General features: G+C 48.4%; 48 protein-coding genes, 16 tRNA genes and 1 pseudogene (1 of these 65 running past the window's edge). 11 read left to right on the top strand and 54 right to left on the bottom strand.

Annotation, left to right across the window (positions count from 1 at the left end; genetic code table 11):
- The 10 genes from AB4Z29_RS02335 to AB4Z29_RS02380 form a co-directional block, all read right to left on the bottom strand.
- Positions 1 to 958: the 5' portion of a Ger(x)C family spore germination protein gene (locus AB4Z29_RS02335; protein ID WP_441941590.1), read on the bottom strand. 224 nt of this gene lie to the left of the window's left edge; the window shows 958 of its 1,182 coding nt (coding positions 1–958); the start codon lies at positions 956 to 958; the stop codon falls past the left edge of the window.
- 39 nt (positions 959 to 997) lie between these two features.
- Entirely contained in the window at positions 998 to 2,590 is a 1,593-nt protein-coding gene (locus tag AB4Z29_RS02340; RefSeq protein ID WP_441941527.1) for a spore germination protein, read from the bottom strand.
- Between the two features lie 462 nt (positions 2,591 to 3,052).
- A complete protein-coding gene (locus tag AB4Z29_RS02345; RefSeq protein WP_441941528.1) occupies positions 3,053 to 4,216 on the bottom strand; it encodes a trans-sulfuration enzyme family protein in 1,164 nt (387 codons plus the stop codon).
- Positions 4,213 to 5,040, bottom strand: a complete 828-nt coding sequence (locus tag AB4Z29_RS02350; RefSeq protein WP_441941529.1) for a carbohydrate ABC transporter permease — start codon at positions 5,038 to 5,040, stop codon at positions 4,213 to 4,215. The genes AB4Z29_RS02345 and AB4Z29_RS02350 overlap by 4 nt, the downstream gene beginning before the upstream one ends.
- Complete coding sequence (locus AB4Z29_RS02355) at positions 5,040 to 5,921, bottom strand: carbohydrate ABC transporter permease (protein ID WP_441941530.1); 882 nt, start codon at positions 5,919 to 5,921, stop codon at positions 5,040 to 5,042. Before AB4Z29_RS02355 ends, AB4Z29_RS02350 begins: the two co-directional genes overlap by 1 nt.
- Positions 5,922 to 5,995: 74 nt before the next feature.
- On the bottom strand, positions 5,996 to 7,309 hold the full coding sequence (locus tag AB4Z29_RS02360; protein WP_441941531.1) for an ABC transporter substrate-binding protein: 1,314 nt from the start codon (positions 7,307 to 7,309) through the stop codon (positions 5,996 to 5,998).
- A gap of 108 nt (positions 7,310 to 7,417) precedes the next feature.
- Positions 7,418 to 8,095, bottom strand: a complete 678-nt coding sequence (locus tag AB4Z29_RS02365; RefSeq protein WP_441941532.1) for a FadR/GntR family transcriptional regulator — start codon at positions 8,093 to 8,095, stop codon at positions 7,418 to 7,420.
- A 331-nt stretch (positions 8,096 to 8,426) separates the two neighbouring features.
- Positions 8,427 to 9,782, bottom strand: a complete 1,356-nt coding sequence (locus AB4Z29_RS02370; RefSeq protein WP_441941533.1) for a dipeptidase — start codon at positions 9,780 to 9,782, stop codon at positions 8,427 to 8,429.
- Positions 9,783 to 9,932: 150 nt separating this feature from the next.
- A complete protein-coding gene (locus AB4Z29_RS02375; protein ID WP_441941534.1) occupies positions 9,933 to 10,754 on the bottom strand; it encodes a TrmH family RNA methyltransferase in 822 nt (273 codons plus the stop codon).
- Positions 10,755 to 10,761: 7 nt separating this feature from the next.
- A complete protein-coding gene (locus AB4Z29_RS02380; protein WP_183568957.1) occupies positions 10,762 to 11,427 on the bottom strand; it encodes a potassium channel family protein in 666 nt (221 codons plus the stop codon).
- A gap of 135 nt (positions 11,428 to 11,562) precedes the next feature.
- On the opposite strand from AB4Z29_RS02380, the gene sspI reads away from it, so the two are divergent.
- Positions 11,563 to 11,796: a small acid-soluble spore protein SspI gene (gene sspI, locus AB4Z29_RS02385; RefSeq protein WP_183568956.1), complete on the top strand. Its 234-nt coding sequence runs from the start codon at positions 11,563 to 11,565 to the stop codon at positions 11,794 to 11,796.
- Here sspI and AB4Z29_RS02390 read toward each other — a convergent pair.
- Positions 11,790 to 12,995, bottom strand: coding sequence for an alpha-D-ribose 1-methylphosphonate 5-triphosphate diphosphatase (locus AB4Z29_RS02390; RefSeq protein ID WP_441941535.1), 1,206 nt, complete (start codon positions 12,993 to 12,995; stop codon positions 11,790 to 11,792). The two genes, sspI and AB4Z29_RS02390, sit on opposite strands and share 7 nt — an antisense overlap.
- Positions 12,996 to 13,181: 186 nt before the next feature.
- A complete protein-coding gene (locus AB4Z29_RS02395) occupies positions 13,182 to 13,739 on the bottom strand; it encodes a GbsR/MarR family transcriptional regulator (protein WP_441941536.1) in 558 nt (185 codons plus the stop codon).
- A 241-nt stretch (positions 13,740 to 13,980) separates the two neighbouring features.
- On the opposite strand from AB4Z29_RS02395, the gene AB4Z29_RS02400 reads away from it, so the two are divergent.
- From AB4Z29_RS02400 to AB4Z29_RS02410, 3 genes are all read left to right on the top strand, one after another.
- Complete coding sequence (locus AB4Z29_RS02400) at positions 13,981 to 15,189, top strand: quaternary amine ABC transporter ATP-binding protein (RefSeq protein WP_441941537.1); 1,209 nt, start codon at positions 13,981 to 13,983, stop codon at positions 15,187 to 15,189.
- A complete protein-coding gene (locus AB4Z29_RS02405) occupies positions 15,176 to 16,012 on the top strand; it encodes an ABC transporter permease (RefSeq protein ID WP_441941538.1) in 837 nt (278 codons plus the stop codon). The genes AB4Z29_RS02400 and AB4Z29_RS02405 overlap by 14 nt, the downstream gene beginning before the upstream one ends.
- 63 nt (positions 16,013 to 16,075) lie before the next feature.
- On the top strand, positions 16,076 to 16,945 hold the full coding sequence (locus AB4Z29_RS02410) for a glycine betaine ABC transporter substrate-binding protein (RefSeq protein ID WP_441941539.1): 870 nt from the start codon (positions 16,076 to 16,078) through the stop codon (positions 16,943 to 16,945).
- Between the two features lie 179 nt (positions 16,946 to 17,124).
- On the opposite strand, the gene AB4Z29_RS02415 is transcribed toward AB4Z29_RS02410, so the two are convergent.
- The 8 genes from AB4Z29_RS02415 to AB4Z29_RS02450 all read right to left on the bottom strand — a co-directional run bounded on the left by AB4Z29_RS02415 (position 17,125) and on the right by AB4Z29_RS02450 (position 27,272).
- A complete protein-coding gene (locus AB4Z29_RS02415) occupies positions 17,125 to 18,225 on the bottom strand; it encodes a Gfo/Idh/MocA family protein (protein ID WP_441941540.1) in 1,101 nt (366 codons plus the stop codon).
- A gap of 46 nt (positions 18,226 to 18,271) precedes the next feature.
- Positions 18,272 to 18,994: a ThuA domain-containing protein gene (locus AB4Z29_RS02420; protein ID WP_441941541.1), complete on the bottom strand. Its 723-nt coding sequence runs from the start codon at positions 18,992 to 18,994 to the stop codon at positions 18,272 to 18,274.
- Positions 18,995 to 19,044: 50 nt separating this feature from the next.
- Positions 19,045 to 20,208 (bottom strand): Gfo/Idh/MocA family protein, encoded by a 1,164-nt coding sequence (locus tag AB4Z29_RS02425; protein ID WP_183568941.1) that lies wholly within the window; start codon positions 20,206 to 20,208, stop codon positions 19,045 to 19,047.
- Positions 20,209 to 20,319: 111 nt separating this feature from the next.
- The gene (locus tag AB4Z29_RS02430) at positions 20,320 to 21,396 is read right to left on the bottom strand and encodes a LacI family DNA-binding transcriptional regulator (RefSeq protein WP_441941591.1); all 1,077 of its coding nucleotides are present in this window, start codon (positions 21,394 to 21,396) and stop codon (positions 20,320 to 20,322) included.
- Between the two features lie 488 nt (positions 21,397 to 21,884).
- Complete coding sequence (locus AB4Z29_RS02435) at positions 21,885 to 22,952, bottom strand: undecaprenyldiphospho-muramoylpentapeptide beta-N-acetylglucosaminyltransferase (protein ID WP_441941542.1); 1,068 nt, start codon at positions 22,950 to 22,952, stop codon at positions 21,885 to 21,887.
- Positions 22,953 to 23,116: 164 nt separating this feature from the next.
- Positions 23,117 to 24,703, bottom strand: coding sequence for a peptide chain release factor 3 (locus AB4Z29_RS02440; RefSeq protein ID WP_441941543.1), 1,587 nt, complete (start codon positions 24,701 to 24,703; stop codon positions 23,117 to 23,119).
- A gap of 40 nt (positions 24,704 to 24,743) precedes the next feature.
- Positions 24,744 to 26,300, bottom strand: a complete 1,557-nt coding sequence (zwf, locus tag AB4Z29_RS02445) for a glucose-6-phosphate dehydrogenase (RefSeq protein ID WP_441941544.1) — start codon at positions 26,298 to 26,300, stop codon at positions 24,744 to 24,746.
- Between the two features lie 138 nt (positions 26,301 to 26,438).
- Positions 26,439 to 27,272 carry a YwmB family TATA-box binding protein gene (locus AB4Z29_RS02450; RefSeq protein WP_441941545.1) on the bottom strand — a complete coding sequence of 278 codons (834 nt, stop codon included), beginning with the start codon at positions 27,270 to 27,272 and terminating at the stop codon, positions 26,439 to 26,441.
- A gap of 104 nt (positions 27,273 to 27,376) precedes the next feature.
- Here AB4Z29_RS02450 and AB4Z29_RS02455 point away from each other — a divergent pair, with 104 nt between their 5' ends.
- Together AB4Z29_RS02455 and AB4Z29_RS02460 are read left to right on the top strand one after the other, a co-directional pair.
- On the top strand, positions 27,377 to 27,745 hold the full coding sequence (locus tag AB4Z29_RS02455; protein WP_441941546.1) for a hypothetical protein: 369 nt from the start codon (positions 27,377 to 27,379) through the stop codon (positions 27,743 to 27,745).
- Positions 27,746 to 27,884: 139 nt separating this feature from the next.
- Complete coding sequence (locus tag AB4Z29_RS02460; protein ID WP_441941547.1) at positions 27,885 to 28,571, top strand: hypothetical protein; 687 nt, start codon at positions 27,885 to 27,887, stop codon at positions 28,569 to 28,571.
- A gap of 502 nt (positions 28,572 to 29,073) precedes the next feature.
- Here AB4Z29_RS02460 and AB4Z29_RS02465 read toward each other — a convergent pair.
- Positions 29,074 to 30,426, bottom strand: coding sequence for a molybdopterin molybdotransferase MoeA (locus AB4Z29_RS02465; protein ID WP_441941548.1), 1,353 nt, complete (start codon positions 30,424 to 30,426; stop codon positions 29,074 to 29,076).
- 148 nt (positions 30,427 to 30,574) lie between these two features.
- On the opposite strand from AB4Z29_RS02465, the gene mobB reads away from it, so the two are divergent.
- Positions 30,575 to 31,075, top strand: a complete 501-nt coding sequence (mobB, locus tag AB4Z29_RS02470; protein ID WP_441941549.1) for a molybdopterin-guanine dinucleotide biosynthesis protein B — start codon at positions 30,575 to 30,577, stop codon at positions 31,073 to 31,075.
- 6 nt (positions 31,076 to 31,081) lie between these two features.
- Here the strand turns inward: mobB and AB4Z29_RS02475 are convergent, their stop codons facing one another.
- From AB4Z29_RS02475 to AB4Z29_RS02500, 6 genes are all read right to left on the bottom strand, one after another.
- A complete protein-coding gene (locus tag AB4Z29_RS02475; RefSeq protein ID WP_183568922.1) occupies positions 31,082 to 31,741 on the bottom strand; it encodes a response regulator transcription factor in 660 nt (219 codons plus the stop codon).
- 48 nt (positions 31,742 to 31,789) lie between these two features.
- Positions 31,790 to 32,791, bottom strand: coding sequence for a sensor histidine kinase (locus tag AB4Z29_RS02480; protein WP_441941550.1), 1,002 nt, complete (start codon positions 32,789 to 32,791; stop codon positions 31,790 to 31,792).
- 148 nt (positions 32,792 to 32,939) lie between these two features.
- Complete coding sequence (locus tag AB4Z29_RS02485) at positions 32,940 to 33,647, bottom strand: PspA/IM30 family protein (RefSeq protein ID WP_441941551.1); 708 nt, start codon at positions 33,645 to 33,647, stop codon at positions 32,940 to 32,942.
- 1 nt (position 33,648) lies between these two features.
- Positions 33,649 to 34,122 (bottom strand): PspC domain-containing protein, encoded by a 474-nt coding sequence (locus tag AB4Z29_RS02490; RefSeq protein ID WP_441941552.1) that lies wholly within the window; start codon positions 34,120 to 34,122, stop codon positions 33,649 to 33,651.
- The gene (locus AB4Z29_RS02495) at positions 34,110 to 34,796 is read right to left on the bottom strand and encodes a PspA/IM30 family protein (protein ID WP_441941553.1); all 687 of its coding nucleotides are present in this window, start codon (positions 34,794 to 34,796) and stop codon (positions 34,110 to 34,112) included. Before AB4Z29_RS02495 ends, AB4Z29_RS02490 begins: the two co-directional genes overlap by 13 nt.
- A gap of 76 nt (positions 34,797 to 34,872) precedes the next feature.
- A complete protein-coding gene (locus tag AB4Z29_RS02500; protein WP_441941554.1) occupies positions 34,873 to 35,169 on the bottom strand; it encodes a LiaF transmembrane domain-containing protein in 297 nt (98 codons plus the stop codon).
- A gap of 263 nt (positions 35,170 to 35,432) precedes the next feature.
- Between AB4Z29_RS02500 and AB4Z29_RS02505 the strand changes: the two genes are divergently transcribed.
- A complete protein-coding gene (locus tag AB4Z29_RS02505) occupies positions 35,433 to 35,981 on the top strand; it encodes a C40 family peptidase (protein WP_441941555.1) in 549 nt (182 codons plus the stop codon).
- A 69-nt stretch (positions 35,982 to 36,050) separates the two neighbouring features.
- Here the strand turns inward: AB4Z29_RS02505 and AB4Z29_RS02510 are convergent, their stop codons facing one another.
- The 6 genes from AB4Z29_RS02510 to AB4Z29_RS02535 form a co-directional block, all read right to left on the bottom strand.
- A complete protein-coding gene (locus tag AB4Z29_RS02510) occupies positions 36,051 to 37,613 on the bottom strand; it encodes an ABC transporter substrate-binding protein (protein WP_441941556.1) in 1,563 nt (520 codons plus the stop codon).
- Positions 37,614 to 37,767: 154 nt separating this feature from the next.
- On the bottom strand, positions 37,768 to 39,318 hold the full coding sequence (locus AB4Z29_RS02515) for an ABC transporter substrate-binding protein (RefSeq protein ID WP_441941557.1): 1,551 nt from the start codon (positions 39,316 to 39,318) through the stop codon (positions 37,768 to 37,770).
- An 85-nt stretch (positions 39,319 to 39,403) separates the two neighbouring features.
- Positions 39,404 to 40,342 carry a carbohydrate ABC transporter permease gene (locus tag AB4Z29_RS02520; RefSeq protein WP_441941558.1) on the bottom strand — a complete coding sequence of 313 codons (939 nt, stop codon included), beginning with the start codon at positions 40,340 to 40,342 and terminating at the stop codon, positions 39,404 to 39,406.
- Positions 40,343 to 40,379: 37 nt separating this feature from the next.
- Positions 40,380 to 41,357 carry an ABC transporter permease gene (locus AB4Z29_RS02525; protein ID WP_441941559.1) on the bottom strand — a complete coding sequence of 326 codons (978 nt, stop codon included), beginning with the start codon at positions 41,355 to 41,357 and terminating at the stop codon, positions 40,380 to 40,382.
- 119 nt (positions 41,358 to 41,476) lie between these two features.
- The gene (locus tag AB4Z29_RS02530; RefSeq protein WP_441941560.1) at positions 41,477 to 43,090 is read right to left on the bottom strand and encodes a helix-turn-helix domain-containing protein; all 1,614 of its coding nucleotides are present in this window, start codon (positions 43,088 to 43,090) and stop codon (positions 41,477 to 41,479) included.
- Complete coding sequence (locus tag AB4Z29_RS02535; protein ID WP_441941561.1) at positions 43,083 to 44,834, bottom strand: sensor histidine kinase; 1,752 nt, start codon at positions 44,832 to 44,834, stop codon at positions 43,083 to 43,085. Before AB4Z29_RS02535 ends, AB4Z29_RS02530 begins: the two co-directional genes overlap by 8 nt.
- Positions 44,835 to 45,135: 301 nt before the next feature.
- Between AB4Z29_RS02535 and AB4Z29_RS02540 the strand changes: the two are divergent.
- The 3 genes and pseudogenes from AB4Z29_RS02540 to AB4Z29_RS02550 all read left to right on the top strand — a co-directional run.
- Positions 45,136 to 47,820, top strand: a pseudogene (locus tag AB4Z29_RS02540) (rhamnogalacturonan lyase family protein); the annotation flags it as partial.
- A gap of 228 nt (positions 47,821 to 48,048) precedes the next feature.
- Positions 48,049 to 48,279 carry a dockerin type I domain-containing protein gene (locus AB4Z29_RS02545; RefSeq protein WP_441941592.1) on the top strand — a complete coding sequence of 77 codons (231 nt, stop codon included), beginning with the start codon at positions 48,049 to 48,051 and terminating at the stop codon, positions 48,277 to 48,279.
- Positions 48,280 to 48,375: 96 nt separating this feature from the next.
- Positions 48,376 to 49,422, top strand: coding sequence for an S-layer homology domain-containing protein (locus AB4Z29_RS02550; RefSeq protein ID WP_441941562.1), 1,047 nt, complete (start codon positions 48,376 to 48,378; stop codon positions 49,420 to 49,422).
- Between the two features lie 57 nt (positions 49,423 to 49,479).
- On the opposite strand, the gene AB4Z29_RS02555 is transcribed toward AB4Z29_RS02550, so the two are convergent.
- The 21 genes from AB4Z29_RS02555 to AB4Z29_RS02655 all read right to left on the bottom strand — a co-directional run bounded on the left by AB4Z29_RS02555 (position 49,480) and on the right by AB4Z29_RS02655 (position 54,957).
- Complete coding sequence (locus AB4Z29_RS02555) at positions 49,480 to 50,238, bottom strand: hypothetical protein (RefSeq protein WP_441941563.1); 759 nt, start codon at positions 50,236 to 50,238, stop codon at positions 49,480 to 49,482.
- Positions 50,235 to 50,933: an ABC transporter ATP-binding protein gene (locus tag AB4Z29_RS02560; protein WP_441941564.1), complete on the bottom strand. Its 699-nt coding sequence runs from the start codon at positions 50,931 to 50,933 to the stop codon at positions 50,235 to 50,237. Before AB4Z29_RS02560 ends, AB4Z29_RS02555 begins: the two co-directional genes overlap by 4 nt.
- 13 nt (positions 50,934 to 50,946) lie before the next feature.
- Positions 50,947 to 51,321 (bottom strand): GntR family transcriptional regulator, encoded by a 375-nt coding sequence (locus AB4Z29_RS02565; RefSeq protein ID WP_441941565.1) that lies wholly within the window; start codon positions 51,319 to 51,321, stop codon positions 50,947 to 50,949.
- A 149-nt stretch (positions 51,322 to 51,470) separates the two neighbouring features.
- A complete protein-coding gene (locus AB4Z29_RS02570) occupies positions 51,471 to 52,229 on the bottom strand; it encodes an ABC transporter permease (RefSeq protein ID WP_441941566.1) in 759 nt (252 codons plus the stop codon).
- The gene (locus tag AB4Z29_RS02575) at positions 52,222 to 53,175 is read right to left on the bottom strand and encodes an ABC transporter ATP-binding protein (protein WP_441941567.1); all 954 of its coding nucleotides are present in this window, start codon (positions 53,173 to 53,175) and stop codon (positions 52,222 to 52,224) included. Before AB4Z29_RS02575 ends, AB4Z29_RS02570 begins: the two co-directional genes overlap by 8 nt.
- 257 nt (positions 53,176 to 53,432) lie before the next feature.
- A tRNA-Leu gene (locus tag AB4Z29_RS02580) sits at positions 53,433 to 53,514 on the bottom strand.
- A 13-nt stretch (positions 53,515 to 53,527) separates the two neighbouring features.
- Positions 53,528 to 53,604: transfer RNA gene (locus tag AB4Z29_RS02585), tRNA-Arg, on the bottom strand.
- A 25-nt stretch (positions 53,605 to 53,629) separates the two neighbouring features.
- A tRNA-Cys gene (locus tag AB4Z29_RS02590) sits at positions 53,630 to 53,703 on the bottom strand.
- Positions 53,704 to 53,710: 7 nt separating this feature from the next.
- Positions 53,711 to 53,785 (bottom strand) — tRNA-Gly (locus AB4Z29_RS02595).
- Positions 53,786 to 53,792: 7 nt separating this feature from the next.
- Positions 53,793 to 53,867 (bottom strand) — tRNA-Gln (locus AB4Z29_RS02600).
- 26 nt (positions 53,868 to 53,893) lie between these two features.
- Positions 53,894 to 53,969 (bottom strand) — tRNA-His (locus tag AB4Z29_RS02605).
- A gap of 18 nt (positions 53,970 to 53,987) precedes the next feature.
- Positions 53,988 to 54,061 (bottom strand) — tRNA-Trp (locus tag AB4Z29_RS02610).
- A gap of 9 nt (positions 54,062 to 54,070) precedes the next feature.
- Positions 54,071 to 54,155: transfer RNA gene (locus AB4Z29_RS02615), tRNA-Tyr, on the bottom strand.
- 3 nt (positions 54,156 to 54,158) lie between these two features.
- Positions 54,159 to 54,234 (bottom strand) — tRNA-Thr (locus AB4Z29_RS02620).
- A gap of 33 nt (positions 54,235 to 54,267) precedes the next feature.
- Positions 54,268 to 54,343, bottom strand: a tRNA-Phe gene (locus AB4Z29_RS02625).
- A 14-nt stretch (positions 54,344 to 54,357) separates the two neighbouring features.
- Positions 54,358 to 54,434, bottom strand: a tRNA-Asp gene (locus AB4Z29_RS02630).
- Positions 54,435 to 54,473: 39 nt separating this feature from the next.
- Positions 54,474 to 54,550 (bottom strand) — tRNA-Met (locus tag AB4Z29_RS02635).
- A 15-nt stretch (positions 54,551 to 54,565) separates the two neighbouring features.
- Positions 54,566 to 54,641 (bottom strand) — tRNA-Val (locus AB4Z29_RS02640).
- A gap of 69 nt (positions 54,642 to 54,710) precedes the next feature.
- Positions 54,711 to 54,782: transfer RNA gene (locus tag AB4Z29_RS02645), tRNA-Glu, on the bottom strand.
- A 4-nt stretch (positions 54,783 to 54,786) separates the two neighbouring features.
- A tRNA-Ser gene (locus AB4Z29_RS02650) sits at positions 54,787 to 54,877 on the bottom strand.
- A gap of 4 nt (positions 54,878 to 54,881) precedes the next feature.
- A tRNA-Asn gene (locus tag AB4Z29_RS02655) sits at positions 54,882 to 54,957 on the bottom strand.
- Between the last annotated feature and the right edge of the window lie 174 nt (positions 54,958 to 55,131).

Consider the following 55,131-nt stretch of genomic DNA (forward strand, 5'->3'; position numbering starts at 1 on the left):
TTTGCAGCTCAACAGATTTCTCCAAAGCATGCTGTACAAGCAGAAGATTTTGAGGCCGGCTAATATCCAAACGGGTATTATTTTCGACAAAGCTTCCTTGCCCGTGCAGTTGAATGTTAACTTTGATGTTATCCCCGCTTACCTTCGACGTGATTTTTCGCTCTGCATGAGATAAAACGATTCCCACCGTCCCGCCACGATCAGGTAAAGCGGCGTTGATTCTGCCAAACTTCATTCGATCCGTAGCCCACATCAATCCGCTCGTTTCTGTATCGTCTAGAAAACCGATTAATTTTAAATCTTTGAAAACAGCCGTTCCGGTCAGATTGAATATTTTATTTTCATTTCCTTTTGTGGCCTCCGAAAAACGCTCAGGTTCTATGACTCCCATGACTGGGCTGATACCATCACTTGATGCTGCTATAAAAAAATCTCGCAAAGTAACGGCCAGGCCGCTTCCCGATACTTCCATCTCCTTCACTGCTTCGGTAGGTACTTGTTCAAAAGGATATTTCGTTAGGAGAACGTCCTGGCCTCTGCCGCCTTTTACAATCATGATATAGGTTTTCAATCGTTGACGCGGATCGTGACTGAAAACATCGAGAACATCATCAATCCCATGCCTGCCTAACAATTCGCCTATAAAAATAACGCTGCGATGCGCGGTGAATAACCTGCGGGAGCTTTTATTTTGTATGTTGTGAAAAGCCTCGTTGGCATTCTTTCCAGTGGCTGATAAGACAAAAAACTTATCCTGCTGGCCGCCCCCTCCGCCCCCAGTGCCGCCTTGACCGGATGAAGGGATGGCAATCTGTAACGATAATAAATATTCCCCCTCATCGGATAAATCGAATGCCGCGCCCAAAATAAACGCAAGGTCATTGATTTCCGTACGATCCCAACAGCCGCTTGTGATCAATAAGGTGAATAATAGCCCGATGCATAGAAATGGTCTCATATTCAAGTCCCTGTCCCTTTCTTCATCACTACGAGATGCCTAATTGTTCTCAGACGGCTGTTTCCCTTGGGATGGGCCTGGTTTCTGGCCTGCCGGCTCACGAACCGGATTGCTCATGCCCGTCGCATGCGGACGGCGTGTCTTAGCCCATATCGGCGCTCGGATGATGACGTCCTTCAAACCTGTAAGGGTAAGTGGGGCGACGGGCGTGAAATAGGGAACGCCAAATGAACGAAGCATTGCAACATGCAGCAGAATGCCCAGAAACCCAAGTACGATGCCATACAGTCCAAGCGTACCTGCCAAAAAAAGCATCGGAAACCGGAGCAGCCTTACTCCGTTCGCAAAGCTGTAACGCGGAATCGTAAATGCCGCAATCCCCGTAATCGACACGATGATGACGACCGGAGCAGATATGATTCCCGCTTCCACGGCAGCCTGTCCAATGACTAACGCACCTACAATGCTGACTGCCTGCCCGATTTGTTTCGGCAATCGAATCCCTGCTTCCCGCAATGCCTCAAATATGATTTCCATTAACAGGGCTTCAATTAGTGCCGGAAACGGAACAGCTTCTCTGGAGGACGCAAGGCTTAGGACGAGATTAGTCGGAATCATTTCCTGATGGAAGGTCGTGACCGCAACGTATAAGGGAGGAGCAAATATCGCGATGAACGTAAATAGAAATCTAACCCACCGTACAAATGTTGCGATGGGCCAGCGCACATAATAATCTTCGCTTGCCTGGAGCCCGGTCCAAAATGTCATCGGAGCAATTAATGCAAACGGGCTGGTATCCACTAGAATGGCTACTTTCCCTTCCAATAGCTCTGCAGCTACAACATCAGGCCGCTCCGTGCTGTGCAAGAGAGGAAAAGGAGAATAAGGACTATCCTCGATAAATTCTTCAATGTAGGCTGAATCAAGAATTCCGTCAATTTGAATGCGCGATACCCTTCTTCGAACTTCCTCAACGAGTGATTCGGAAGCTATGCCAACGATATACGTGAGGATGATTTCCGTTTGGGAAAGCTCCCCAATCGTAACGGATTCCATTTTCAGCCTCGATGATTTAAGCCTGCTCCGTATTAACCCTATATTTGTTGAAATATTCTCGATGAATCCATCTCTCGGGCCGCGAATAACGGGTTCAGAGGAAGGCTCCTCCAAGCTTCGCTGTTTATTGCCGTTAACCTTAACCATCATCGCATTGCTGTCCGCTCTCGTAAGAACGATCGCATGGCCTTTTAGCACATGACGAACAATGTCGGCTACGTTGGATGACAAATTCGTTGATGMTGCAGAGATGATCTGATCATCCAATTCCTCTGCTTGTGCGTCGAACTCTTTATGTTTTGTCGTATTGGAAATCAAAGGTTTCAATATATGATCGTCAATCATCTCTTCGTCAACTAAACTTTCGAGGAATATGACAAGCCACTGCGCTTGTTCAGCCATTCCAACTTTACGAAATACGATATCGGAGCTGTTGTGGAAAATACGTTTTAATATCAATTCATTTTGCTCCAGATCCAAAGTCAGCCTGAGGCTCTCTTCACCTTCAGAATGATAATCCTCCGGTATAGTTGGGTACTCAGGATTTTTATGCATCCATTTCCTAAACCTTTTCACTGATTAGACCTCCCCGCGAAAGAACGATATCTATATCTTCCCATTATTCGGAAATAATATGCTAACGCTTGTGATGGCCATAGTTTCAGTCAGCCGAATTAAGCTATTGATCAACTCGTATAAGCAAAAAAGCAACTGACCCTATGCACATAGGTTCAGCTGCTTCTTACAATAACCATTCACATCAATGGAGCTGCCGAACACTTTCTCCTCGGCTGAGGTTAACTTGCTAATTCATGTAACTTCATTTTCTTTACATTTAACCGATTCGCGCCGCTTCAAAACGAGTGCCAATGTTTGCTTGGATATTGCCGCCTACAACACCGCTAATCGTAAAGTGTACCCTCTATTATTCCAGCATTCGCTATTTGATAGAGTATTCAATTGATGGTGAAACAGACTGGTTAGTAGCCCGTAACCTGAAAAAGCAGCCGATACATGTTACTGAAGCCTATACGGAATCTATTCTTTCAATTGCTCCCAAGCCTGTTCGATATCCGCAACGAGCTCTCGCGGATCTTCGATGCCGACATATAATCTGACGATCGTGACCGGCTTGTTATCGACTTTCTCGTCGCTCATATGGCGATTGACCGTTACCAAGCTTTCGAATCCGCCCCAACTTACACCGATTTTGAAATACTTCAGCCGGTTTGCCCATTCCTTCATTCGTTCAGCGGACTCATTCGACAGAAAGGAGAACAAGCTGCTGGTCCCCGACATTTGGCGCTGTCCCAGTTCATGCTGCGGATGGGAGGAGAAGCCCGGATGGTTGACGCGGGTGACAAAGCTTAGCTTTGCGATATGCTCAGCCACATCAAGTCCGCTCTCTTCATGCCGTTGCATGCGCAGCGGCAGCGTCCGAATGCCTTTCGCTACGAGCGCGGCCGATTGCGGAGTCATAATGCCGCCAAGCAGCATATACTCATGATTCGCAATCCGGTCTACAAGCTCCTTCGAGCCCAGCACGACGCCGCCGATACAATCGCTGTGCCCGCCGATATATTTAGTGATGGAATGCACCACTAGATCAATTCCCAATGTGGTCGGGTTTTGAAAGCATGGTGTTGCCCAAGTATTGTCGATAATGGTTACGGCGCCTATGCTATGGGCAAGCTCCGCGCAATGCTTTAGGTCCTGCAGTTCAAAATACATCGTCGTAGGACTCTCCAAATAGAACAGCTTCGTATTGGGACGCACGGCACTTCGCCACTCTTCATTCGAGCTGCCGTCGATAAACGTGGTTTCCACGCCGAACCGGCTCAAATAAGAGCCGAGAAACTCCTTAGTAGGACCATATGCTTGATTGACGCAAATGACGTGGTCGCCTTGCGAAACTACGGACATAATGGCCGAGGAAATGGCAGCCATTCCCGATGCAAAACATTTGGCGGATTCGGCTTCTTCCAAATCCGCCAGTTTCATCTCCAAATAGTGAACCGTGGGGTTGTTCCCGCGCGAGTAGATGTGATGGTTTTGCTGCGCTTTCATCGCTTCGTCGAACTGTTCGTAGCTCGGAAAGGCAAACAGGCTGTTCTGATAAATCGGTACATGTATAGCGCCATGATGTCTAGCATCCAACGGATCGTAAGCTGCTTTGGTGAACTTATTCTCTAGTTTGCTCATCCTTTTTCTGCTCCTTGCGTCAAACCTTCCACAATGAATCGTTGTGCGAAAGCAAACAATAAAATGGTTGGAATAATCGATAATACCGCTCCAGCCGACATTGCGCCCCAATCCACGTCAAATTTCAGGATAAATGAGTTCATCGCTACCGGCAGTGTCTTAAGCGCGTCATTATCGATGAACATGACCGCCAGAAACAGCTCATTCCAGTTTTGAACGAAAGCGAATATAAATGTCGAAGCGATCCCCGGCAACATGACCGGAATAATGATTCTCACCAATGCCGTCCACCTCGAGCATCCGTCGATCATCGCTGCTTCTTCCAGACTCGACGGTATCCGCTCGAAGAAACCGCGCAGCATGATGGTAGAGAATGGGATGAGGCCAACGGTGTACATAAGAACGAGCGAAATCCGGTTATTGATTAACCCCATATTGCTCATCATCAAATATAGTGGAGCAAGGGCAACAAAGCCGGGAAGCATTTGCGTTGCAAAGAATGCAAGCATGATTTGCCTATGTCCCCGAAACTTAAAACGGGCGAGCACATAAGCGCTTAATATAGCGATAACGAGCACAATTATCGCCGAAGTAATGGCTACCAGCAAGCTGTTGCCGATATAAATGTGGAACTTTGATATTTTGAAAATATGAATGTAATTGTCCAGTGTGAGTCTTTCAGGCCAATATTTCAGCGGAAATGAGAAGATATCCTTTTGCGGCTTGAGCGATGTGATGACGATCCAATATAGTGGGAAAACCATGACCAGCAAATAAATGGCCAGATAAATGACTTTGGACACTCCAAATAGTCGCAGCTTCATTAGAAATCCCCCGCTTTCTCCGCCTTGGTGACTGATAGGAAGAAGATCGTGTAGAGCAGTAAAATAACGATCATAATGATTCCGATGGCAGAGGCCGCGCCGTAATCTCCTGCATAAATAATCTTATCCAGCATCAAGGAAGAGAGAATATGCGTACTGCCTGCAGGTCCCCCGTTCGTCAATCCGTATATTATCGTCGGATCGTTGAATATCCAAATCGCCCTTAATAGCGTGGTCGCAATGATCGTCGGCATAATATAAGGCAGCGTGACATTCCACAGCTTACGGAAGCTGCTTGCGCCATCCATAACCGCCGCTTCATAAAGCTCGGAAGGCACGGATTGCAAAGCTGCCAAAAGCATGATGGCGAAGAACGCTACACCATACCATACGTTGGCGATAATGACGGATGTCATCGCCCAATTCGGGTCCGACAGAAAGCCGATTCGCTCATGGATAATGCCTAATTGGAGCAAAATGTCGTTAATGACGCCGATCTGAGAGTTGAACATCCACTTCCATATCATCCCGATCAGGAAGCCGGACAACGCCCAGGAATAAAACACGAAGCCTTGGTAAACTCCCCGCCCCTTGAACGGCTTCTTGAGCAGAAGCGCAAGCGTAAACCCGAATAAAAATTGAAATATGAGCGAGAAGAATACCCAATAGGCGCTATTTTGCATAGCCATTAAAAATTTAGGGTCGTTAAAGGCATTTTTAAAGTTGCCCAGCCCGATGAAATGGACATTTCTCAAATCGAAAAGCTTATAATCCTGGAAAGCCATAACGATACCTTTAATGAACGGGTAATAGGTGAACGCCAGCACAAGCAGTAAGGCGGGAATCAACCCAGATAGAATAAACACCCTTTGTTTCTTCATTTCCGTACCGCCTTTCGTGGATAAAGTATGATGGGCGGCAACTATTTCGCCCCCCATCATTTCTACACCCCTTATTATTTTAATTTCGCTTTCTGATCAACCCAGTATTCGTCCCATTTCTTAAGCGTATCGTCAAGGCTTGAGCTGCCGAGCAGCAGCGATTGTCCAGATTCCATCGCAACTTGGCCCCATTGTGCGTTGCCTGGATATTGGAATGCAGGCTTGAAGTTCACGAATACATCCGGATTGTTCGACATATCAATAAGCGTTTTGTACGGACCGGTTTTGAAAAACTCGTCTTCCGTAGCATTGGAGTGGATCGGAATCAAACCGTAATCCTTGGAGAACGCCGTGTTTGCGTCAGGGCTTGAGAGGAATTCAATCAGCTTCCAAGCTTCTTCTTTATGCTCGGAATGGGTTGCGATTCCCCATCCGGCTCCGCCAGCTGCGAACAGTGCTTTGCCTGTCGGCCCAGTTACGAGTGGAGCCGTTGCCCAAGTGCCTTCTGTCATCTTCTCCTGCAAAGATTGGATAACGTCCGGATCCTGCAGAAGAATGCCGGTTACGCCTGAAGTGAATGCTTGTACTTGCTCTTGGAAGCCCCAGTTGATTGAATCCGGAGGCGAAGCGTCCTTGTAGAGCTTTAGGTAAAGCTCCATGCCTGCTTTCGCTTCAGGCGTGGAATAAACCGTTGCGCCGTCTTTCGTGAACATGGAATCGTCCAGGTTCACTTTGTCTCCGTTGTAAGCGAGAATGATAGCGTCCGTAGTACCCGTGGAGCCAGCGCCGCCGCGGAAAGAGAAACCGAAACGGTTTTTGGCAGGATCCGTTAATTTCTTCGAAACCTCATACAGTTCCTCCCAAGTTGTCGGTGGATTTAGGCCCGCCTCTTTCAACCAGTCTGAACGGTAGAACATTTGTCTTTCATAGAGACCGTTAGGTACAAAATACAGTTTGTCGCCTATCGAGCCGACCGACTTGGATACGGCGCTCACCGTTGCGAAATCGCTCCATTTGTCAGCGTAAGCGTTAAGCGGTTCGAGATACTCGTTATTCACATACTCGGCAACGTTCAAATCCCGTGCTTCCAGAACGTCAATCTGTTCGTTGGATGCGAGCATTGTTCTGATTTTATTGTCCGCCTGATCAAATGGCGGCGAGATAAATTCTACTTTAATGTTCGGATTGGCCTCCTCGAATTTGGTGACCATTGCTTGAATCAATTCGGTTCTCTTGGGACTTGTCAAACTTTCAATCATGCGAAGCGTGATCTTCTCGCCGTCAGTGTTTCCGCCCTCATCTTCGTTCTTACTGCCGCATCCCGCTAACAGACCGATCGTCAATACGGCGCATAACAGCGAAGCCAACACTTTTTTGCGCGTTCTCATCGATTAAAATCCCCCTTCAAATCACATGTATCACACAGTCATCCTGTCTGATAGGTAGATTATATTGAAAGCGCTTTATCTTGTCAACACATAATAAAGCGCTCCTTATTAAAAGCTTTTGATCTTTTCTTCGATGCAATCCATCATTTTGTTAAACTCCTCCAGCGCCCTTGCCGTATCATGGGCGGCAACAGCAACGAACATCGTGCGATGATAAGGATAAGTCTCGTCGAAAAGCTGTTTTTCCCCTAGCGGCTCATTGAAGAACTTCTCGTACAATCCAGAGAAGGAATCCATCACGGTCTCGAGAATCGGGTTGTGGGCGGCTTTGATTATATATCGGTGGAAAGCAAGATCGATCTGCGACGTATCCTTGCCGCTCTCCTTCAAAGCCTGGTACCGCTCAAGACATAGCTCCAATTCCTTGATTTGGGCCGACGTAATGTTTTTAGATGCCAGCTCCACCGCCTTGCCTTCCAGCGCTCTTCGAATGTCGAGCGTATTCAGCAAGTATTGGCGCTCCCGCTCGATTTTAACTTTCCCCGTAAAGCGGAATGTGTCCACATCCCGAACAAAAATGCCCTTGCCGTTTTCCACGCGAACGATATCAATGGCCTCCAAGTATCGTAGAGCTTCCCGCAGCGAGGAACGGCCGACGCCGAACATTTGCGTCATTTCCTCAACGGACGGAAGCTTGTCTCCTTCTTGAAGGTTTTTCTCCTGAATATAATTTTGAATTTCCTGGGATACCAATTCATGCACAAGTAATTTTTGAATTTTCGCCATAGCCTGCTTCCCACTCCTCACCTTACTACCTATCCGATAGGTTAACCTAAAAGTAAATCTTAATTTACTGTTCTAGGAATGTCAATTGAGGCAGCACGTAAACTGCTAAGTTGGAATGCTTTTTTCTCATTATCTGCAATAGTAAATTCGTTTTGAGAATTAACCGTCAGCCAAATATGGCTTAGATTTCGGTTTTTGCATAACTGCTCTGCTCAAGGAATGTTAACCCCACATTTCTATTTACAACTATATTGGTCGAATATTATATTTTATTGAACAGCCTGTTGGTCAAAAAAAAATCGCGAAGCCGGCTGCTTCGCGATTTTCTTGCCTATAACCGCTTCAGGAACGATACGATCGTCAGAAGCCCTTTATCGAAATTTTCTAGATTAAAATGTTCATTCGGCGCGTGCAAATTCTCGTCCGGAAGACCGAAGCCCATCATTACGACAGGAGCCGCCAGTTCGCGGGAGAAGGTTTCGACGATCGGAATCGAACCGCCGTCTTTCGTGAACAGCGCTCGCGTGCCGTAAACGTCTTCATAAGCATCCGCTGCCAGCTGCAGCATCCGGTCGGAAGGATCGATGTTGAAAGCGCGGGCCTTCTCGCCGTCTTTGACTTGCAGCTCCGCTCCGGGCTGAATATGTTTCTCCAAATGCTGTTTAATCTTGTCCAGCATGTCCTGCGGGTCTTGGTCTCCAACTAGGCGGCATGTGATCTTGGCATGCGCCTCCTTCGGAATGACCGTCTTGGTGCCTTCGCCCTGAAATCCGCCGTAAACGCCGTTCAGTTCAAGCGTAGGCCTCGCTCCAACGCGTTCCACAAAGGAGAAGCCTTCTTCGCCATACAGCGAATCAAGACCCAGACTTGCCTTCAATTGCTCTTCATCCAGCATCTGCTTGGCGAATTCTTCTCTCATAAGCGGCGAAAGCTCCGGCACGCCTTCATAGAATCCGTCGACGCTTACGCTGCCCCGATCATCGTGCAAAGTCGCAAGCAGCGAGACGAGGGCATGAAGCGCGTTGGGAACGCCTCCTCCGTATGATCCGGAATGCAAATCCGTATTCGCAGTGTTTACAGTGACCTCAAGCGAGCACAATCCCCGAAGTCCCGTGCTAATAGCTGGCTTGCCGGGCTCGAGCAGCGATGTGTCTGAAATCAGGATGACGTCAGTGGCTAACTTGTCCCGATTCGCCGTCAAGAAAGGAGGAAGGCTGCGGCTGGAAACTTCTTCTTCACCCTCGATGCATAACTTGATATTAACCGGAAGCTTCCCTTCCTGCTTCAATATGGCTTCTATCGCTTTGATATGTAGAAACACCTGGCCTTTATCATCCGTCGCGCCCCGGGCGTACAGCTTGCCGTCCCGGATGTCCGGCTCGAAGGGTTGCGTCGTCCACAAATGCAGCGGATCGACTGGCTGCACGTCATAATGACCGTATACAAGCACGGTTGGCTTACCAGGCGCATGAAGATGATCGGCATACACGATCGGATGCCCATCCGTTTGATGCACTTCCACGTTCTCGAGACCCGCGCGGGTGAGCGTGTCCGCAAGCCATTCGGCCGCTTTGTTCATATCCGCTTTATGCGCGGACAGGGCAGATATGCTCGGTATGGACAACCATTGCTTCAGCTCGTCCAACTGCTGTTCCCTTACGCTTTGAAAATAGACTTCATAACTCATCAGTGATTTAATCCTCCCATTCGATTTATATCCCTATCATATACCCCCGCCACGCAAATATACCTGAGAATCGGCGTTGATTGTTTGTGTGGAGGGAGATTTTGATGTAGCAAATTGAATGATAACCCACCCAAATCTCCACAAAAATGACTAGCTAAACCGCCGCTGCCTCAAACTCTCATAAAGCAATACGGTTGCCGCCATTGCAACGTTCAGCGATTCGGCTTGCCCCGTCATTGGAATAATGACCGCTTCATCCATAAGCTCGCGAACGGACTGCGATAATCCCTCTGATTCGCTCCCCATAAGCAGCCATGTTCCCTGCGTCCAGTCGTAGCCATAGCAGGTATGCTTCGCTTGCAAGCTAGTGCCGACAAGCTTCATGCCTTTTGCTTTCGCCTGCGGGAGAAGCTCCTTTAAGTCTGCTTCGATAATAGGCAAATGGAAAATCGAGCCCATCGTGGAACGTACGGTCTTCGGGTTATAGAGATCGACGCAGCCCTTCCCGAGTATGACCGCATCCGCGCCAACCGCGTCGGCACTGCGAATAATCGTGCCTGCATTGCCCGGATCGCGAACCCCGTCCAATACCACGACAAGGCCGCCTTTTCGGAATAACGCAGATTGATCCGCTGATAGCTTGGACAATATCGCGAATACGGGAGGCGGTGTATCCGTTCCCGTGCATTTTGACATGACTTGCCGTGAAGCCTGTACCCATTCGAGCCCGAGCGTTGCGGGAGAATCGTTCGTTTCCCGCTCCACTACAAGCTCTGCGGGAATGCCTCGCTCCGTATCATATACGATGGTCAGCACCTGCGCTTGTCCGTGAAGCGCCTCTAGAACGAGGTGAACCCCTTCAATTAGGAATTGCCCGCTCCGATCACGGTTTTTCTTGTCCAGCAGCGATGCCCACTGTTTAACCTTGTCATTCTGAACCGATGAGAGCAATGGATCGAAGTTTTCATTCATATTGTCATTAACCTTCCGAATATGCGATTTCTAAATTCGTTAAATCCGAGTTTTTTCCAACGATAACCAAAATATCGTCCTTATCGATTAGATCGTCCGCATAAGGAGCGATATTCATATGAGAGCCTTTTTTGATTGCCATGACGTTGCATTTATATTTAGCCCGAATATCAAGCTGCTTCAAGCTTTGTCCAATCATCGGAGCCGGAGCCTTAATCTCAATGATGCTGTAATCGTCCGAAATCTCAATATAATCGAGGATGTTCGGCGATACCAAATGATGGGCGACACGCAGCCCCATATCCCGCTCTGGGAATACGACCTTGTCTGCGCCTATTTTGTTGACGACCTTCCCATGAAGCTCATTCTGTGCCTTCACGATCAGTGTTTTTACGCCAAGGTCCTTTAGAATAAGCGTCGTTAAAATGCTGGATTGAATATCCTGCCCAATGGCAACGACAACAACGTCAAAATTCCGGATGCCAAGCGCACGAAGCGCTTCCTCGTCCGTTGAATCTGCGGATACCGCATGCGTTACCGTATTCACAACCTCTTGGATGCGCTGCTCATTCGAGTCGATCGCAAGCACCTCGAAGCCCATATCCGTCAGCGCTTTCGCGACGCTAGATCCGAAGCGCCCCATTCCAATTACCGCGTACTGCTTTTTAGCCATCTTACCAAATCCTCCTTGCCGGTTGATTGCTGCAGTTATCTTGACAGTATACCATAGCATGCTTCTTCGGATGAAAGCGGCAGGCGATGGACATAGTATATAAGTAAATTTGAATGCGCCAGGAGGTTATTAAGTATGGAAGTTATTGATTTGCGCCAAGCGATTGTGAGGCGCGTACAAGACAATTCCGCCAAGGAATTATCCGAGGTTATTGAAGACTCGATTGGAGCCGATGAGCGTGCATTGCCTGGGCTTGGGGTTCTGTTCGAAATGATTTGGCAGCAATCCTCTGAGCCGGATCAGGGTCGAATGGTCGATTCTCTCTACAAGCACCTTCATCACTCCGAGCATGCCAATCCGTCTCAATAACGTACGGATGAACGATATACGGATTGGCCTCCAATGATCGTATTCGTTACAAAGGGCAAGCCTTCATAATGATCAACAATAACAAAATCAGCCGCTTTGCCAACCTCGATGGAGCCAAGCTCACCGTCCACGCCCAGCGCTTGTGCCGGATGGAGAGATGCCATTCTTACTGCGGCTGGCAAAGCGGCAACTTCCTGCTCCGCAAGCTTGAATACAGCGGCAAGCATGGATGAGGGATGATAATCCGAGCATAAAATGTCTGCAGCACCTGCTGCTATCGCATCCACTGCCTTCAGATTTTTGTCATGAGACGCTCCTCTAACTACGTTAGGAGCGCCAACGCACACACGCAATCCACGCGCTGTGGCAAATTTCGCCGTTTCAAGATTGATTGGAAACTCACAGACAGACACACCGTGATGGATGGACTGTTCTACCTTCTCCTCCGTATCGTCATCATGTGAAGCAATTGCAATGCCTTGTACGGCGGCCAGTCGGCTGAGTTCCTGCAATTGCGAGGCGTTAACCTGCTCTCTTCGATGAATTAAATCATCCACGATGACACGTACTTCCTCTTGGCTTACGCCTTGATTCTTCATGACATACCGCTCAAAAGAGCCAGGCTCCCTATATTGTCCCTGACCGGGCGAGTGATCCATAAACGATAAATAATCGATTGCTTTCTCTTTTAGAAATCGTTCGACAATCGGCATGCCAGCCATATGCGAAACCTCAAACCGCAGATGAATACGGTTGCGGATGACTGAGCGCTTAGCGCGGTAGTCATTAATATGCTCCACCATTCCCGTAAGCAAATGATCGCCGCGCAGGCTCAGCCCAACGCCGAGCGAAAGTGAGTGATACATCGTTGTAATGCCATGCACGGGCAGTTTTCTTTCGAACTCCAGCAATGCCATATTAAGCGGGAACAATGTATTAGGCCGCGGCTGCACTTCCTTTTCGATCGCGTCGCAATGAATATCGATTAATCCGGGCAGTACATATTTCCCTTCCGCATCCAATATGACGGCGTTGCTATGCTGTCGAAGCCAGCTGTCAATAGCCTCTTCGCCTTGCAGCAACCTATCAATTCTCCCTCCTACAACCGCTACGGCTGTATCGACGACTTGATCTGGCAATACCACTTTTCCATTTGTAACGAGCAGTGGCTTTATATGGGCAAGCAAGCGATCTTCCATCGGCCAGTCGTCTCCTTATCCTATCGTTATACCCTCAAGCTTACCATATTTCGACTATTCCATTCACTCGTTTTCGAAAAGCGATTCCAATAAATCGCATCAATGGTATGGTTATAGCAAATAGCCTAGACGTATACGCCTAGGCTATTTCGCAGCCAACCGACAGCAAGCTTACGGTGGAAGCAGCTATTCTTCTTTCGGTATGAATGTATAAATATCGCCCGTTTCAAGAGAATCAATCAACCGATCAAGCCATTTGTAATACTTCAGCGCTTCATCGATCTTCTCCTTATCATTCTCCAGCACGTCAAGAAATGCTTGATTGTCCGAATATTGCTGTCCTAATGCTTCGTTTTCCTTCAATGAACGGTTTAAGGCACTCATATTTTGCTCGACCGCTTTTCTCCACTTAATAGAGAAATAATCCGTGAAGTTCTGATGCCAATTCGGTTCAACTTCGTACAAATCCTTGCGTGAGCCCTTGCCCCATACTTTATTTATCATTTTCAAGTCATGCAGCGTTCGCATGCCTGTGCTCATCGATGTCTTGCTCATTCCCATCGTATGGCTCATATCGTCTAGCGTAACCGGCTCACGGTTGAAATACATGTTTCCATATAGATGACCAATAGATAATGTTATGCCGTACAAGTCCATGTTTTTCCCGATTGATTCGATGACGCGGCGGCGCGTGTTGTTCAGCTTCATTAGCTGCTCTTCGTTTAATGCTGCAAGTTCATTCATGTCGTTCCTCCTGAGGAGTGTCGTGCCCCCTATCATGCCTACATTGATTATTGTAATCAAAGGGCTGTCCATCTGTAAAGAAACCGTTTGGGATGAAAAAGGGAGTTATATCGAGCATACTGTATGTAAAGTACGTAAAGTTATAACTGTACGAACTATACGCAGGCTCACGCCTTTTGACCATAGCAAAGATAACCAACTAAACTTATGGGAGTCGAAATATTCCACAAGGGGGCACAACATGGCGATTATAGAAGCCAAGAGGCTAACCAAGATTTTCGGAGCCGATCCGAAAAAGGCGATCCCGCTGCTGGATAAAGGATGGTCTAAAGAAAAGATTTTTGCGGAAACGAAGCTTACGGTTGGGGTTAACCAAGCAAGCTTCTCCATTGAAGAAGGACAAATATTTGTCATCATGGGCTTGTCAGGCAGCGGCAAGTCGACGCTCGTTCGTCTTCTTAACCGATTGATTGAGCCTACGATAGGCCAAGTGTTATTTAACGGAACGGATGTCCTGAAGATGAATCCGGAACAGCTTCGTACGTTTAGAAGGAAAAACGTCGGCATGGTGTTTCAGAAGTTCGCGCTGTTCCCGCATCGTACCGTCATTCAGAACATCGAATACGGACTTGAGGTACAGGGCATCGACAAAAAGAAACGTAAAGAAATGGCGATGAATTCGCTTGAGCTCGTCGGATTAAAAGGCTGGGAGAACAGCTACCCCGATCAGCTCAGCGGCGGCATGCAGCAGCGTGTAGGGCTGGCAAGGGGACTTGCTAATGACCCAGACGTTCTTCTCATGGATGAAGCCTTCAGCGCGCTTGATCCGCTTATTCGGAAGGATATGCAGGACGAGCTGCTCGAGCTCCAGTCCAAAATGAAAAAAACGATTGTGTTTATTACGCATGACCTGAATGAGGCACTGCGGATTGGCGATCAGATTGCTTTGATGAAAGACGGAAGCATCGTACAAATCGGTTCACCCGAAGAAATATTGATGCAGCCAGCCAATAAGTACGTAGAACGCTTCGTTGAAGACGTCGATTTGTCCAAAGTACTGACCGCTTCGCATGTCATGATCAAGCCAGAGACGATCACGATTGAGAAAGGTCCTCGCGTCGCGTTGCAGTTCATGCGTGACCGCGGCGTATCAAGCTTATATGTCGTGGACAAAGGCATGCGGCTGCTCGGCGTTATTACGGCAGAGGATGCGGCAAATGCCATTAAAAGCGGCTCGAAGCTTGAAGAAGCAATGGAACGGGAAGCGCCCTTCGCAACGCCCGATACGATGCTTAATGATTTGTTCGAATTAATGAGCCTTTCCAAGTTTCCCGTTTCCATTATCGATGATAATGGCCGGCTTAAGGGCATTGTCATCAAAGGCGCGGTTCTGGCCGCATTGTCAGGAAATTCAGGGTTAGAGGCAGGTGCTCGTCATGAATCTGCCTAAAATCCCGTTAGCTGATTGGATTGAATCGTTGGAAGCTTGGCTGGAAGCCCATTTTGACCCGTTCTTCAGATTCATTCGAATGATTGTCGGCGAAACCGTCAATGGGCTGGATACGGCGCTTAATTGGTTCCCAGCACTTGTTCTTATCCTGTTGTTTACGATAATAGCCTGGTCTATCGGTAAGTGGAGAATGGCCTTATTTACACTAATTGGCTTGCTCATTATCGAAAACCTCGGTTTATGGAGCCAAACGATGCAGACGCTCGCGCTCGTCTTGACCTCGGCCTTCATCTCGGTTCTGATTGGCGTTCCAGTCGGAATTTTATGCGCTAGGTATGGCAGCTTTCAAAAAATCGTTACACCGCTGCTTGATTTCATGCAGACGATGCCTGCCTTCGTATATTTGCTCCCAGCCGTCACCTTTTTCTCGTTAGGTGTCGTTCCTGGCGTTATCTCTTCTATTATATTCGCGATACCGCCTACGATCAGGCTGACGAACCTTGGCATTCGCCAAGTACCGGAAGAGCTGGTGGAAGCGGCCGATGCCTTTGGTTCAACGCCTCTCCAGAAGCTCATCAAGCTTCAGCTTCCGATTGCTATGCCGACTATAATGGCCGGTATCAATCAGACCATCATGCTCTCTCTGTCGATGGTCGTCATAGCTTCCATGATTGGCGCTCAAGGTGTTGGCGCCTATGTCTACCGCGCTGTAACGCAGGGCAATACCGGCGTAGGCTTTGAAGCCGGCCTTGCTATTGTTATTTTGGCCATCATATTGGACCGCTTGACGCAGCAGGTTATTCGAAAAAGCAAAGCCGTATAACATCATGCAGGATAACAACCATTTATATGGGATATGTCATGCAGAAATTTAAGGAGTGATTTTTTGAAATTCAATCGTATAAGTATACTTGCAGCAGCTGTTCTGGTAATCGCATTAGTAGCAGGCTGCTCCGCCTCGAGCGGCAGCAGCAAGAAAAAAGTAACATTGGCTTATGTCGCATGGGATTCCGAAATCGCCAGCACCTATGTCGTAAAAGAAGTGTTGGAACAAAAATTGAATTATGAGGTTGAGCTGATGCAGGTAGACGCTGGACCGATGTGGGCCGGCATTTCCGACGGGAGCGCCGATGCTATGGTAGCGGCTTGGCTGCCAACGACCCATGCTTCATACGTGACCAAATATAATGGAAAATACGAGGACCTCGGGCCAAACCTTGAGGGCACCAAAATCGGACTTGTTGTACCACAGTACATGGACGTCAACAGCATCGATGAACTAAATGACGCGGTAGGCGATACTGTTGACCATACCATCATCGGCATCGAGCCCGGCGCCGGAATCATGATGTCAACGGAGAAAGTACTGGATGCTTATAAGCTCCGCGACAAATGGACGCTGCTGGAGAGTTCATCGGCAGCGATGACGCAGCAGCTCGAGAAGGCATATGCAAACAAAGAGCCGATCGTCGTCACGGGCTGGACGCCTCACTGGATGTTCGCCAAGATGGAGCTTAAGTATTTAGAAGATCCCCAAAATGTATATGGCGGAGACGAGCAGATTCATACGGTTGCCCGCAAAGGATTAAAGGAGGATCAACCGGATGCCTTCACATTCCTCGACCAGTTTAACTGGACGCCAGATGATATGGCAGCGGTTATGATTCAAATCCAAGAAGGCAAAACGCCGGAGGCAGCAGCCAAAGCATGGGTTGAACAGAACGCGAGTAAAGTTGATACTTGGATCGCCGAATAATATAAAAAAGCAGAGCGGATTTCGCTCTGCTTTTTTTCTTATGACGCTTGCCCGCTACGTCATATATAGCTTCATCGGCGACAATGAGCATGTTAAGTACTCATGGGCTATTAATCACAGCTAAAAAAAAGCATCTGGCAAGGAGACGATTGTCTCCCATCCAAATGCTTCTTGTGCTATTAATCCAAGCAGTAAGGCTGCAGGCCCAGCGGCAATGGTGCCGGACGCTCGCAAGTGCTTTTCATTACGTAGTGGACGCCTTGCTCAGAAGCGTCGTGGAAGCCATGCATCGCTTCCAGCACGTGATAAGCAAGCTCGCCGTTCGCGCGATGCTTGCGGCCGGTTTGGATCGCCTTCGCCATATCGGCTGCACCGACGCCGCGCGCATTTTCCGTATAGCCATAAGCCAGAGGGATGTTGGACCATTCGTTTGCGCCAGCTCGCCATAGCTTGATTTCGCCACTGAAGCTGTTCGGATCGGGTACGAGCAGCGTTCCTGTGCTGCCATACACCTCAATGCGCGGAAGGGTGGATCCGCCTTTAACGTCGAAGCTCGTTAACAGCGTTCCGATCTGTCCCGAGGCAAAGTCCATTACGCCAGCGATATGCGTCGGAACCTCTACCTGAACCTGTTGGCCATATTTGGGTTTGCTCGTAATCGTACGCTCTGGGAATGATATGCGGGCAGAGCCCGTGACACGGGTAATCGGTCCAAGCAGCGCGACAAGCGCAGTCAAATAATAAGGTCCCATATCGAACATTGGGCCGCCGCCTTTTTGATAATAAAACTCTGGCGACGGATGCCAGGATTCATGTCCGCCTCCGACCATGAAAGCGGTAGCCCCAATCGGAGTTCCGATCCAGCCGTCTTCCAGCAGCTTAATGCTCGTCTGAATGCCGCCGCCGAGGAAGGTGTCAGGCGCGCTTCCGACCAATAGTCCTTTTCTCGCTGCGAGATCCAGCACCTCCTGCGCTTCCTCCCGCGTTACCGCAAACGGTTTCTCCACATAGACATGCTTGCCGGCTTCCAGTGCTCTCAAGCATACGGACGCATGGGCTTGCGGAATCGTTAAGTTAATAATCAATTGAATCTCGGGATCTGCCAGCAAATCCTCAACTGAACAGCCGCGAACACCAAATTCCTCGCCCCGCGCAATGGCCCGTTCCACATCCAAATCCGCGCAAGCCACTACTTGAAGCGCGTCGAAGCGATTTCCGTTTTCAAAATAAATACCGCTAATATTGCCTGTACCGATAATGCCCGCTTTAATTTTCTCCATTGTCGCCCGTCCCTCGTCCCATATCCTAGTTTTTAATCACGTTTGCTTACAGCTGATTATCTGCCATGCCGCTATATGCGGCTGATGCCGTTCCCGCCTCAAGCGCTTTGGCCTTGCCTTCCGCGCACCATAGGAATCCGCGGCGCATAAGCTCCTTCACGGTCGGAATTTCAATAATATTCGCCTGATGCCCAAGCGAATTGTAATACACGCGTCCAACGCCCCATCGCTTCGTCCAAGCAACTGGCATATCGACAGCCTTGTTGAGTGAATGCGGCCCAGGCGAAAGCGGGAATCGCGTCGTCGCCAGCACCTCTACCGCAGGATCCACATGCAAATAATATTGCTCGGAGCTGACGGTGAAATCGTCGATGCCGTCAGTAAGCGGGCTCGATGAGTTATTGATATTGACGATATATTCCACACCGTCATTGCCTGGATGAGCAACCCATTGGCCGCCCGTCATGAACTGCCAATCCACATTTTCGCGGAAAGCATCGCACATGCCTCCATGACAGCCTGCCAATCCTACTCCGCTTTGGACAGCAGCGGAGACGTTATCGACCAATTGCTGTTCAATCCGTGCCATCGTCCATACCGGGACAATGAGATCTAGTCCTTTCAGCTTCTCAGCATCAGAGAATGCTTCCAGCGTATCTGACACCTCAACTTCAAAATCCTCGGCAACAAGCACCTCGCGGAAAATTTCAGCGACCTCTTTCGGCTGATGACCATCCCATCCGCCCCATACGATTAATGCTTTTTTCATCGAATTCGTCCTGCCTCTCACTTGGATTTCGTCCACTTTATCATTCCATGCTAAGCTAGCTCACTAATTGAAACCCAGCGCCGCTCGGCAATAGAGCGATCCACCGCCTCAAGCACCTCCTGGCATTTCACGCCGTCTACGAAGTTCGGCACAGGCTGACGGTCCTCGGCAAAAGCTTGCATCAGCTCATGCATTTCATGGGTGAACGTATGCTCGTAACCAATCGTATGACCAGCAGGCCACCATGCATCCATGTAAGCATGTGACGGATCCGTAGCCAGCACGCGCCTGAAGCCCTGCACGTCCTCCGCATCGTCTGTGAAATAAACCTGAAGCTCGTTCATCCGCTCGAAATCAAACTTAATACTGCCTTTGCTGCCATTGATTTCGAAGGCATTCGTACAACGATGGCCTGCCGCAAAGCGAGTCGCCTCGAAGCTGCCGAGCGCGCCGCCGGCAAAACGAGTCATGAATACGGTCGCGTCATCAACGGTAACCGGTCCGCGTGGTCCGTCCTCGCTTCCTTTTGCGCTAAGGCCGGTCATTGTCGATGCAATAGGGCGTTCCTTCACGAACGTCTCACTCATGCCAATAACCTCGTCAAACTCGCCGACTAGGAATCGCGCCATGTCGATCAAATGCGCACCTAAATCTCCATGCGACCCAGAACCGGCAATTTCCTTCTGAAGGCGCCATACGAGCGGGAAGTTCGGATCGATAATCCAATCCTGCAGGAATACAGCGCGGAAATGATATATCTCTCCAAGACGCCCATCGGAAACGAGCTTTTTGGCAAGCTGCACCGCTGGCGCAAACCGGTAGTTGAAGCCAACCATATGCTTCACGCCGGCCTTCTCTGCCGCTTCCAGCATCTCGCGGGAATCCTCAAGCGTAAGCGCAAGCGGCTTCTCACAGAAAATATGCTTGCCTGCCTCGGCTGCAGCCAGCGCGATTGCCTTATGCGCATCGCTTGGCGCATTAATATCGATTAAGTCAATATCATCCCGTTTCACAAGCTCCTTCCAATCCGTTTCAGAGCTTTGCCAGCCGAATTGTGTCTTTGCTTGCTCTAACCCTTGCGGATCGCGGCCGCATATTGCCGTCATCTCCGGCTTGATCGAATCCGGGAAAAACATCGGGAGCGCGCGGTATGCATTGCTGTGCGCCTTACCCATAAATTTATAGCCCACCATGCCAACTCTTACTTTATCCATAACCTACCGCCTCTCTTATGCGTAAACGGGATCCGCAGACGTATGCGGTAATACCTGTTTCGCGATTGAACCAAGGTTTGAAACAGCTTGCCAGATTGCATGTCATACCCTTTATTCATAGGTTGATGTTTCCCTTATGACTAACTGAATGGGCAGCAGGCTGCCTGCTGTGTTCCCAGCTTCTCCGGTTTGTGTTTGGTCGAGCAGCCTTGCAGCCGCCAGCTTGCCCATCTCGTAGAAGGGCACCGCAACGGTCGTAAGCTGAGGACTAATGATGCGCGAGCCGTCTGAATCATCGTATCCGACCATTGCATACTGCTTCCCAGCTTCAAGACCGATCTCCCGTAAGCCTTGCATTAATCCGATTGCCATTCGGTCGTTGGCTGCGAATATGGCATCCACGCTTCCTGACTTAATCTGAAAAGCAAGCCGCTCAGCCAGCTCATAGCCGCTCTTGCGACTGTAATTACCGACGTAGACCAGCTCTTGCTCATAACGAATGTCCGCCTCACCCAGCGCCTTCTTGTAACCCTCGAGCCTGTCCGTACTATTCGAGTATTGCAGCGGTCCATTGATGAAAGCAATGCTCCGGCAGCCCTGCTCAAGCAAATGACGGACAGCATCCATGCTGCCGGACACATGATCCGCATCCACAGTAGCGTAGGCTGCTTCGTCATATCGCTGGTTAACCAGGCAGAAGGGGTAATCCCCCGCTTTAAGCTCAGCCAGCGCAGCTCGTTCCTCCGGCACGTCCTGCGAGCCAAGCACGATACAGGCATCGACCTTTTGCGTTCGGAATAGATTCGCGTAATCCCTCGCGCCGTCCGGCTCCCTGAAGATGAGCAGCAGGTCATAGCCGCAGCGCTTTGCCGTTTCGCCGATCCCGCTTAATATCTCCGAGAAATAGTAGGTAGAGAACAGGCGAACCTTTGGCATAAATGGCAGAATAACGCCGATATTCCCGCTTTTCCGTCTAGCGAATTGCTGCGCCAGCGCATTCGGTACATAACCGACAGCAGCTGCAGCCTGCAGCACCCGCTCCCTGGTCTCCTCCTTAAGAGGGCCGACATTATTTAATACCCTCGACACGGTCGCCTCGGAGACACCTGCCAGCTTCGCTACTTCTTTCCTGCTAATGATCGAATGCCTCCTGAAATGACGGATATAGTGCATCAAGATATAGTGCATCAAGATATAGTGCATCAAGATATAGTGCATTAAGATATAGTGCATCAAGATATAGTGCATCAAGATATAGTGCATCAAAATATAGTGGATCAATACAAAGTTGTCTTTACTCTAATGGTGATTGCTTAACATTGGACGTAAACTCTCATTATTCCTAATTCAAGGACATAATCTAACCGCTCAATCCAGAAAAATGTAATCGTTTGAACAATCAATGTACACGCGTACATTATTGCATGAAAACGTTTCACCGTCAATGCTCTATTTGATACAAATTTCCAGCACCTTATCATTCAGCAGAAAGGAGCTGTCTCAAACTCGATTTTGAAAAAATACAGTACTCGCTTGTTAAGCGATTTAGGGTTTTAAAAAAACCTTCAGCGCCACTTTCATAGTGGTGTTGAAGGCTCATTGGTGCATGTTACGAATATGGCCGACTGCTTTGCTACCCTATTAGGACAGTCCCTTTACCCTTTATACTGACCTTGTTACTTCTTTGCAATTTCGTTAATCCAATCAAAGACAGCAGACAGCGCATTCGCTTCCTCGCTCATATTCATCCGATCCACATAAGCAGCCCGGTTCGCGTACAATCGATCAACGCTCTCTGCAAGCGTCACTGCGGTCAGCTTCTCTTCATACAGAATATCGGCATAGCCCGATTTCTCGAACGACTGCGCGTTCAGAATTTGGTCGCCGCGGCTCTGCTCCTTCGTCAGCGGAATGAGCAGCATCGGTTTTTTCAGGGAGAGAAACTCGAAGATCGAGTTGGACCCTGCGCGTGAAATGACTAGATCGGTCATCGCCAGCACGTCTGGCAGCTGCTCGTTCACATATTCAAATTGCTTATAGCCAGGCATCGTAAGCGAAGGGTCAACTTGATTTTTCCCGCATAAATGTACGATCTGATATTGCTTAGTAAGGGCTATTAACGACTGCCTGACCGCCGTATTGATCTTCCGCGCCCCTAGGCTGCCGCCCATAATAAGAATAACGGGTTTGCTCCTCGTAAAGCCGCAGAAGGCTCTGCCGCGATCTGCGTTTCCTTGCTTTACCTCCTCACGGATGACAGCGCCAACATGCCTGCTTTTGTCAGCCTTCAGCATGCCTCCCGTTTCAGGGAAGGTCGTGCATACGCCAGTGGCAAACGGGATTGAAATCCGGTTAGCCAGTCCCGGCGTTAAATCGGATTCGTGAATAAGCAGAGGTACCTTGTTCAGCCATGCGCCAAGCACAACGGGCACAGACACAAAGCCGCCTTTGGAGAAAATAACATTCGGTTTGTTCTTCTTAATAAGCCGATACGCCTGAAACAGCCCCTTTACAACCTTGAAAGGGTCTTTAATATTTTGCATATCGATGTATCTTCTGAGCTTGCCGGTCGAAATAGGAAAATATTGGACCTCCGGAATCGTTGCGATAAGCTGCCGTTCAATACCGCTCTCCGATCCGATATATTGAACTGACCAGCCCTCTTCCAAAAACCGCGGGATCAAGGCCAAATTAACGGTAACGTGTCCGGCTGAGCCTCCCCCGGTGAACATGATTGTTTTCATGAATGACTAGCCACCTATCGTTTTTTATCCATCTATTATACGGGCAAACCTGTTTTTTAGCACTGCATTTCCAACAATCGATCGCAAAAGAAAAAGCATCCCCAGCCTCCTGCGCTGCTGCGAGGGTAGACTTGGGATGCTGCCGGCTTCTTATAACCAGATGCTTAAGGCGCCGTTTCCAAAAACTTAGATGTCGGATTCTTGTCGATAGCGGTACGCATCGCATACTCATTCTCGAACAAGACGACGTAATTGCCCTTCTTATCCTTCACAAGCGTCGTATTGATACGGAATTTGCCGGGATCAATATTGTCATCCACGATCCAGCGCGCGAATTGGAACTGCATGCGGTGCAGTTGAATATCGACGCCGTACTCCGCCTTCATCCGATGCTCGAATACCTCGAATTGCAAATGCCCGACAACGCCAAGAATCGTCTCGTCGAAGTTGCCGGTGGAATGGAACACCTGAATCGTGCCCTCTTCCGTCAGCTGGTCAATGCCCTTCTGATACTGCTTATGCTTAAGCGCGTTTTTGACGGTTACTTTGGCGAATATCTCCGGGGAAAACGTCGGCAGCTCGTCGAATACAACCTCTCCGCCTTGCGACAAAGAATCGCCGATTCGGAATATGCCTGGGTCAAACAAACCGATAATGTCGCCTGGGTATGCTGTATCTACGATATCGCGATCCTGCGCGAGAAATTGCTGCGGCTGCGCCAGCTTAATATCCTTGCCGTTGCGAACATGGCGTACGCTCATGCCTCTTTCGAATTTGCCGGAGCAAATACGCAGGAAAGCGATCCGATCGCGATGCGCTGGATTCATATTGGCTTGAATTTTGAACACATAGCCGGTGAACTTCTCATTCGTCGGTTCTACCTGTCCAGACGTGCTATTGCGGGAGGTTGGCTTAGGCGCCAGCTGCAGGAAGTTCTCAAGAAAAGTCTGCACGCCGAAGTTATTAACCGCGCTTCCGAAGAACACAGGTGTCAGCTCGCCCGCCTGCACCTTCTCGAAGTCAAATTGATCGCCTGCAACATCTAGCAGCTCCAGGTCTCCGATCAGCTGGTCCGTCAAATAATCGCCAGCCATCTCGCGGATCAATGGATCATTATAATCACTGACCTTGCGCACTTCTATCGTGGAATGGTCATTGCCTTGGAACAGCTCTACTTGGGTCTTCATCCGGTCGTACACGCCGCATAGCTCGCGGCCCATGCCGATCGGCCAGTTCATCGGTACGGCACGGATGCCCAGCACCCGCTCCAGCTCCTCCATTAATTCAAATGGACTTTGGCCTTCGCGGTCCAGCTTATTGATAAATGTAAATATCGGAATGCCGCGCTTGCGGCAAACTTGGAACAGTTTGATCGTTTGTGCCTCTACGCCTTTGGCAACGTCAATAAGCATGACGGCACTATCGGCTGCGGTAAGCGTACGATACGTGTCTTCACTGAAATCTTGGTGGCCTGGTGTATCGAGAATATTGACGCGGTGATCTAAATAATCGAACTGCATTACGCTCGACGTTACGGAAATTCCCCGCTGCTTCTCGATTTCCATCCAGTCGGACGTGGCGTGTCGGCTCGCTTTGCGCGCCTTGACTGACCCTGCAAGCCGAATGGCTCCTCCGAATAGGAGGAGCTTCTCAGTTAGGGTTGTTTTCCCTGCATCAGGGTGAGAGATAATTGCGAACGTACGCCGCTTATCTACTTCCTGTTTTATTTCTTCGCTTAACGATTTGCTCATGCTTGACTTCCCTTCATTACGTAAGGTATGCGGGCAGCGGTTATTTGCCGCTGTTCGAAACCCAAATAACTTTATCTTCCTCTTGTCCGTTCACAGGCCACCAATGGAAGCCATCATCCCCAAGCATCTGGTTCGCCGCATCCGGCCCCCATGATCCTGCCGGGTACTGCTTCAGATCGCTTTTGTCCTCGCGCCACGCCTGTGCGATGCGGTCAACGAATGCCCAAGCCTGGGATACTTCGTCCCAGCGCGTGAAATAGGTTGAATCCCCGCGTACTGCATCATGGATAAGGCGCTCATAAGCTTCAGGCGTATTCAAGCCAACCTGGCAGCTTTGGCAAAATTCCATCGCTACCGGCTGTACGGAATTGTTCTCGCCCGGTGTTTTTGCATTTACTTTAATATATATGCCCTCAAGCGGATTTACGCGAATAACGAGCAGGTTCGGAGCGAGATCATGACGCTGCGCGAACAAGACGTTCTGCGGCATCGATTTGAATTCAATGACGATTTCCGTCGTTTTGACTGGAAGACGCTTGCCTGTCCGAATATAAAACGGCACGCCAGCCCAGCGGAAATTATCTACAAATACTTTGGCAGCGAAATACGTTTCAGTCGTTGAATCCTCGGCAACCGAATCCTCTTGACGATAGCCGGGAAGATCCTTCCCGTGATGGCTGCCTTCGCTGTATTGCCCGCGAACAACGTTTTCTCGCACTTCATCGCTGGACTTATAATTGCGAAGGGAGCGAAGCACCTTTACCTTCTCGTCACGAATATCTTCTCCGTGCAAGCGGCTTGGTGGCTCCATAGCGATCATCGTCAGCATTTGCAGCATATGGTTCTGGCCCATGTCCCGCAAAGCGCCTGACTTATCATAATAACCGCCGCGATCCTCAACGCCTACCGTTTCCGATAGGGTAATCTGGACATTGGCAATATGGTTATTATTCCACAAAGGCTCAAAAAATGCATTCGCAAAACGAATGACTTGAATATTTTGAACCATTTCCTTGCCGAGGTAATGGTCGATCCGATAAATTTCTTCCTCTTTAAACACTTGGTTGATCTGTTCGTTCAGCTTCTGTGCAGACGGCAAATCGTAGCCGAAGGGCTTCTCGATTACGACACGGTGCCAGCCCTTCGATTCAAGCAACCCACCGTCGCGCAGGTTGAATGAAACCGGCCCGAATAGCGAAGGTGCAAGCGCCAAATAAAAGAGACGATTGCCTGGAATGTCGAACTTCGCATCAAGCTGCTCGGACAATTTGCTAAGCTCCTTGAAGCCCTCCACATCGTTGATATCCAGCGACATGTATACGAAATGTTCGGCAAAACGGTTCCAAAGCTCGGCATCGTCCGCTTTATATCGGCAAAATTCTACGATTGATTCGTACAGGTCGGCACGGAATTGCTCATTGGTGCGAGGACGTCTTGCAAGGCCAACTACGGCAAAGTTCTCCGAAAGCTTGCCTTCTTTATATAAACTGAAAAGGGCTGGGAATAGCTTGCGCCGAGCCAAATCGCCCGTTGCTCCGAACAGATAGTAAACAGAGCCCTCTGCGGAGACGGATTCAAGAGTATTCGTATATGTCATTTGCCTCATTCTTTCCCTATGTATTTTATACAGCTTCACATGTAATGTAGTTTAGCATATCCAACTATAATTCGCTATTCAACTTATCATAAAAAATACTGATAAGATCCGTTACTTATTCTAATCTGATCGGCTATTTCAGTCATTTTCAGCCTTGGAAACGCTGTATTCTCCAGTAATAACTGGTATTCCGATCGTTAATTCGGTATTTCCCGTGTCTGTATCTTTATGCAAGGCAACTTGAAAGTTTGCAGATTTGCCGTTCTCGACTGGAATGACAGAATGCAGCATCCGGGTATAGAAGGTTTCGCTGATCGTGCCTGCATCTTCATATCGGTCAATGGTTTTAGCATCGGTCAGCCTAGTCATTCTTTGGATAGTCTGGTCATGCTTCGTATACCCTTGAACCTTCATGCTGCTTGTAAAAGCAGGCGAAATGAGCGCAATCTTCGACGAAATATCCGCTGATTTTTGCAGCAAGCTTTCCCTCTCAATACTCGCCGTGCCAGCCGTCTCTAGAAGAACCATAAGCTGCTCGCTTTGATCGTCCTTTTGAATCAAATGCAAGGATACCTTTCCTCCATATTTCGCGACTAAGCCGGAGACCGTTTTCCCTTCATTGCCGACAACCTTATCCACCGCTTCCCCCTTCTCCTCCGTAAATAACTGCAAGACAAGCTCCTGCATGGAGCCTGCTTTTCCTGTCACATCCCAACGAATTGACCAGCTCGCGCCATCTGAACCGCCTTTCACCTGATCATCGCTCCATTCCCATAGCGCCTTCAAATCATGCTGAAGCAGCTGCTCCGCCGATGTCGTTTCCTTCGGGGCATGACCTGCTTGCCAAATGGCCCATATCGCACATACGGAGATCACTGCCAAAGCAAGCAGCACTCCTTGCTTGGTACGCTTGGCCCGCTGCTTTGCCGACAAACGATGCCTTGCCGGTACGTTTTGATTCGGAATGTACATGATTTTCGCTCCTGTCCTCTCGGAATGGGTAAACATCCATACACGTTCGCCTGTAGGTGAATACACTAGTTGCAGGAATGATCAAATGGAGGTGTCATTAGCAAGTGGAACCTATTTATCCATTGCATGAAGACGTCGTTAATCGGTTTTGCGGCTATCCGGTATGCGTCGTTATGAATGACGGTTCGCGCCATGTCGGCATACTTAGCTCATGCAGCGGAGGCAAAGTGCTGCTTAATGCGGAAGCCGGCGAACTTGAGGCAAACGTGACCCAAACGCAGCCAACTGTTTCAAAAAAGAAAAAAAGCGGTAAAGGTAAAAAAGAGCTTCCACCAAAAGCAGCTGTTCCGCAAGCACAAACACAAGCTTATCCATATGATCCTTACTACTATGGACCGCGTCCTTATTATCCATGGGGCGGAGCGCTTGCGCTTGATTTCGCGCTCGTCGCTTTTCTATTCCTGCTGCTGTAATCGACTAAGCGGCTAACCGTTCGTGTGATGCCGCTTTTTTATTTTTAAATCAATCATTGACAAGTTTCGCCAGCTTTTTCATTTGCGGTATAGTATGCTGTCGCTGAACTTGCAGAAGAAGGTAGAGAGGAGATTGCTTATGAACTCATCTATTCGCTCCATCAGGAGCATTGAACGGTCATCGGCTTATACCCCCGTGCAAGCCGTCAGCTCTTATGCCTATTATCCATATAGGGACGGTGAGCCGCAGCTTGCGCCCGAGCATAACGATGAATGGAGCCGCACTTTCCACCAAGCAGCAGGCCATGCAGCTTCCTGGCTTCAGACAGCGAGACAGTCCCAGCATGCTATGAATCAGCTGTCCATTAAGCTTGGACGCGAGCTTGACAATAATGAGCCAATTGAAGGCAGCCTGGACCAGCTCGCTCTTCTTGTCAGTGATCTCGAAAACCAGTATAAGCAGGGGAAAGGCGATTTAAACCCTGAGCTGTGGCTCACCATCGAGCAAGCTCTTCGCCACCCGGCTGTTCAAGAAATCGGCTTGCACCGAGACATACATAATGGACAATGGATCATTCAAAGCCAAACGGTGGAGTCGACGGACACTGCGCAGGTGAACGTTGAACGAATGAAGCGGCTGCTGCTTGGAACGAGCGGACTATTGACAGACCTAAAGGTAGCTTTGGCCTACACAGAACAGCAGAAGCCGGAAGACCTGCTTCAGCCCGAGCTAACGTCGACCCTTCCGTATGCCGCCTATTTCAATTCTGCTCAAACCTACTCTCCTGTTCCATACGTCGGGTTAATTATCAATCAATATTTGTAATCTAACCAACGCTACATAAGGTGAAATGGCTGTCGCCATCCTTTGCCGGCGCGGCGTGTTTCATTCCGAGAAGTATAGAGAAAGGATGACGAAATCATATCCTTTCCTATAGTTTAAGATGAAACGCTGACGGCGTCCTTTCTATAGACGCCATCGTTTCGGCGAAACGTAAAGAGAAAGGATGAGCAAACTCATATCCTTTCCTATACTTCAAGCGTAACGGCTGTTGCCGTCCTCTGGCGGCTATGCTTACGTTTCGCTTAGAAATATAGAGAAAGTTAGCGAAATGATATCCTTTCCTATAGTTTAAAAAATGCCCTCTTTCCTGTATAACATGCAGGACGGAGGGCTCTATCCGTTGCACGGTAGAAACTCAGCAATATGATTGTTATGCGGTTCCAGACAGATCTGGCAAAAGAGGCTTATCACTATATTCGCCTTCTCCCCCTCTATTTCCTTCCAGTTAAGTTTATTTATCCCTAAGGTTTCCAGCTAATGAATGCTACGGAATTAAAATAACGTCGACCGCCTCGCCAGCTTCCGCTCCCTTTGAACCGGCGGGAATAACAACGAGCCCCTCCGCTTCGGCGATTGAAGCCATCATGCTGGACTTAGCGAAAGCGAGCGGATCAGCTGACAGCGTGCCGTCATCCCCGCTGACAAGGCGCGCGCGTACAAAACGGTCATGAGGGCTCGGCTTCTCAACAGCCGTTAATAGCCTTGCTCGCACGACTTTTGGCAATGCTTCACGAACGCCTAACAAAAGATGGATCGCCGGGCGCACGAACAGCTCGAATCCGACAAAACACGCTCCCGGATTGCCCGATAAGGCAAATAGCAGTTTCCCATCCATTACTGCGGCTGAAGTCGGGCTGCCTGGCCTCATTGCAATTCTATCGAATAAAAGCCGTGATGCTGGTCGCTCTGCAGCCGATTGAAGGCCGCTCAGCTGCTCCTTCGTTTGCAATCCGCTGCCGTCCTTGAAAGCTCGTATAAGCTCTGCCATTACATCATAGTCGCCTACGGACACACCGCCTGTCGTTACGATGATGTCGGACTTCTCCCATGCGTCGGCAAGAGCTGCTTCAACCGCTGCTAGCTCATCCGGCAGTGCACCGAGCAGCAAGGGCTCTGCACCGCTTTGATGAACCATAGCCGCAACCATGCTGCTGTTGCTGTCGCGGACTCGCCCAGGGGCAAGCTGAGCCGCCACTTGCAGCAATTCGCTGCCAGTTGCAAATACCGCTATGCGCGGGCGCTTCCGCACGGCCACCTCGGCATAGCCGAAGGTGCCGAGCAGCGCAACATGGCCCGGCCGCACAAGCGTGCCGGACACAGCAAGCACGCCCCCGCGGCGGAACTCCTCGCCGCAGGGCGCAATGTGCTGGCCTGCGGCGCCCGCGTGCTTAATCAGCACCGCGCGCGAGCCGTCTGCCAGCATCGCTTCCGCGGTCTGCTCGAGCATCACGACCGCGTCTGCGCCTTCAGGCACAGCCGCGCCGGTCATAATGCGCGCGGCTGTGCTTGCCTGCAAGGCCGCCGGGGCCACTTGGCCCGCCGCGACCTCATAGACAACGCGCAGCATCGCCGGCTTCTCCGGCGACGCTCCCGCGATATCTGCCGCGCGCACGGCGTAGCCGTCGAGGCCCGAGCGCGCGAAGGGCGGCCAATCGCTTGACGCCGTCACCGTCTGCGCAAGCCTGCGGCCGCCGCTCTCGTGCAGCGCGACAAGCTCGCTGCCGACAACCTGCCCTGCTGCGGCCTCGAGCACTCGCCGCTGCGCTTCCTCTACCCGTACGGCTCGCCGATTGAACCGGCTCCCCGATCCAATAGCACCGCTATTGCCTTCTACCATTACCATCATCCGCCCTTTTAGCTGTCATTGCCATCATCCGCCCTTTTAGCTGCCACCTTAGCCCTGACGGCAGCATATTCAGCATTCATTTTACAATGTATGTTAAACTATTGGCAATTACCGTCAACGCAACATAAAGGAGAAAATCATGCCAATCATCATCCAGATCGTCGGATACAAAAATACCGGCAAAACCACATTGGTTTGCCGGCTGACGGAGCATTTAAAGCTTGCAGGTTATAAAGTTGGAACAATTAAGCGCGATGCGCATGATTTTCAGATCGATACCCCAGGAACCGATACTTGGAAGCACCAAGCGGCCGGGGCTGACATTACGGCAATCACTTCAGCTAATCGCACAGCCATCCTAAAGCCGTATTCAGAGCCGCTGGATCAGCTGCTTGCCCATATGTCAGAGGTTGATGTCGTGCTTGTTGAAGGCTTCAAGGACGCCTCCTATCCCAAAATCATTATGATTCGTTCCGCGCAAGACACAGCGCTTCTGAACGAGCTTAACAACCCGCTTGCCGCAGCCATATGGCCTGAAATGAGCAATTTCATGGCGGACAACTCGTCCATACCTGCCATTGATGTTAACCAGACCTCGCTCATGTATCAAAAAATAATAGCCTTGCTCCCGCATTCGTGATGCTAGCTATTCCGCTATTCCTTGCTTCAGCGCGTAAATGGCCGCCTGCGTACGGTCATCTACATCGAGCTTATTAAAAATATTCGTAATATGAAATTTGACGGTTTTGACACCGATAAACAGCTCATCGGCAATTTCCTGATTGGATCTTCCCCGCGCCACACGCTTCAGCACATCCATCTCGCGATCGGTCAGCTCATCATGCAGCGGAGCCTGCTCCTGCTGCTTGGGCTGCCGGAAGCGATTCATCATTTTGGCTGCCACCTGCGACTCCAATACCGATTGTCCCCGCGCAGCAGCACGGATCGCATCTGCGATTTCCGTCGCCCGCGACGTCTTCAGCAAATAGCTGAAGGCTCCTGCTTCAATGACCGGATAAAGCTTGCTGTCATCCAAGTAGCTGGTAAGCACGATAACCTTGCATTCCGGATAAAGCTCGAGCAGCTTTGCTGTCGTCTCCACGCCGTCCATGCCGTCCATGACCAAATCCATCAACACAACATCCGGCTTATAAGCCTGTGCCAGTCGGATTCCATCCATCCCATTGCTTGCTTCGCCGACAACCTCGATGCCATCTTCGGTATCGAGCACTGCTGCAAGCCCGATCCGTACCATTTCATGATCATCGACAAGCAGCACCTTGATCGGCTGAGTTAATTGTTCCATAGCTTCCACGCTGTACACCGCCTTTTATTATAAAAAAATAAGCTTGGTTTATGCTTTCATCTCTCGTTGTGAATCGGCTGGAATCCATATTTGAATCATGGTGCCTTCTCCAGGCTTAGAAATCATTTGCAGAGATCCGCCCAGCTCCATAACGCGCTCCTCCATCGTAAGGAGACCATAAGAGGTTTGTTTTTTCGCTTCGAGATCAAAACCTACCCCGCTGTCCTGCAGGCTCATATACACTTGATTATTTATCCGCACCAGCTTAATATCCATACTCTCCGCTTTCGAGTGCCGCAGCGTATTGGACAAAGCCTCCTGGGCAATTCGGAACAGATGATCCTCTGCATTCGGCGGCAGAACAATCGTCTCGTCCACCTCCAGCATAATCGTCATCGGCACCTTCTGCTTCAGCTCATCCACCAGCACAGTAAGCGCCTGCCCGAGATTTTTTCCGTCCAGGTGGACGGGCCGAAGATGAAGCAGCAAAGCACGCATCTCTGATTGGGCAACAGCAGCCATCTCCTCGATAAGCTGTACCTGTCGCTTTGCACGCTCCCAATCACGATCAATGGTTCGGCTGACTGCAGTCGCAGTCATGGAAATCGCGAATAGCTGCTGGCTTACTGCATCATGCAGCTCGCGCGCCAGCCGCTGGCGCTCCTCGATAACGGCTGTGAATTTCACTTTCTCCGTCCATTTCGGATCGACTTGCTCCTGCTCAGAAACCTCGTTGTCCGTTTTCTCGCCATTGCTCAAGGTGACCGTAAAGCGACGTTTCATCTGCTGTTCGGTCATCCGCTTGAGCGTTTCCTTCAGCTTCGAATTTTGCAAATAACCGTTCAAAGCGGCTGCTGCGAGTCCCGCCCCGACAATCGTCAGCCCGACGACTGCCCATTTCCCTTGCAGCGTAAACAGCTCCACATACCCGATGCCTTGTAGTACGATAACGACCAAGCTAATAATAATAAGCAGCCATAACACCGTTTCTGCTACATTGCGCCTGCGGGCCGCATGATTTGGCTGATCAGCTTTGTTGCCTTGCTCCATACGGCTCACTTCCCTCTATGTACTATTTTAACCTGTATCGCAAGCTTATGTCAGCGTATTTCATTGTTTAATCTTTTACTGGCACATTAGCCCAAACGCATGAAAGAGCAGACCGTTAGACGGTCCGCTTCTCTCATCGTTCCTCATACTATTCCTCAGTTGATTCCTTCGTAAGCGAAGCCGTAGGATTCAGCTTGTTTTTCAATGCTTGCAGCTGCTCATCAACCTTGATCTGCTTCTCAGCATCGGCAGCGTTGAAGGTGCTTTTCGCGCCGCTGTATGAATACGGAGTGCGAAGAACATCTGCCTCAGCCTCAAGCTGCATAATTTTCTCTTCCATGCGGTAGAAGCCGCGTGACGCTGAGCCGCTGTCAATCGTATGGTTAGCAGTAAGCTGCGCCATCTGCTTCTGCGCTTTGGCAACCTGTGCACGGGAAACGAGCTCATTGCGTTTGTTGCGCAATTGGTAGAACTCTTCCTTCATCGTGTGCAGCTGCTGCATCAATTCTTCAGCTTGGGACTTCGATTGTCCATGAAGCTCGACATATTCCGTTACCTTTTGTTCGAAATAAAGCTTCTCTTCCAGCAATTTGCGTGCGAGCTCTTCTTGGCCAGCTCTTAGTGCCGCTTCCGCTTTCGATTCACGATCAGCCGCGCTGCGCACGGTTTCTTCCAAGCGCTGCTTCATACGGCGTTCATTAGCCATCTGCTTCGCTACGGTTACCTCGGCTTGATGGATTTCGGACTCCATGTCGCGCAGGTATTGATTCAGCATGACAATCGGATCCTCCATTTTGTCCAATGCCTCGTTTAGCGATGCCTTCGTCATATCCTTCATCCGTTTGAAAATTCCCATATTAAAAATCTCCCTTCTCGTATTTAGCAATTTTGGCTTTCAATTCTTCAATTTCACGACGCAATGCTTTTTTCTCCAGGTCATCCATCATACTGTCAAATTGGGATGATGGTGATGGCTGCGGTGCAGGTCCTTGCGTATTCCAAGCGCCTGGCGCTTGCGGCGGATTTTTGTAAGGTCCTCCGAACGGCGTATTAGGCTGTTGACCATAACCAGGGTTGTAGCTCCCGCCATATCCGTTGCCGTTGCCGTAGCCGTTAGGACCGAAGTTAGAGTAAACCGGCGGTTCTTTCGGTACAACCAGACCTGCGATAATATAGATCAGAATAACCGCACCGCTTGTAAATATGGTGACAACTATGAGTAAAATCCTCAGGAGCGTCGCATCAACATTCAACATTTCTGCTAAGCCGCCGCAAAGACCGAATAACTTCTTGTCACGTGATGAGCGGTAAAATTTCCTCAAGACGTCCATCCTTCTTTCTCAAGCTTTCGCTTCAGCTGCTCAAGCTCACGTTCTATAACGGATTGTACGGTATTGCCCGCTTCCGTTACGAATTCTTGCCCCATTCTGCGTATGTCGCGCAAGCTCTTGGCTTCATGCTCCATGCCGCTGATCCGATCCTCAAGTCTTCTAAACGCTGCGCCGGATTGAGCCCCATGATCGCCGAACCCGTTCGCGTAACGACTGTTCAAGCGCTGCTGCAATCTTAATGATTCCATTCGCGCTGCATAATATTCGCGCTTGTCATACACAGATTGGTATTCACTCCGCATCTCGCGCAGCTGCTCTTCTAGATCAAGCGTATTCTGGCGGCTTTGCTCGAACAGCTCCCGATATTGCAAGGAACGTTCTTCGCAGCCTGCCTTCTCGTGCAAGGCAATTCTGGCCAGCTGCTCCTCCCCTGCCTTCAAGGCAGTCAAAGCTTGATTCTCACGACGTTCCTTTTGCTCTTCCGCTTGCAGCCACTGTGCTTTCAAGTGATTGCTATGCCCTGCGTATTGCTGGTACAGCTTCTCCGCTTGTATAATATCTTCTCTTGTAGACCAGAGAAACTGATCAATCATTCGAACCGGATCCTCTGACTTCTCAAGCCGTTCATTTAGTGTAGCGACCGTAATGTCGCGTACTCGCTTCATAATACTCATTCCATGTCCTCCTTAGCGTTTTGCGGTGCAAAACCGATCTAATCTTCTCATACTTCTATATTTTCACTCGCAGTTATTAGTAAGCGCTGCGCTTGTCTTTCTTAAAGAGGCTTACACCGCCAACGATCAACCCGATTGCCAGCAGCAATACGATTACGCCGCCAAGCTTGCCAAGAAGCATCATGCCGCCGATTGCGATAAGTATGCCGCCGATCCATTTCTTGTTGTTCATCCAGCCGACAACCCCGAATCCGACCAGTATGAACGGAAGCAAGAAACCGAGTATCGCTCCGAAATGAACACCTACAAAATTAAGTACCGCGATGCTGCCGACGATGATTAGCAGTACACCTAATGCGCTTTTACCATTCATCTCCAAATCCATCTCCTTTCGACCATTAGAATTTCTTCATTTTTTGTTTCTTGCCTTGCGTGTGTTGCTCTTGCTTATGTACTTAGTTTAGATCAATTTCCCCTTTTGTAAAACGGACTTTCGGCGGTTTTGGCACTGGACTTAGGTCGAGTTGGATACCAGCCTTAGGGGGTCAAACGGCCATTCTTACCATATATTACAGCTTAAAGTAGCCCTATCCCTGTGTTACGTTATTACCAGTACAGGAGGTGTATACGCTACCAATGAGAAACGTATCCATTAAGAAGCTTATCGCAGCAGGAGTATTGTCTGCCGTATTATTTAGCACTGGAAGTGTAGCACTCCCCCTCAATGATCATGCGTATGCCGCATCATCAACTACCGAGAAGATCATCTCGACTGGCATGAAGTACTTAGGAACGCCATATGAGTTCGGCTCCAACCGAAGCACCACCAAAACATTTGACTGTTCAGATTTCACCAAACACATATTCAAGGTTGCCGCAGGCGTTACTCTGCCTTCAACCTCAGCATCGCAAGCTGCATACGTCAAAAAGAATTCATCCATTAAAACCAATTGGGCAAGCTTGAAACGCGGAGACTTGATGTTCTTTATGTCCTATCACGGCAGCAGTGCCACCAGCTATGCCAAAGTATCCAAAGCCAAGCAAACCGTCACCCATGTCGGCGTTTATCTAGGAAACGGCAAGATGCTCAATACCTTCTCCAAGGAAAGCGGCGGGGTTCGTGTAGACAGCATCGATAATAAACAGTGGGAATACCGCTTCTTGTTTGGCGGCAGCGCCCTCTAGCTCGCATAATTGGAATAAAAATGCCGGCGAAGCGATTGTCGCTTTGCCGGCCATACCTTTCATCTACTCTTATTTATTAGCCAGAAATTGATCGAACTGCTTCTGCTTCTCCGCAATAATCTTCTCGATTCCCGCTGCCTTCAAGCTTTCGATGTACTCCGGCAACACTTGATCCACATCAACAGAGCCCGTTTCAAGCGCCGTTTGATATTGTCTATCGACATTTACGACCGCAGCTACCTCTGCTCTCACGCCATTCCCGTCGAACACGAAGCCAAGCCCGGGAGAAATTTTCGCATTTTGGTTAAAGTCTCTAAATAAGTCCCACTTATCCGCTTTTTCACTATCCCAAACATAGTTCAAAAACTGATTGCCAAACATCCAATTCGTGCCTGGATTATAACCGGGAGTATTCAAAGTGGGGCGAATGACTTGCTCATTAACCTTTTCATAATGTTTGCCCTCTATGCCGTAATTGAGCAGATTATTCAGATAAACATCCGTATGCAGCATATTAATAAACATCATCGCACGTACGGGATCCTGGGAAGTTGAAGAAATCGCCAGCATAGAGCCCGCCGTTTCCGAGGTTGCTATCGTCTTCACATTAAGAGCAAGCTGTGCCAGCTTGCCTGCCAGCCCTGACTGAATGGCGAGCTCTTCATCCTTTCCTGGCTTCAACGCGGATGTAATGGAAAACGCGTCCCCCGAACGAAGTGCGTCATTGTTCATCGTTTGATTCGTGGTTGCATCCTTGTTAATGTACCCTTTCTGGAAAAACTGACGCGTAATCCGCAGCGTATTCACATAGCGCTCTTCCTCGTAGGTGGGCTTAATTTGCGTGCTTTCACCATCCTTAAGAATTATACCCGGGATCGATGTATCTCCCAGTGCATCGAAATTGCCGATGTAATGCGCATTGAAGGTCTCGCCCTGCTTCATATAAATCGGCGTCATACCCGGTTTTTTTTCCAAAATGGTCTGATAGACCGCATCCAAGTCTTCTATCGTCTTGACCTGCGACATATCGATGCCAAGCTCGTCAGCGATATCCTTCCGATATACGATCCCGCCTTGGGCAGCTAATTCCTTATTCGTCGGTACCGCGTAGTTTTTGCCGTTAATCTTAGCTCCAGCAAGAAAAATCGGGTCTAGCGATTGCAGAATGCCTTGACCGTATTGATCAAGCAGCTCATCCAGCTCTAGAAATGCGCCTTTCGACACGTTTACCGCATGTTTGTTCCATTGCGCTGTGAACAGGATATCAACCGTCTCGCGCGATGCGATCATCAAATTCACTTTGTCATTCCAAGGGCCCCAATCAATGGGCATCAGGTCTATTTTTGCATTTATTTTGGTCAGCAAATAATCATTGATCGCTGATTCAACCTCTTCTTCATCCTTCTGCGGCGCACCCGTATACACGAATTTAAGCGTGTAGCTCTTTCCCGGATAACCGACTTCGCCTTCCTGATCAGCGTTATTAGGTGAAGCGCTTTCAATTCCGTTTCCAGCAGCGTTGCTTGTTGATGGGCGTTCCGCCCCTGCTTGATTGGAGCATGCGCATAGAAGAAACAAGCAAGCCAGCAAGAGATTCTTGGCACGAATCGGTCTGCGCGTCCTTCGGGTCATTATCGGATTGCCCCCTCGTGCGATAATGAATTGCATTAGCTATGCTTAATTGTAAAGAATACACCAAAAAATGCAAGCACAAGTATATACAGCACAAAAACCCGTACCTTTAGAGGGCACGGGTTTCCGATATTATTTTAGAGTGAAATGTGTTTTACTTGCTTGCAAGGAAAGCGTCGAATTGCTTCTGTTTCTCTGCAACTACCTTTTCTACGCCTGCATCCTTCAGCTTTTTCTCGTAATCTGCCAACGTTTTATCCACGTCAACCGAGCCGGTTTCCAAAGCTCTTTGATACTGGCGAATGACGTTTGCAAGTGCGCCAACCTCTGCTTTGACTGGCTCACTGTCGAATACGAATCCAAGGCCTGGAGATACTTTTGCATTTTGGTTAAACTCTTTGAATTTCGCCCATTTCTCAGGATCCTCTGTATCCCATACATAGTTAAGGAATTGATTGCCGAACATCCATGCAGAGCCCGGGTTGTAATTAGCAGTATTGCCCGTTGCCGTAATGATCTCGCCGTTTCTCGTGAAGTGATCGCCTTCGATACCGAAGTTCAGAATGTTATTAATTTCTTTGTCCGTATGAAGAAGGTTGATCAGCATCATTGCACGAGCAGGATCTTTGGATGTAAAAGATACGCCGAGCATGGATCCAGCTGTTTCTGAAGTGGCAACTGTCTTCTCGCTCATTGAAATTTGTGCAAGCTTGCCCGATAGGCCAGCCGCGCTTGCTACTTCAGCATCCTTACCTGGTTTCAGTGGCTCCAGTGTAGAGAATACCGTTCCTGCTTTCCAAGCATCTGAAGAGGATACTTGAGTTGTTGCTGCATCAGCATTGATATATCCCTTTTTAAAGTAATCGCGAGTGAGATTCAAAAATTCCTTATAGCGATCAATTTCCTCAACTGCAGCTACCTTTGTACCGTCCAGATCCTTTAGAATCGCTCCTGGAATCGTTGAATCGCCTAGGAAATCATAGTTAGCGAAGAAATGGGAGTTGAACACTCCTCCTGTTGTGTACAGCGGAGTCAGATCCGGTCTTTTCGCTTTAATTACCGCGTAGACCGCATCGAGATCCTGAGGCGTCTTCACATTCGTCATGTCGATGCCAAGCTCATCGGTCACGTCTTTGCGGTATACGATTCCGCCAAGTGCAGCAAGCTCTTTATTGGTTGGAACCCCATAGTTTTTACCGTTGATTTTGGCACCTTCAATAAAGGCAGGATCTAGAGAATCCGTAATGCCTTTGCCATATTGCTCAAGAAGCTCGCCTAGCTYAAGGAATGCTCCTTTAGCTACGTATTTGGCATGGCCGTTCCATTGAGCCGTGAACACGATGTCCACTTCCTCTTGCGAAGCAACCATCAGATTGATTTTGTCATCCCATGCGCCCCAGTCGATCGGTCTGAGGTCAATTGTTGCATTGATTTTTTCAGTAAGAATTTTATTTAATGCTTCTTCGATTTTTTTCTCATCCGTTTGCGGTGTTCCAGGGTACACGAGTGAAAGCTGGTAAGGCTTCAACTCATTCGCTGGCGGTTCTTCTTCTGTTGCCGCCGGCTTCTCTGTTGCTGCTGCAGCAGGCTCCTTTGTCGCTTCTGCATTGTTTTTGTTGCCGTTTCCTGAGCATCCAGACACGATTAATACGATAGTCATCATCAATAGAAGAAGCATAGATGTTTTTTGTTTAACTTGCTTCATAGCGGGTGGACCTCCCTCAAAAATTTGGTTTTGTATGCTAAACCGAATGTTCCGGTTACAGCCGAGCGCAAGCGTTGCATGTGAGCTAGCCTTTAACGGCACCTACCGTAAGCCCTTTTACGAAATATTTCTGAAAGAATGGATAGGCGAATATGATCGGCCCGATCCCGACGACAACCATCGCCATCCGAACCGTCTCGCTCGGAAACTTGAACGTGCCGCCTGCTGCCGTAATCGCCGCTGCTGCCGTGCTGTTATTGGCGAGAAATTGAATGTTCAGCATCGTCTTGTACATCAGATATTGCACGGTGATATTGCCATCCTTCGTAATAAACACGAGGCTAAGGAACCAATCATTCCAGTACGTAAGCGTCTGGAACAGAGCTACGGTCGCTAACACTGGGAGCGACAAGGGTAGTACGATTTTGAGAAATATGGTAAGCTCTCCCGCTCCGTCTATATTAGCTGACTCCAGTATTGCTGCTGGAATCGTAGTCTGGAAGAAGGTGCGGATAATGAGAACGAAAAACGCAGCGACCAAAAGCGGCATAATAAGAGCCAGCAGCGTATCCTTCAATTCGAGTGTCTGTGCGTAAACCAAATACCAAGGAACAAGTCCGCCCGAGAACAGCATCGTGAAGAAAACAAAGAAAGTAAAAAACTTGGCATGCGGGAAATCGTTTCTCGATATCGGATAGGCATACAGCGCCATAATAACGAGACTTAGCGTTGTTCCCACAATCGTGACGAATATGGAAATGCTGTACGAACGGAGAATTTGGGTTGCATCCTTAAATAAAAATTGATAAGCGCCTAAATCGAATTTGGCTGGAATGAATTGATAACCATTGCTTATTACAGCCGATTCGTCGGTGATCGATACCATCACGATCAATACGAGCGGAATGACGCAAAGCAATGAATAAATAATGAAGAACACATTGATGCCTAGAGAAGCCGGCGTGGACAATTGGTTTTTGGGATTAGATCCGGCTCCGGATGCTATGACCTCTGTTGCTTCCATAGGGTCACCTCCATAAAATTTTCATAATTAGAACAACCTAGAACAGCGCGTTTTCTTTATTAATTCGCCTTACCACCCAGTTAGACAAGAACACGAGCGTGAACCCGATAACCGATTGCAGCAATCCGGCAGCAGACGACAGCCCAATGTCGCCAACCGTTAGAAATGTTCGATATACGTAGGTATCAATAACATTCGTAACCGGGAACAACACGCCTGACTCCCTTGGCACTTGGAAGAAAAGCCCAAAATCCGCATTGAATATTTTCCCGATTTGCAGAAGTGTCATAATGGTGATAACGGGCATGATAAGCGGAACCGTGATGCTCGTCATTTGTTTCCACTTGCTTGCACCGTCAATCGTGGCGGCTTCGTAATATTCATCATCGATGCCGATGATCGCTGCCATATAAATGACTGTAAAGTAACCCATGCTCTTCCATGTGTTGACGATCGGCAGCACGTATGGCCATACTTCTTGGGTGAAATACCACTGAATGCTCTCCATGCCTAGCGCAGGAAGGAGTGAACTGTTCAGATAACCGTGCTCATCGCTCATGAATCCGAATACCAAATAGCTAATGACAACCATTGAGAGGAAATAAGGCAGAAACATAACCGTCTGATGCAGCTTGGCAAGGAAACGGCTTCGTATTTCATTGAGCATGATGGCGAATGAAATCGGAAAGATAAGGTTAAGAATAATRAAACCAGAATTGTACAACAATGTGTTTCGAGTAATGATCCAAGCATCGGATGTTTTGAACAGATATTCAAAATTCCGAAGTCCGCTCCAAGGACTTCCCAATATACCGTCCGCATAATTGATGTTTTTGAACGCAATCATAATTCCGAACATCGGAATGTAATTGTTTAGTATCAGCAGACCGATAGCAGGCAGCATCATTAAATAGAACATCCAATATTTTTTGATAATACGAATTTGAGTCATTTTTTTGACCGAGCTCTTTGGAATGTAGGCAGCTGTAACCGTATCTGTCGCAGGTTTTGCCATCGCCTTCCCCCTCCTCTTTCTAAAGCACTATGTTGTTTTTCCTTGTCTTTATTGTATAAAAAAAAGACGCCGACAGCTGTCGGCGCCGTGACCGCATTAACGGTCAAATGACTTTTCAATTACACATTTTGAAATTTTTTGCGATATTCCTGCGGGGTTAGCCCCGTCGTTTTTTTAAATAGCTTTGAGAAATGCGAAAAGTTTCCGTAGCCCACGTTAATAGCAACGTCGCTGACGCGGTTATTGGTTTTCTCCAGCTCTATCCGTGCCTTCGTAATGCGCAGCCGTACCAAGTAATCAGTCAACGAATAACCTGTTTCCCTCCGAAATAACCGAGACAGGTAAGCAGGATTCAAATAAACAGCATCCGCCACTTGCTCCCTGCTGAACTCCTCGCCAAGGTGCTCCTCCATATAACGCTGTACCTTCTCTACGACTTGGGAAACATCCTTCCCATTCCGGTTGGCATATTCCGTTATTTGCTGGCTCAACTGCTGCGTCCACGTTCTCATCCTCGGCAGCGATTTCAGAATGTTCTCTCCCGCTTCCCACTCACTATGCTTGAATACATCGGTCATCTGCACCGACTTTTTGTTGAGCCACTGAAAGAGCATATTCATATACCCGTAATAGAACGAGGCCATATACGTGTAATCAACCTTTAATTGCTGCATTTGATCAAACCATTCATCGATACGCTGCGCCAATTCCGCCTGTTTTCCTGATTCGAGCAGCAGCGACCAATCAGAGAACGGTGCTGCTTGCGGAACGCTTATCTCCTGTTCATGTGCATGTTCCTGTTCAAGGAGTATCGCGCATGTATTGCTCACATTGCTCCGCTCCATCGTCAACAGGGCTTGCACCGCTTCGCGAAGCTGCCTCGTTTGTGCGGGTTCTCCGATATAGCAAGAAAGCGAGCAATGCAGCATGTCTTTGCACTGGTTAATGAATGTTTTGCATCGCTCAGCTATAATAGAAGCCGATTGCAATTCATGCTCCGGCGATTCATAAAATAATACATAAATAATACCGCCGCCATCCTGTACAATATGTCCATGCTCCCCATGAAGAACAAGCTCCTCGGCTGCATTTTTGATGCCGTAGGTCATGATTTCCTCATCGCGAGCAGACCACTCCTCGCGCCACTGCTCGATGCTAATCAGTACAATGCGCAGAAGACTGTCCGACTGCAGCGGCAAGGCATAGGTTTGCAAGGCGGCGTCCAGCTGCTGTGGCGCTGCGGATAAACGGTAGTGCAGCACGTCATGCCAGAAGCGCTCGATTAGAATCGGACGCTGCTTGCTCCATTGCTCATAGAACAAGCTGTACGTGACTTTGATTTTGGCAAGCTGCTCCAAGTCTATCACTTTGTTCAGCGCTTCCTTCACGCAAGCCTTCAACGCTTGATGGTCAATCGGCTTTAACAAATAATCGAAGCAATCCAATTGAACAGCCTGCTGCGCATACTTGAAATCAGCATGCCCAGTCAGAAATATCGTTACGCTCGAGGGAGAATGCTCGTTCACCCATTCCAGCAAATCAATACCGCTTAAGTTGGGCATGTCAATGTCCGAGAGCATGATATGAATAGTATGCTCTTTCAGCAAGGCTTGCGCTTCCTCCGCGTCGATTGCTGTATAAATATTCGCGATCGGCAGTGTCGACCAATCGATCCCTTCCACTATGCCGCGAATTGCAATTTCTTCGTCATCCACGACTAATAGGTTATACAACGTCTTTCACCCCTTCCGTAAGCTCAGGAAATACGATCTTGATAATGGCCCCGCTGCCCTCTGCTTGATTCGAGAACGTAATCGAGGTCCGCTCGCCATAGAGCAGCTGAAGCCGATGGATCACGTTCATGATGCCTAAACTGCTGGATTCCCCTTCCTGCAGCGGCTCCTTGTTCCGAAGCTTCTCAAGCACGGATGGATCAAAGCCTACACCGTTATCACTGATCGTTAACGTGAACCCTTGCCCCTCGTTTAACTCAGCTGCTATTCGTATGTGGAACAGCTGGCGCCTGTTCTTGAAGCCGTGAATAATGGAATTTTCCACAAACGGCTGAATCGTCAATGCCGCAATCGGATAATGAAGGAGCTCCTCCATCCCCTCAAAATGGCATTGCAGCTTATCTGGAAATCGGATCTTTTGAATGGTCATGTAGTTTTCGATATGCAGCAGCTCTTCCTTCAGCGTAATCGTATCACGGTTTGCTTTCATAATAAAACGGAAGTAGTCGGCTAAATGTAGCGACATTTTTTTGACGGAATCCGTATCCCCGATCGCGGCTAAATTATAAATGATATTGAGGCTATTCATATAGAAATGCGGGTTGATCTGCGCTTGCAGCTGCTTCAGCTCTCCTTGCTTCACACGCAGCTGCTCTTCATAGACGTCAATTTTCAACGTTTTGATCTGTTCCGCCATAATGTTGAACGTGTTGCCTAGAAACTCGAATTCGAGTGTTTTGTTCTTTTTCAACCGAACATCCAGCATGCCCAGTGAAATTTTCTTCATTCCCAGAATAAGCTCGTGCAGCGGTTTAAACAGCATATTCCGCATAAAGAACAAATAGATGAGCAGGATAGCCAAAAATCCGATCGGTGCAAACAATGTAGCGTTTCTGAAAAATAACAGATTTCGCAGCAGCGTCTCTTCCGGAATTACAACGCGATAAGCAATGTTGACCATATCGCTCACCCGGTTCATCACGAGATAGCTCGCTCCCGTCTTGCGGTCTGTCAGTGATTCGTATGGCTTATCCGATATTTTATAGCTAAGCTCCAGCGGCGCTGAGTTTTCAGTCAGGGATTCCACTAGCTGATTCCCCGAACGCAAATAAATGCCATTATGCCCGATGTCACCATCGCTCCATTGAATCGAGAGCAGCGTGTTAATGTCTTGGACCTTTATCATGGCGCCCACATATAATCCATCCGACACCTTGATAAAGTTAATTAGAAAAAACTTGCCGGGCATGCGCTCATCAGCTCTTACCTCCCAGGTATGCTGATCGTTCTGTTCCAGATTTTTCTCCGTGGTCATCGTATCCATATGCGACTTGATAATTTTTTTGGTATCGTTATAGACGCTGTCCGTCCCGAAAATGATATCGTTCTGATGATATAAAAAAACAGCGTCAATGATATTGTAGACACCGACATCTCTATTCAGCTTGGCGTCGATCCGTATTTTCGTGAGCGTGTAGCCATCGCTGTCCATGGGAAACGACATAAGTAGGCCGACATCGGAATCAAGCACAGACATTTTGTAGAGATAATCATTGATCTGCGATAAATTGTGATCCGTCTGACCGACATAAATGTCCAATGTATTTCGATACGTCTCGGATACCTTTTCCCTCACGATATCACGTGAATAGCTGTTATTAATAAGCATGTATGCGACTACCGGCAGCATAACAGCCATAAATCCAATAATAAGACGCGTTCTAATCGATTTGCCAAACCCCACGTGCTGCCTTCCCCCTAACATGTATCATCCCGTGTCTAATTCTACCATTTAAAGCGCTTACGCGAAATCATCTTTAATAGAAACAATGACGGAGGAAAGATACGATTTGTATCAAAATTACTGATTTTCAATGTAAAAACACTGTTTTTCACCTACTCTCTTGCAATCATTGCTTTTATACTGAGTATGAATTTCATAGAAAGCTGCATGAACAGCGGCAATAAAAACGAGGTGAGGATCAGCACACTAATGTAAGCGCAATCAAATTAAAGGCAAATTCGAGAAGGATGGTGACCATTTCATGGGTTGGTACTCGGCCAAAGCATTGAGAAAGGTATGGACAGCGACAACAGCTCTTGCCCTTTTGCTTGGAACGACGCTGCATGCTTCCGCTTCTGATTTACCGAATCACGTTGCAGCCAAAAGCAACTCTGGCGTTCAGCTGGAATATTTGGATAGAGGTTTAGTCGCAGCCGCTACTTCGCAAGGTGTGTTTTTAAGCTGGAGGCTGCTAGGCAATGAAGTAACCGGTTATTCTGCTATCGGGATGACCGGCACTAATTTCAATATTTACCGCGATGGCGTCCAAATAGCCACTGTTGAGGATAGTACAAACTATTCCGATACGGCTGGCACGGCTGCTTCGCTCTATTATGTTGCTGCCGTCGTTGACGGCAAAGAAACCGAACAGAGCGAAGCCATAGCACCTTGGAGCGATGCTTATTATAATTTACCGCTGCAGAAGCCAGCAGATGGAATAACCCCTGTCGGCGAAGCCTATACCTATGCAGCCACGGATATGAGCGTGGGTGATGTTGACGGTGATGGAAAGTACGAGTACTTTGTGAAATGGGATCCCTCTAACTCCAAGGACGTATCGCAGAAGGGCTACACGGGTAACGTTTATATCGATGCTTATCGCTTCGACGGCAAGCTGCTCTACCGGATTGATCTCGGTGTGAACATTCGGGCAGGTGCCCACTATACGGAATTTATGGTTTACGACTTTGATGGAGACGGCAAAGCAGAACTCATGTTCAAAACCGCTCCAGGAACAAAAATCAATAAATACGACGCACAGGGTGCCATTTCATCCGAGCAGTATATTACGATGCCAGATGACGATCTTGCAGCAGGGTACAGCCATTCCGATGATTACCGCTTAAGCCGCCAAGGCTACTTCAATCATGTCGTCGATATGTTTATGGATTGGCATAACCATGCAGAGGTCATTAATGGGAATTGGCCCGCTACGCTCGAAGAGAGCTTCGGTATCGCAAAGCAGTACAACTACCCGCTCTCCCGCTTAGATGCTGAAGCGCTGGCTAACTATTTCATGGATGTGTATGCCCCGGGACGGAGCGCCAACAATAAGCTGCGTGAATTTGAGGGCTTTATTCTCAAAGGGCCTGAATATTTAACCGTATTTGAGGGTGAAACCGGCACAGAGCTGGAAACCATCCACTATAAGCCAGGTCGTACAGACGATGGTCTGTTGTGGGGCGATTACGCCATGGGACGAATTGAGCCGGGAAATCGCGTTGATCGTTTTCTCGCTGGTGTCGCTTATTTGGATGGTTCGAAGCCCTATGCCGTCTTTGCGCGAGGCTATTACACGCGAACGACACTCGTCTCTTACGAATGGGACGGCGAACATTTGCAAGAGCATTGGTTCGTCGACAGCGGCTTCGCACCGATGTCGAATCCATTTAACGATAGTCCGCATGGCAAGCTTGGCACAGATCCGCTGTTAGGCTCGTTGAATACGCAAGGCGCGCACTCTTTAAGCACCGCAGACGTTGACGGGGATGGCAAACAAGAAATTATTTATGGTTCATCCACGATTGATCATGACGGGACCTTGTTGTACAGCTCCTCCGCCGAGCTTCCTGCCGGCAGCGCCAATCCAGGTGTTATCGCTGGCTTAGGCCATGGGGATGCGCTGCATGTTGCCGATATTGATCCGGATCGACCTGGGCTTGAAATTTTCATGGTACATGAAGGCGCTACCTATGCACCTTATGGCTATGCGCTCAGAGACGCCAAAACAGGCGAGGTTATCTACGGCGGATATACGGGTAAAGATACAGGCCGAGGCATGGTTGGCGACGTAGACCCTGCCCATAAAGGACTTGAAACATGGGCTGTCGGTTTATGGACCGCCTCCGGTACAAGAATTGGCACTACCGCTCCTGGTACGAACATGAATATTAAATGGGCTGCCGACATGACGACACAAGTGGTCAATGGCTCGGGCAACAGTACGCCTACAATCGATGATTGGAAGCGCGGGAGCTTACTGACAGCGACCGATACGAGAACCAATAATGGTACGAAAGGCAATCCCTCCCTAGTGGCTGATATTTTTGGCGATTGGAGAGAAGAACTGCTCGTACGCACAGCGGACAGCTCCGCAATTCGAATCTTCATTAGCACGGAGGTTACGAATCGCAAGCTGTATACGCTCATGCATGATGCGCAATATCGTACCGACATTGCTTGGCAGAATACAACCTATAATCAGCCGGCTTATCCAAGCTTTTATTTTGCTTCCGATACCTCATTCGCTAATGTGCCCATCCCGAATTTTTGGACGCCGAGAGTAGGTAATGAAGTAGCAAGTGGAGGTTTCATTAACGGACCTGGTGCAAGTGAAATCGGAGATAGCTTCTCTGTATTCTACGGATTGGCAGAGCCGCCGACGGACATGGTTGCTCAGGATGTCACGATTACCTATGATGCGAATTCGCTTGAGCTGGTCGGTTCCCCTACTGCCCTTGATGAGTCGAAAATAACACTCGTAGACTCCAAAATCGACACGCCTGGGGTAGTCAGGATTCTAGGGGTTCATCTTGGCGAGCAAGCGCTGCATGCGGAAGGTGAGCTTATCAAGCTGACCTTCAAGGTAAAAGATACGGCGCCAGCAGGCATATCGAATATTGCGATCTCTAAGCTGCATGTTGCAAGCAGTACTGGAGCGGAGTCGGAGCTTCAAGGCGAAACGCACAGCGTAGAAATTGGCGTTGATAAAGCCGCATTAACAGCGCTGATCGCCAATGCTCAGCATAAGCATGATACGGCTGTTGAAGGTAATCGCATCGGTCAATATCCGATAGGCTCCAAAGCTAATCTCCAAGCAGCGATCAACCTGGCGAAAGCAGTTTCCGCAGCCGCCTCTTCTACTCAGGCTCAAATTGCGCAAGCAGYGCTCGACTTGAATGCTGTACTGCAAACCTTCCTTGATCTTGTCATCGAGAAGGTCGAAGGCGATTACAATAACGACAACGCAACCAGTATCGGCGATCTTGCGCTCATGGCCAAAGCCTATGGCAAAACATCCGCTGATTCCGATTGGAGCACCGTTAAAGCCTTTGATTTGAACAAAGATAATATCATCGATATTCAGGATCTTGTCGTTCTAGCAAAACTCATTCTGAATTGGTAACCAACTGCTCTTAACGCAAGCAACCGTGCCGAACTGCGAGAGGAGGAATCCATTTCTTCCTCTTGCGCATTTTTTGTTAAAGGATGATCCTCGCCTATGAAATATAAAACCTTATCGGTATATCTGGTTATTACCTTGCTTATCGGCATTATATTACATCCGGCAATGGCATTTGGTGATGCTCTGCCTTCGTTTTCACTGGCGATCTCTCAACCAAAGGCAGGCATCGGCCAAGATGTACGCATTACGGTGGAAGGCATACAGCTTACCGATTTATACGGCTATGAGCTGCGTTTGCGCTATGATACTTCCAAACTACGCTTCAAAAGCGCGTCAGCACATGATACAGGTCTCTCTGTTCCAGCTGCAGCCAAGGATGGTGAAATCGTATTTGCGCATACGAAGCTTGGCAAAAGCCCTGGGGATAACGGCAATGCCAGCCTTGCAACCTTAGCTTTCGAGACGATTGCACACGGTTCAGCTGCCGTTAGCCTAGAGAAAATAAAGCTGGTGGACAGTAAAGCAGCTGCCGTCACAATAACCCCCAAAAACATCAAAGTTTTGTTCATCATTAAGCTACAGGAGGAATATAAAGCTCCTCTAGATCTTACGGGCCACTGGGCTGAAGCAAATGTGCTGCGCGCGATTGAGCTTGGCTTCGTCACGGGTTACCCTGATGGTACTTTTCGACCTAATAGCTTGGTCACAAGAGCAGAATATACAGCAATGCTAGTACGTGCAGTTCAGCTCCCCATAGCCGTTAACAGCGAGGTTACTCTAAACTTTACTGATATTGACCATATCCAGGCTTGGGCTAAGCCTTATATTGCTGAAGCAGCTTCAGCAGGTATTATATCCGGGTATGAGGACCGTACGTTCCGAGCACAGAACAAAATCAATCGCGCGGAGATGGCGGTCATTCTCGCTCGTACAGCCGGCTTCGATCTAACCGACACTGGCACACCGCAATTTTCCGATCATGAGCAGATACCGAGCTGGGCTAAAGCAGCAATTATTGTTTCTATTCAAAACAAGCTTCTAGAGGGCAGGGGAAGCAATCAGTTCGCTCCAAGTGCCTATACCACACGTGCGGAAGCGCTCACTGCTATCCTCAAGCTGCGAGATTGGCAGAACATGCTATAGAACACCAAAAAGGCGCCTTAGGGATCGCATCCCGCAAGCGCCTTTTCATCATCCTATTTACTGAATCTCTACCTTTTTGTTCAGTAGATAGACTGTAAGATATAATAGTGCTCCCGTAAATACCGCCTCCAGCAAGAACGGGCCAAAAAAATAATCCAAATTCAGATTTGAGCTTAGCGTCACGCTGCTCGTCTCTCCRGTCTCACTAGTAATAGATACGAAACCAGCAGACGAATCGTCATCACCAAACAGCAAGTAATCAAACCATACGAGCAAAGAGTGAATAGCGAAGAAGAAAATGATTCCTATCCACGCCGCTCCCTTAAATCGAAAACATCCAGCGACAGTAATAGATGCAAGTATTGAAATAATGAACGAGGTATATGCCCAAATGATTTGTACCACTACAATGGCTTTGGCAGCTCCTACAAACTTAAAGCTATCTTTAAAGAAAGACCAATCATTGCTTGAAAAAACTGCAAAGATAGGGATATGGATAGCTGCTACAATCACGATTAGTCCTAAAACAATCCAGCTTAGCAGGACAGAAGCCCCTATTCCCTTTATTGGATGCTGCGGAAGCAGCCTTCTGCTGTACGACTTTATATTGCTGTCGAATGTCCTCAAGCTATGAATAAACAATAAAATAAACGCCAGTACGTAACCGAATATGCTTAATCCGACAATCAGATTTTCGTCCCAGTGTTTCATTAGTCCAACGATGCTAAGCGCGGCTTGCACAATAACCAATATGGCCAGCGTGCTAAGAATACCGTCATTGCTCCGCTTCCAATCGTACTTCAGCAGCTTAATCATTCTCCGAATACCTCCTTGAACATTTCATCGACGCTTTTGCCATGCTTAAGACGGATGTTCTCTACTTCGTCCTGAAGAACAATTTCTCCCTCTCGAATGAAGACGACTTCATCAAAAATCCGCTCAATATCACGTACAAGGTGAGTAGAGACGAGCAAGCTGCTTTCCTCGTTGTAATAGTTAACGATCGCATCTAGTATCTTTGCTCTTGCTACAGGATCAACCCCGCCAATGGGTTCATCAAGCAGATAAAGCTTTGCGTTGCGAGATAATGTAAGCGTAAGCTGCAGACGCTCATTCATTCCCTTTGACAACTCGATCACGCGATCCCGTTTGTTCAGTTTCATAAACCCAAGCATATCCTCTGCTTTCGCCGTATCAAAGTCCTCATAAAACTCTTTGTAAAATAGAACCGCATCCTCGACTCGCATCCATTTCTCTGTCAGCGGCCGATCGGGCATAAAGGAGGTCATCCTTTTAGTTTCTAGCCCTACCACCTTGCCTCCAACTTGAACGATGCCGGATGCCGGATGGATAAGGCCTGCTGCGAGCTTCATGAGCGTACTTTTACCACTGCCATTGCTGCCAAGCAGTCCGATTATTTTACCTGCTCCTAATTGGAGCGATACTTGTTTTAGCGCCATTTTTCCGCCATAGGATTTGGATACGTCCTTCAGTTGCAGTATGCTTTCCACAGTTACATCTCTCCTATTCATTATCCTTATCATCCACTGCTTGCGTAACGATGTTTACGATATCGTGATTGGCAAAGCCAAGCTCTTGCATCCCTTGAATAAAGCGGCCTAGCAGATCGCCAGCCATTTCCTTTTTGATCTCCATAATTTTCGACTCCTCACTCGTCACGTATCTGCCCAGTCCGCGCTTTGTCTCCACGATTTGCTCACGTTCTAGCTCTTGAAAAGCACGCTGAACCGTGTTTGGATTAATTTGAAGTTCAACGGCAAGCTCCCGTACTGCTGGTATTTTATCACCAGGCTTGAGCTTTCCAACTATAATTTCTTTTTTGATATGATTCATAATCTGCAAGTAGATAGGTAAGTTATTATCGAATTCTATGCTCATAATTTCCCCTGCTCCTCTCCGATGCCATTTTCTTCAAATATAAGAGTTTATATGTTACACGCGATAAAGTATTCCTCTATTTCTACGAGAAACGGATACCCTCCTCTTGCAGAGGACGGAAAAGCCGTTTCTTCTTGAGCCTTAGCCTACTAGGCGATGTCACGTTTTTTAAATGTCACAAAACTCACTGCAAGAAACAAGCAAACATAAATCGCACTAATGGCGCTTGGAAATACTAAATCCTTTATTGTCGAATTTGCACCTGCAAACAACGATAAATCCGTATTCATAAATAGTAGATATTTCGAAAACGCATATCGCGAGAGGAGCATTTGGATGAGGCCTTCAAGTAAAACCGCCGTCATGCCAATCCCAATCGTAGCACCCGTCGAACGTGTCAAGATGCCGAACATAAAGGTTAAGCTAACATAAATTAAAGTATAAATCGTTTGAAAAAGAATGCCTTTTGCGACAAGCAGCCATGAACCATCACCTGAGGCAGTTTCGAATCCAAATACTGCTCCGCTCGCTGCTAATGCAACAGCAATCGTGAAAATAATGAGCGAAACCGTAAACAGTATTGCCACGACATATTTTGATGCCAAGATTTTGCTTCTGCCATGCGCTCTAATAAGCAAAAACTTTATAGTTCCTAGTTGATGCTCCTTAGCCACAATTCCTGCTGTGAAGATGACGGCTATGATCGTAATAATCTGCCCTACCCCGTTAGTCGTCATAATGGAAGCTGTAAAATCAAGCATGGAAGGCAGTTCCTCGCTCGATAGCTGCTTGATCAAAAAAGTGAAGCCTATGACGGTTAGGAGCATAACAGCATATGCAATGAAAAAGCTTCGTTTCTTGGACAATTTCAACCATTCATTTACGATTAATCCGCCAAAATTATGCAATGCGACTTCCTCCTGTCCATTTGAGGAATTCCTCTTCAAGTGATAGCTTTGTTTCAGTAATTCGGTAAATTTTAATCTGCCCTTCGCCAAGTTTCGCAACAACTTGAGGGATCAGCTCATTATGCAAGGAAAGCAAGATTTCATTGCTATCCTTATCGAGTCCAGCCACCTCAACCCCATTAATTGCAGCTGATATCGTATACGCTCTGTCCAGTTGATCTACGCGAATCTTGACGGTCAGCAACTGTGACTGTTCCTTCGCTTGATGCAGGACTCGTTCGGTCACATATTTTCCTTCTTGAATGACAACGACACGACTGCACATAAGCTCCATTTCAGAAAGCAAATGACTCGATACGAGAATTGAAATGCCTTCGTGGTCTGCAATTTGCTTTAGATACTGGCGCATTTCCCGAATGCCCGCTGGATCTAAACCGTTAGTCGGCTCATCGAGAATAAGCAAGGATGGGTTGCCTAGTAGTGCTTGCGCAATACCCAGACGCTGACGCATGCCAAGAGAGTATGCCTTAACCTTCTTATTCATAGCTGCTTCCAAACCCACCAGTTCAGTAACGATCTTAATGCGTTCTTCCGTTATTCCGCTGTCCATTCTCTGATACTGTTTTAGATTATCCCACCCACTCATATACGGATAAAACTCAGGGTTTTCAATAATAGCGCCAATATGGCGAATGGCATTGCTAAATTCATTACGGATACTATGCCCTTGTACGAACACGTCCCCCTCCGACATTTCAATAAGGCCAACCAGCATCCTGATTGTTGTCGTTTTCCCAGCGCCATTCGGACCAAGTAAACCGACTATTTCCCCTTTTTGAATGTTGAACGACAAGCGATCAACAATTGTTTTCCCGCCAATTCGTTTCGTTACTTGTTGTAATGAAAGGACAGGCGTGGTTGCTTTTATATCAGATGTTACTGCCATCTTTGCGACCTCCAGTGTTCTTGTGTGTTAGTTAAATAGTACACTAGTTAAAAAGATCTGTAAAGAGGTTATTTGATTAGATATCAAACCGAGCTTGTAAGACATGTAGTTATACAAAGGTAATATACAAAGCAAACACAAATACAAAGCAAACTCAAATACAAAGCAAACACAAATACAAAGCAAACACAAATACAAAGCAAACACAAAAAAACTCTTAAGATCATTGTGATCTTAAGAGTTTGAGTTTAAAATAATGGTGCCGATGAGAGGACTCGAACCTCCACGGTTTCCCTCACGATTTTGAGTCGCGCGCGTCTGCCATTCCGCCACATCGGCAAGTCAGTAAAGATGGCGTGCCCTAAGAGATTCGAACTCCTGGCCTTTTGATTCGTAGTCAAACGCTCTATCCAGCTGAGCTAAGGGCACGTATGGTATTACAATAGAGAAATTGTGGAGGCGCCACCCAGACTCGAACTGGGGGTAGAGCTTTTGCAGAGCTCTGCCTTACCACTTGGCTATGGCGCCAAATAAATGGAGCGGAAGACGGGAATCGAACCCGCGACCCTCGCCTTGGCAAGGCGATGCTCTACCGCTGAGCCACTTCCGCAAATAAATGGCTGGGGATTCAGGGATCGAACCTGAGAATGACGGAGTCAAAGTCCGTTGCCTTACCGCTTGGCTAATCCCCAACATGATGCATGTGTTTTAAAATTAATGGGGCGATCGAGGGGAATTGAACCCCCGAGTGTCGGATCCACAAACCGATGCGTTAACCACTTCGCCACGACCGCCATATTGAATTATTTAATTGGCAGGGGCAGCAGGAATTGAACCCACACCAAAGGTTTTGGAGACCTTTGTTCTACCTTTAAACTATGCCCCTAAGGTAAACTGGTGGAGGATGATGGATTCGAACCACCGAACTCAGAGAGAGCAGATTTACAGTCTGCCGTGTTTAGCCACTTCACTAATCCTCCATGTGGTGCCGTCGAGAGGACTTGAACCCCCAACCTACTGATTACAAGTCAGTTGCTCTACCAGTTGAGCTACAACGGCATATTTACTTATGTGTTGCTTGTACATACTAAATGGTGGCTCGGGACGGAATCGAACCGCCGACACGAGGATTTTCAGTCCTCTGCTCTACCGACTGAGCTACCGAGCCTGATGTTGTTTGAATGGCGGAGCTGACGGGATTCGAACCCGCGGTCTCCTGCGTGACAGGCAGGCATGTTGGGCCACTACACCACAGCTCCACATCAAATTCTCGGAAACTTCCGAATGGTAAAGATTTTTGGTTGCGGGGGCAGGATTTGAACCTGCGGCCTTCGGGTTATGAGCCCGACGAGCTACCGGGCTGCTCCACCCCGCGTCGTTATTAAAATAATGGTGGAGGATGACGGGATCGAACCGCCGACCCTCTGCTTGTAAGGCAGATGCTCTCCCAGCTGAGCTAATCCTCCATGTTGAGCGACCTTTATATCTTATCATAGGCACTTCGCTCTTGTCAATGACTTTTTAAAAGTAAATAGTGACCCGTAGGGGACTCGAACCCCTGTTACCTCCGTGAAAGGGAGGTGTCTTAACCACTTGACCAACGGGCCTTGCTGGCAGAGAGGAAGGGATTCGAACCCTCGAGACCCGGTTAGAGCCTACACGATTTCCAATCGTGCTCCTTCGACCACTCGGACACCTCTCTACAATGGCTCCCCGAACAGGACTCGAACCTGTGACAACTCGATTAACAGTCGAGTGCTCTACCAACTGAGCTATCAGGGAAAATAAGCAATTTCAAAGCAAGTTGCGCCCTGAAAACTGGATACGAAAGATAAGGTTTGCTGAACCTTCTTGCTGCTGTCTACCGGATGTATGGGTCACGGTAAACGTGTTTAGGATAAGCCCTCGACCGATTAGTATTCGTCAGCTACACACATTGCTGTGCTTCCACCCCGA

This window comes from Paenibacillus sp. 2TAB23, from assembly GCF_052115165.1.
Taxonomy (GTDB): domain Bacteria; phylum Bacillota; class Bacilli; order Paenibacillales; family Paenibacillaceae; genus Pristimantibacillus.

Bases quoted from the DNA above. Each gene is read 5' to 3' on its own strand.
- AB4Z29_RS02575 (WP_441941567.1), bottom strand. From the start codon at position 53,175: ATGGCAGTAACATCTGATATAAAAGCAACCACGCCTGTCCTTTCATTA.
- AB4Z29_RS02480 (WP_441941550.1), bottom strand. From the start codon at position 32,791: ATGGAGCAAGGCAACAAAGCTGATCAGCCAAATCATGCGGCCCGCAGG.
- AB4Z29_RS02405 (WP_441941538.1), top strand. From the start codon at position 15,176: ATGAATCTGCCTAAAATCCCGTTAGCTGATTGGATTGAATCGTTGGAA.
- AB4Z29_RS02510 (WP_441941556.1), bottom strand. From the start codon at position 37,613: ATGACCCGAAGGACGCGCAGACCGATTCGTGCCAAGAATCTCTTGCTG.
- AB4Z29_RS02420 (WP_441941541.1), bottom strand. From the start codon at position 18,994: ATGAAAAAAGCATTAATCGTATGGGGCGGATGGGATGGTCATCAGCCG.
- AB4Z29_RS02500 (WP_441941554.1), bottom strand. From the start codon at position 35,169: ATGAATGGTAAAAGCGCATTAGGTGTACTGCTAATCATCGTCGGCAGC.
- AB4Z29_RS02360 (WP_441941531.1), bottom strand. From the start codon at position 7,309: ATGAGAACGCGCAAAAAAGTGTTGGCTTCGCTGTTATGCGCCGTATTG.
- AB4Z29_RS02355 (WP_441941530.1), bottom strand. From the start codon at position 5,921: ATGAAGAAACAAAGGGTGTTTATTCTATCTGGGTTGATTCCCGCCTTA.
- AB4Z29_RS02390 (WP_441941535.1), bottom strand. From the start codon at position 12,995: ATGGAAGATCGCTTGCTTGCCCATATAAAGCCACTGCTCGTTACAAAT.
- AB4Z29_RS02415 (WP_441941540.1), bottom strand. From the start codon at position 18,225: ATGGAGAAAATTAAAGCGGGCATTATCGGTACAGGCAATATTAGCGGT.
- AB4Z29_RS02400 (WP_441941537.1), top strand. From the start codon at position 13,981: ATGGCGATTATAGAAGCCAAGAGGCTAACCAAGATTTTCGGAGCCGAT.
- AB4Z29_RS02430 (WP_441941591.1), bottom strand. From the start codon at position 21,396: ATGCACTATATCTTGATGCACTATATCCGTCATTTCAGGAGGCATTCG.
- AB4Z29_RS02465 (WP_441941548.1), bottom strand. From the start codon at position 30,426: ATGGTAGAAGGCAATAGCGGTGCTATTGGATCGGGGAGCCGGTTCAAT.
- AB4Z29_RS02485 (WP_441941551.1), bottom strand. From the start codon at position 33,647: ATGGGAATTTTCAAACGGATGAAGGATATGACGAAGGCATCGCTAAAC.
- AB4Z29_RS02520 (WP_441941558.1), bottom strand. From the start codon at position 40,342: ATGGAAGCAACAGAGGTCATAGCATCCGGAGCCGGATCTAATCCCAAA.
- sspI (WP_183568956.1), top strand. From the start codon at position 11,563: ATGGAAGTTATTGATTTGCGCCAAGCGATTGTGAGGCGCGTACAAGAC.
- AB4Z29_RS02505 (WP_441941555.1), top strand. From the start codon at position 35,433: ATGAGAAACGTATCCATTAAGAAGCTTATCGCAGCAGGAGTATTGTCT.
- AB4Z29_RS02365 (WP_441941532.1), bottom strand. From the start codon at position 8,095: ATGGCGAAAATTCAAAAATTACTTGTGCATGAATTGGTATCCCAGGAA.
- AB4Z29_RS02425 (WP_183568941.1), bottom strand. From the start codon at position 20,208: ATGGATAAAGTAAGAGTTGGCATGGTGGGCTATAAATTTATGGGTAAG.
- zwf (WP_441941544.1), bottom strand. From the start codon at position 26,300: ATGACATATACGAATACTCTTGAATCCGTCTCCGCAGAGGGCTCTGTT.
- AB4Z29_RS02370 (WP_441941533.1), bottom strand. From the start codon at position 9,782: ATGAGTTATGAAGTCTATTTTCAAAGCGTAAGGGAACAGCAGTTGGAC.
- AB4Z29_RS02345 (WP_441941528.1), bottom strand. From the start codon at position 4,216: ATGAGCAAACTAGAGAATAAGTTCACCAAAGCAGCTTACGATCCGTTG.
- AB4Z29_RS02490 (WP_441941552.1), bottom strand. From the start codon at position 34,122: ATGGACGTCTTGAGGAAATTTTACCGCTCATCACGTGACAAGAAGTTA.
- AB4Z29_RS02495 (WP_441941553.1), bottom strand. From the start codon at position 34,796: ATGAGTATTATGAAGCGAGTACGCGACATTACGGTCGCTACACTAAAT.
- AB4Z29_RS02350 (WP_441941529.1), bottom strand. From the start codon at position 5,040: ATGAAGCTGCGACTATTTGGAGTGTCCAAAGTCATTTATCTGGCCATT.
- AB4Z29_RS02475 (WP_183568922.1), bottom strand. From the start codon at position 31,741: ATGGAACAATTAACTCAGCCGATCAAGGTGCTGCTTGTCGATGATCAT.
- AB4Z29_RS02440 (WP_441941543.1), bottom strand. From the start codon at position 24,703: ATGAGCAAATCGTTAAGCGAAGAAATAAAACAGGAAGTAGATAAGCGG.
- AB4Z29_RS02565 (WP_441941565.1), bottom strand. From the start codon at position 51,321: ATGAGCATAGAATTCGATAATAACTTACCTATCTACTTGCAGATTATG.
- AB4Z29_RS02450 (WP_441941545.1), bottom strand. From the start codon at position 27,272: ATGTACATTCCGAATCAAAACGTACCGGCAAGGCATCGTTTGTCGGCA.
- AB4Z29_RS02460 (WP_441941547.1), top strand. From the start codon at position 27,885: ATGAACTCATCTATTCGCTCCATCAGGAGCATTGAACGGTCATCGGCT.
- AB4Z29_RS02435 (WP_441941542.1), bottom strand. From the start codon at position 22,952: ATGAAAACAATCATGTTCACCGGGGGAGGCTCAGCCGGACACGTTACC.
- mobB (WP_441941549.1), top strand. From the start codon at position 30,575: ATGCCAATCATCATCCAGATCGTCGGATACAAAAATACCGGCAAAACC.
- AB4Z29_RS02380 (WP_183568957.1), bottom strand. From the start codon at position 11,427: ATGGCTAAAAAGCAGTACGCGGTAATTGGAATGGGGCGCTTCGGATCT.
- AB4Z29_RS02375 (WP_441941534.1), bottom strand. From the start codon at position 10,754: ATGAATGAAAACTTCGATCCATTGCTCTCATCGGTTCAGAATGACAAG.
- AB4Z29_RS02550 (WP_441941562.1), top strand. From the start codon at position 48,376: ATGAAATATAAAACCTTATCGGTATATCTGGTTATTACCTTGCTTATC.
- AB4Z29_RS02395 (WP_441941536.1), bottom strand. From the start codon at position 13,739: ATGAATGAACTTGCAGCATTAAACGAAGAGCAGCTAATGAAGCTGAAC.